General features: G+C 68.0%; 52 protein-coding genes, 3 pseudogenes and 1 riboswitch (1 of these 56 only partly in view). Of the genes and pseudogenes, 18 read left to right on the plus strand and 37 right to left on the minus strand.

Annotated features, from left to right (window positions below):
• From glyA to DIE22_RS25095, 3 genes and pseudogenes are all read right to left on the minus strand, one after another.
• Positions 1–331: pseudogene (gene glyA / locus DIE22_RS25085) on the minus strand (serine hydroxymethyltransferase); the annotation flags it as partial.
• Between the two features lie 320 nt (positions 332–651).
• Complete coding sequence (locus DIE22_RS25090) at positions 652–1,431, minus strand: SDR family NAD(P)-dependent oxidoreductase (protein ID WP_124606325.1); 780 nt, start codon at positions 1,429–1,431, stop codon at positions 652–654.
• Between the two features lie 33 nt (positions 1,432–1,464).
• Complete coding sequence (locus DIE22_RS25095; protein WP_124606326.1) at positions 1,465–2,712, minus strand: D-arabinono-1,4-lactone oxidase; 1,248 nt, start codon at positions 2,710–2,712, stop codon at positions 1,465–1,467.
• 253 nt (positions 2,713–2,965) lie between these two features.
• Here DIE22_RS25095 and DIE22_RS25100 point away from each other — a divergent pair, with 253 nt between their 5' ends.
• The gene (locus DIE22_RS25100; protein WP_124606327.1) at positions 2,966–3,970 is read left to right on the plus strand and encodes a helix-turn-helix domain-containing protein; all 1,005 of its coding nucleotides are present in this window, start codon (positions 2,966–2,968) and stop codon (positions 3,968–3,970) included.
• Positions 3,971–4,252: 282 nt separating this feature from the next.
• Here DIE22_RS25100 and DIE22_RS25105 read toward each other — a convergent pair whose 3' ends face one another.
• The 8 genes from DIE22_RS25105 to DIE22_RS25140 all read right to left on the minus strand — a co-directional run bounded on the left by DIE22_RS25105 (position 4,253) and on the right by DIE22_RS25140 (position 11,767).
• Positions 4,253–6,067 (minus strand): ExeM/NucH family extracellular endonuclease, encoded by a 1,815-nt coding sequence (locus DIE22_RS25105; RefSeq protein ID WP_124606328.1) that lies wholly within the window; start codon positions 6,065–6,067, stop codon positions 4,253–4,255.
• A gap of 211 nt (positions 6,068–6,278) precedes the next feature.
• Positions 6,279–7,220 (minus strand): CopD family protein, encoded by a 942-nt coding sequence (locus DIE22_RS25110; RefSeq protein WP_124606329.1) that lies wholly within the window; start codon positions 7,218–7,220, stop codon positions 6,279–6,281.
• Positions 7,217–7,603, minus strand: coding sequence for a copper homeostasis periplasmic binding protein CopC (copC, locus tag DIE22_RS25115; protein ID WP_124499932.1), 387 nt, complete (start codon positions 7,601–7,603; stop codon positions 7,217–7,219). Before copC ends, DIE22_RS25110 begins: the two co-directional genes overlap by 4 nt.
• Positions 7,604–7,617: 14 nt before the next feature.
• Positions 7,618–7,965: a copper-binding protein gene (locus DIE22_RS25120; protein WP_124606330.1), complete on the minus strand. Its 348-nt coding sequence runs from the start codon at positions 7,963–7,965 to the stop codon at positions 7,618–7,620.
• A 72-nt stretch (positions 7,966–8,037) separates the two neighbouring features.
• A complete protein-coding gene (locus DIE22_RS25125) occupies positions 8,038–9,333 on the minus strand; it encodes a multicopper oxidase family protein (protein WP_124499934.1) in 1,296 nt (431 codons plus the stop codon).
• Between the two features lies 1 nt (position 9,334).
• Complete coding sequence (locus DIE22_RS25130) at positions 9,335–11,002, minus strand: TolC family protein (protein WP_124606331.1); 1,668 nt, start codon at positions 11,000–11,002, stop codon at positions 9,335–9,337.
• Positions 10,999–11,292 carry a hypothetical protein gene (locus DIE22_RS25135; protein WP_124499936.1) on the minus strand — a complete coding sequence of 98 codons (294 nt, stop codon included), beginning with the start codon at positions 11,290–11,292 and terminating at the stop codon, positions 10,999–11,001. The genes DIE22_RS25130 and DIE22_RS25135 overlap by 4 nt, the downstream gene beginning before the upstream one ends.
• 88 nt (positions 11,293–11,380) lie before the next feature.
• The gene (locus DIE22_RS25140) at positions 11,381–11,767 is read right to left on the minus strand and encodes a hypothetical protein (protein ID WP_124499937.1); all 387 of its coding nucleotides are present in this window, start codon (positions 11,765–11,767) and stop codon (positions 11,381–11,383) included.
• Positions 11,768–12,034: 267 nt separating this feature from the next.
• Here DIE22_RS25140 and DIE22_RS25145 point away from each other — a divergent pair, with 267 nt between their 5' ends.
• From DIE22_RS25145 to DIE22_RS25155, 3 genes are all read left to right on the plus strand, one after another.
• Entirely contained in the window at positions 12,035–12,706 is a 672-nt protein-coding gene (locus DIE22_RS25145) for a heavy metal response regulator transcription factor (protein ID WP_124499938.1), read from the plus strand.
• On the plus strand, positions 12,703–14,118 hold the full coding sequence (locus DIE22_RS25150) for a heavy metal sensor histidine kinase (protein ID WP_124606332.1): 1,416 nt from the start codon (positions 12,703–12,705) through the stop codon (positions 14,116–14,118). Before DIE22_RS25145 ends, DIE22_RS25150 begins: the two co-directional genes overlap by 4 nt.
• 133 nt (positions 14,119–14,251) lie before the next feature.
• Positions 14,252–14,427: riboswitch (yybP-ykoY riboswitch) on the plus strand.
• An 82-nt stretch (positions 14,428–14,509) separates the two neighbouring features.
• On the plus strand, positions 14,510–15,520 hold the full coding sequence (locus tag DIE22_RS25155; RefSeq protein ID WP_124606333.1) for a sodium:calcium antiporter: 1,011 nt from the start codon (positions 14,510–14,512) through the stop codon (positions 15,518–15,520).
• A 133-nt stretch (positions 15,521–15,653) separates the two neighbouring features.
• On the opposite strand, the gene DIE22_RS25160 is transcribed toward DIE22_RS25155, so the two are convergent.
• From DIE22_RS25160 to gstA, 6 genes are all read right to left on the minus strand, one after another.
• Positions 15,654–16,022 carry a copper-binding protein gene (locus tag DIE22_RS25160; protein ID WP_124499941.1) on the minus strand — a complete coding sequence of 123 codons (369 nt, stop codon included), beginning with the start codon at positions 16,020–16,022 and terminating at the stop codon, positions 15,654–15,656.
• Entirely contained in the window at positions 16,019–19,225 is a 3,207-nt protein-coding gene (locus tag DIE22_RS25165) for an efflux RND transporter permease subunit (protein WP_124499942.1), read from the minus strand. The genes DIE22_RS25160 and DIE22_RS25165 overlap by 4 nt, the downstream gene beginning before the upstream one ends.
• Positions 19,222–20,742 (minus strand): efflux RND transporter periplasmic adaptor subunit, encoded by a 1,521-nt coding sequence (locus tag DIE22_RS25170; RefSeq protein ID WP_124606334.1) that lies wholly within the window; start codon positions 20,740–20,742, stop codon positions 19,222–19,224. Before DIE22_RS25170 ends, DIE22_RS25165 begins: the two co-directional genes overlap by 4 nt.
• 11 nt (positions 20,743–20,753) lie before the next feature.
• The gene (locus DIE22_RS25175) at positions 20,754–22,046 is read right to left on the minus strand and encodes a TolC family protein (protein ID WP_124606335.1); all 1,293 of its coding nucleotides are present in this window, start codon (positions 22,044–22,046) and stop codon (positions 20,754–20,756) included.
• A 91-nt stretch (positions 22,047–22,137) separates the two neighbouring features.
• Positions 22,138–22,524 carry a hypothetical protein gene (locus DIE22_RS25180; RefSeq protein WP_124499945.1) on the minus strand — a complete coding sequence of 129 codons (387 nt, stop codon included), beginning with the start codon at positions 22,522–22,524 and terminating at the stop codon, positions 22,138–22,140.
• Between the two features lie 83 nt (positions 22,525–22,607).
• Positions 22,608–23,240, minus strand: a complete 633-nt coding sequence (gene gstA / locus DIE22_RS25185) for a glutathione transferase GstA (protein WP_124499946.1) — start codon at positions 23,238–23,240, stop codon at positions 22,608–22,610.
• Positions 23,241–23,376: 136 nt separating this feature from the next.
• Here gstA and DIE22_RS25190 point away from each other — a divergent pair, with 136 nt between their 5' ends.
• From DIE22_RS25190 to DIE22_RS25200, 3 genes and pseudogenes are all read left to right on the plus strand, one after another.
• Complete coding sequence (locus DIE22_RS25190; protein WP_124499947.1) at positions 23,377–23,733, plus strand: helix-turn-helix domain-containing protein; 357 nt, start codon at positions 23,377–23,379, stop codon at positions 23,731–23,733.
• A gap of 21 nt (positions 23,734–23,754) precedes the next feature.
• Positions 23,755–24,123, plus strand: coding sequence for a hypothetical protein (locus DIE22_RS25195; protein WP_124606336.1), 369 nt, complete (start codon positions 23,755–23,757; stop codon positions 24,121–24,123).
• A 3-nt stretch (positions 24,124–24,126) separates the two neighbouring features.
• Positions 24,127–24,411 (plus strand): annotated as a pseudogene (locus DIE22_RS25200) (MFS transporter); the annotation flags it as partial.
• Between the two features lie 11 nt (positions 24,412–24,422).
• Here the strand turns inward: DIE22_RS25200 and DIE22_RS25205 are convergent.
• The 3 genes from DIE22_RS25205 to DIE22_RS25215 form a co-directional block, all read right to left on the minus strand.
• Entirely contained in the window at positions 24,423–25,343 is a 921-nt protein-coding gene (locus tag DIE22_RS25205; protein WP_124606337.1) for a LysR family transcriptional regulator, read from the minus strand.
• Between the two features lie 137 nt (positions 25,344–25,480).
• Entirely contained in the window at positions 25,481–26,935 is a 1,455-nt protein-coding gene (locus tag DIE22_RS25210; RefSeq protein WP_124499950.1) for an FAD-binding oxidoreductase, read from the minus strand.
• A gap of 81 nt (positions 26,936–27,016) precedes the next feature.
• A complete protein-coding gene (locus tag DIE22_RS25215) occupies positions 27,017–27,361 on the minus strand; it encodes a cupin domain-containing protein (protein ID WP_124499951.1) in 345 nt (114 codons plus the stop codon).
• 196 nt (positions 27,362–27,557) lie between these two features.
• On the opposite strand from DIE22_RS25215, the gene DIE22_RS25220 reads away from it, so the two are divergent.
• The 4 genes from DIE22_RS25220 to DIE22_RS25235 all read left to right on the plus strand — a co-directional run bounded on the left by DIE22_RS25220 (position 27,558) and on the right by DIE22_RS25235 (position 32,205).
• Complete coding sequence (locus tag DIE22_RS25220) at positions 27,558–28,445, plus strand: helix-turn-helix transcriptional regulator (protein ID WP_124499952.1); 888 nt, start codon at positions 27,558–27,560, stop codon at positions 28,443–28,445.
• Between the two features lie 167 nt (positions 28,446–28,612).
• Positions 28,613–29,563, plus strand: a complete 951-nt coding sequence (gene speB, locus DIE22_RS25225; protein ID WP_124606338.1) for an agmatinase — start codon at positions 28,613–28,615, stop codon at positions 29,561–29,563.
• 22 nt (positions 29,564–29,585) lie between these two features.
• On the plus strand, positions 29,586–31,067 hold the full coding sequence (locus DIE22_RS25230; protein WP_124499954.1) for an aldehyde dehydrogenase family protein: 1,482 nt from the start codon (positions 29,586–29,588) through the stop codon (positions 31,065–31,067).
• 238 nt (positions 31,068–31,305) lie between these two features.
• Complete coding sequence (locus DIE22_RS25235) at positions 31,306–32,205, plus strand: GNAT family N-acetyltransferase (protein ID WP_124606339.1); 900 nt, start codon at positions 31,306–31,308, stop codon at positions 32,203–32,205.
• A gap of 78 nt (positions 32,206–32,283) precedes the next feature.
• Here the strand turns inward: DIE22_RS25235 and DIE22_RS25240 are convergent, their stop codons facing one another.
• Together DIE22_RS25240 and DIE22_RS25245 are read right to left on the minus strand one after the other, a co-directional pair.
• Positions 32,284–32,685 (minus strand): nuclear transport factor 2 family protein, encoded by a 402-nt coding sequence (locus DIE22_RS25240; RefSeq protein WP_124606340.1) that lies wholly within the window; start codon positions 32,683–32,685, stop codon positions 32,284–32,286.
• Positions 32,686–32,834: 149 nt separating this feature from the next.
• Positions 32,835–33,053, minus strand: a complete 219-nt coding sequence (locus DIE22_RS25245; RefSeq protein ID WP_311767753.1) for a hypothetical protein — start codon at positions 33,051–33,053, stop codon at positions 32,835–32,837.
• 268 nt (positions 33,054–33,321) lie between these two features.
• On the opposite strand from DIE22_RS25245, the gene DIE22_RS25250 reads away from it, so the two are divergent.
• Both DIE22_RS25250 and DIE22_RS25255 read left to right on the plus strand, forming a co-directional pair.
• On the plus strand, positions 33,322–33,819 hold the full coding sequence (locus tag DIE22_RS25250; RefSeq protein WP_185640681.1) for a hypothetical protein: 498 nt from the start codon (positions 33,322–33,324) through the stop codon (positions 33,817–33,819).
• A gap of 109 nt (positions 33,820–33,928) precedes the next feature.
• On the plus strand, positions 33,929–35,272 hold the full coding sequence (locus tag DIE22_RS25255) for a DUF2325 domain-containing protein (RefSeq protein ID WP_124606341.1): 1,344 nt from the start codon (positions 33,929–33,931) through the stop codon (positions 35,270–35,272).
• A gap of 21 nt (positions 35,273–35,293) precedes the next feature.
• Here DIE22_RS25255 and DIE22_RS25260 read toward each other — a convergent pair whose 3' ends face one another.
• Both DIE22_RS25260 and DIE22_RS25265 read right to left on the minus strand, forming a co-directional pair.
• The gene (locus DIE22_RS25260) at positions 35,294–35,617 is read right to left on the minus strand and encodes a winged helix-turn-helix domain-containing protein (RefSeq protein WP_124500020.1); all 324 of its coding nucleotides are present in this window, start codon (positions 35,615–35,617) and stop codon (positions 35,294–35,296) included.
• A 123-nt stretch (positions 35,618–35,740) separates the two neighbouring features.
• Complete coding sequence (locus tag DIE22_RS25265; protein ID WP_124606342.1) at positions 35,741–36,232, minus strand: molybdopterin-dependent oxidoreductase; 492 nt, start codon at positions 36,230–36,232, stop codon at positions 35,741–35,743.
• A 538-nt stretch (positions 36,233–36,770) separates the two neighbouring features.
• Here DIE22_RS25265 and DIE22_RS25270 point away from each other — a divergent pair.
• Positions 36,771–37,361 (plus strand): GNAT family N-acetyltransferase, encoded by a 591-nt coding sequence (locus DIE22_RS25270; protein ID WP_124499958.1) that lies wholly within the window; start codon positions 36,771–36,773, stop codon positions 37,359–37,361.
• 42 nt (positions 37,362–37,403) lie between these two features.
• Here DIE22_RS25270 and tam read toward each other — a convergent pair whose 3' ends face one another.
• The 4 genes from tam to DIE22_RS25290 all read right to left on the minus strand — a co-directional run bounded on the left by tam (position 37,404) and on the right by DIE22_RS25290 (position 40,569).
• Positions 37,404–38,189: a trans-aconitate 2-methyltransferase gene (gene tam / locus DIE22_RS25275; RefSeq protein WP_124606343.1), complete on the minus strand. Its 786-nt coding sequence runs from the start codon at positions 38,187–38,189 to the stop codon at positions 37,404–37,406.
• Between the two features lie 112 nt (positions 38,190–38,301).
• Complete coding sequence (locus DIE22_RS25280; RefSeq protein ID WP_124499960.1) at positions 38,302–38,736, minus strand: GNAT family N-acetyltransferase; 435 nt, start codon at positions 38,734–38,736, stop codon at positions 38,302–38,304.
• Positions 38,737–39,009: 273 nt separating this feature from the next.
• Positions 39,010–39,210 carry a hypothetical protein gene (locus DIE22_RS25285; protein ID WP_124499961.1) on the minus strand — a complete coding sequence of 67 codons (201 nt, stop codon included), beginning with the start codon at positions 39,208–39,210 and terminating at the stop codon, positions 39,010–39,012.
• A gap of 30 nt (positions 39,211–39,240) precedes the next feature.
• Positions 39,241–40,569 (minus strand): DUF3422 family protein, encoded by a 1,329-nt coding sequence (locus DIE22_RS25290; RefSeq protein WP_124606344.1) that lies wholly within the window; start codon positions 40,567–40,569, stop codon positions 39,241–39,243.
• A gap of 161 nt (positions 40,570–40,730) precedes the next feature.
• Between DIE22_RS25290 and DIE22_RS25295 the strand changes: the two genes are divergently transcribed.
• Positions 40,731–41,606, plus strand: a complete 876-nt coding sequence (locus tag DIE22_RS25295; RefSeq protein ID WP_124499963.1) for a LysR family transcriptional regulator — start codon at positions 40,731–40,733, stop codon at positions 41,604–41,606.
• 30 nt (positions 41,607–41,636) lie between these two features.
• Here the strand turns inward: DIE22_RS25295 and DIE22_RS25300 are convergent, their stop codons facing one another.
• Entirely contained in the window at positions 41,637–42,203 is a 567-nt protein-coding gene (locus tag DIE22_RS25300) for a hypothetical protein (protein WP_124499964.1), read from the minus strand.
• A 122-nt stretch (positions 42,204–42,325) separates the two neighbouring features.
• Positions 42,326–42,691, minus strand: coding sequence for a hypothetical protein (locus DIE22_RS25305; RefSeq protein ID WP_124606368.1), 366 nt, complete (start codon positions 42,689–42,691; stop codon positions 42,326–42,328).
• A 419-nt stretch (positions 42,692–43,110) separates the two neighbouring features.
• Between DIE22_RS25305 and DIE22_RS25310 the strand changes: the two genes are divergently transcribed.
• Positions 43,111–44,247 (plus strand): acyltransferase, encoded by a 1,137-nt coding sequence (locus DIE22_RS25310; RefSeq protein ID WP_124606345.1) that lies wholly within the window; start codon positions 43,111–43,113, stop codon positions 44,245–44,247.
• Between the two features lie 46 nt (positions 44,248–44,293).
• Here DIE22_RS25310 and DIE22_RS25315 read toward each other — a convergent pair whose 3' ends face one another.
• Positions 44,294–44,884 (minus strand): class I SAM-dependent methyltransferase, encoded by a 591-nt coding sequence (locus DIE22_RS25315; protein WP_124606346.1) that lies wholly within the window; start codon positions 44,882–44,884, stop codon positions 44,294–44,296.
• Between the two features lie 241 nt (positions 44,885–45,125).
• Between DIE22_RS25315 and DIE22_RS25320 the strand changes: the two are divergent.
• Positions 45,126–45,979, plus strand: a pseudogene (locus tag DIE22_RS25320) (LysR family transcriptional regulator); the annotation flags it as partial.
• Between the two features lie 154 nt (positions 45,980–46,133).
• Here the strand turns inward: DIE22_RS25320 and poxB are convergent.
• Positions 46,134–47,855, minus strand: coding sequence for a ubiquinone-dependent pyruvate dehydrogenase (gene poxB / locus DIE22_RS25325; RefSeq protein WP_124606347.1), 1,722 nt, complete (start codon positions 47,853–47,855; stop codon positions 46,134–46,136).
• 375 nt (positions 47,856–48,230) lie between these two features.
• On the minus strand, positions 48,231–48,731 hold the full coding sequence (locus DIE22_RS25330) for an Lrp/AsnC family transcriptional regulator (RefSeq protein ID WP_124499968.1): 501 nt from the start codon (positions 48,729–48,731) through the stop codon (positions 48,231–48,233).
• Between the two features lie 193 nt (positions 48,732–48,924).
• Between DIE22_RS25330 and DIE22_RS25335 the strand changes: the two genes are divergently transcribed.
• Positions 48,925–49,941, plus strand: coding sequence for a 1-aminocyclopropane-1-carboxylate deaminase (locus DIE22_RS25335; protein ID WP_124606348.1), 1,017 nt, complete (start codon positions 48,925–48,927; stop codon positions 49,939–49,941).
• A 366-nt stretch (positions 49,942–50,307) separates the two neighbouring features.
• Here DIE22_RS25335 and DIE22_RS25340 read toward each other — a convergent pair whose 3' ends face one another.
• The 4 genes from DIE22_RS25340 to DIE22_RS25355 form a co-directional block, all read right to left on the minus strand.
• Positions 50,308–53,316 (minus strand): ATP-binding protein, encoded by a 3,009-nt coding sequence (locus DIE22_RS25340; protein ID WP_124606349.1) that lies wholly within the window; start codon positions 53,314–53,316, stop codon positions 50,308–50,310.
• Positions 53,317–53,397: 81 nt separating this feature from the next.
• Positions 53,398–54,057 (minus strand): response regulator, encoded by a 660-nt coding sequence (locus tag DIE22_RS25345; protein ID WP_124606350.1) that lies wholly within the window; start codon positions 54,055–54,057, stop codon positions 53,398–53,400.
• A 349-nt stretch (positions 54,058–54,406) separates the two neighbouring features.
• Positions 54,407–54,595, minus strand: a complete 189-nt coding sequence (locus tag DIE22_RS25350; protein ID WP_124500022.1) for a hypothetical protein — start codon at positions 54,593–54,595, stop codon at positions 54,407–54,409.
• 119 nt (positions 54,596–54,714) lie between these two features.
• On the minus strand, positions 54,715–56,007 hold the 3' portion of the coding sequence (locus tag DIE22_RS25355) for an ATP-binding protein (RefSeq protein ID WP_124606351.1). Its footprint extends 1,788 nt past the window's final position; the window shows 1,293 of its 3,081 coding nt (coding positions 1,789–3,081); its start codon lies off the right edge, out of view; the stop codon is at positions 54,715–54,717.

Raw genomic sequence — 56,007 nt, forward strand, 5'->3', positions numbered from 1 at the left:
GCATCGCGAAGAACACGCCCTGGTTCGCCTGCGAACCCGAGTTCGGCTGCACGTTCGCGGCTTCCGCGCCGAACAGCGCTTTCACGCGGTCGATCGCCAGCTGCTCGACCACGTCGACGTATTCACAGCCGCCGTAGTAGCGCTTGCCCGGATACCCTTCCGCGTACTTGTTGGTGAGCTGCGAGCCCTGCGCGGCCATCACGGCCGGGCTCGTGTAGTTTTCCGACGCGATCAGCTCGATGTGGTCTTCCTGGCGGCGGTTCTCGTCCTGAATGGCAGTCCAGAGTTCCGGATCGACATTGGCGACGGTGCTGGTAGTGCGATTGAACATGATGATTGATCAAAAGAAAGTGATGGATTGATCCTGGTATGCCGGACTTGCCCGGACCCGCGAAGCCGAGCGCCGGAACGGCGTTCGATGACGTCGACAACCATGCCGCCCCGCGATGCCGGCTGAACGGTTACTCGTCATTGCCATTCCAGCAGACGCAAATTCGTTCAGATAGAAGGATTGCGACAATCCGCTAGGACACATCGCGCGGCGGCCCGGCCAAAAAAAATCGAAGGTCCGCATCGCTGCGGAACCTTCGACCGAACCTGCCGTTCCTGGAGAGGTCGTGCCTGCCCTTCGGCTTCTTGCGAATATGGGGCCTAAACAGCGGAGAAACAGTTGTCGACGAAGAGCTGGGTGCCGCTGACGAAGCTCGATTCGTCCGACGCGAGGAACAGCGCGGCCGCGGCCACTTCCGACGGCTCGCACAGCCGGCCTTGCTGCACCGCGATGGCCGCTTCGGTCGCGTCCACGCCCATCGCCTGCAAATCCTTCAGTTCGCGCATCCCGTGCGGCGTGCGGATGAACCCCGGCGCCAGCGCATTGCAGCGGATACCGCGGTCGCGGTATTCGACCGCGATCGCTCGCGCGAACATGTGGCATGCGCCCTTGGTCGCGTCGTACAGCACTTCGCCCGGCGTCGCGCAGACGGCCGAGATCGACGACGTGCAGACGATGCTGCCGCGCCCCTTTTCGAGCATCTGCGGCAGTACCGCCTTCGTCATCAGGAACATGCTCTTCACGTTCACGCCCATCAGCCAGTCCCATTCCGACTCCTCGATGTCGAGGAACGGCTTGACGATCAGCGTGCCCGCATGATTGAACAGGATGTCGGCATTGCCGTAGTGCTTGCGCGCCGCATCGACCGCCTGCTGCACGTCCGACTGCTTCGACACGTCGGCGCCGAGGCCGATGGCCTGCAAGCCGGCATCGCGCAGCCGCGCCGCGAGCGTTTCGGCGGCGTCGCCGTCGCGGTCGATGATCGCCACCTTCGCGCCCTGCGCGGCGAACAGTTCGGACGCGGCACCACCGCACCCGCCCGCGCCGCCGCTCACGATGGCGACCTTGCCGGCCAGGCGGCCGTCGATCTTGGCATTCATGCGTCGTTCTCCAGTCTGGTTCGTTCGGACCGCTCAGCTGAACAGCGTCCGAAGATGATCGTTGAGGAAATAGCCTTCGGGGTCGACACTGCGGCGCAGTTCGCGGAACGCTTCGGCCTTCGGGAACCAGCGGTCCACGTCGTCGCGGTTCGTGAAGTGAAGCTTGCCCCAGTGCGGACGCGAACCGTAGTCGCGCAGGATGTCGTCGACGTCCTTCAGGAACGGCCAGTAGTCGACGCCGTTCGGGCCGCCCGAGCACGAGATGGTCACGCTGTCCTGGTGGTTGAACGGGCTGATCCACGCCGGATCGCCCTTCGTGAAGCGGTACTCGACCGGGAAGATGCAGTCGCGATGCCTGGTGAGGATCAGGTCGCGCACGCGGCGCAGCGCTTCCTTGCCGTGTTCGGCGGGCACCGCGTACTCGAGTTCGTGGAAATTCGCGACGTAGTCGATCGCATAGACCTCGGCGCTGTACGCGATCTTCTCGTGCTCGCCTGCGTGGAACGTGCGCGAGTCGGTGACGTCCATCACCTTGATTTCGCACACGTCGTAGTCCTTCTTCGAGTTCGACACCTTCGTGGTGTCGGGCAGGCAGTACAGGTGGCGGCTTTCGGACGTCGGGCACCAGAAGAAACCGAAATGCCGATGCCTTGCCGCAAGGTCGTCGTACTTTTCCATCAGCGCCTCGAAGTCCTCGCGCCACACGCGGTCGTGCAGCCAGAACGCGTCGGTCACCTGCAGCGTCAGCTCCGAGACCACGCCGAACATGCCGATATTCACCTGCGTCGCGTGCAGCAGGTCGAGGTCCTGCTGGTCGCCCACTTCCATGATCGAGCCGTCGGGACGGACGATCCGCATCCCGACGACCTGCGACGACAGGTTGCCGAGCGTCGTCCCCGTGCCGTGCGTGCCCGTCGCCAACGCACCGGCAATGGCCTGCGAATCGATGTCGCCCTGGTTGACGAGCGAGAAGCCGATGTCCTTCAGGTGGCGCGTCACCGCGTTGATCCGCGTGCCGGCCTTCACCGTGACGCGCTTTTGCCGTTCGTCGACCGCGACGATGCCCTGGTAGTCCTGCAACGACAGCAGCAGGCCGCTCGTCGCGACAACCGGCGTGAACGAATGTCCCGATCCCGCGCATCGGACGTTCTTGCCCTGGCTGGTCGCGGCATGCACCAGCTCGGCAATCTCCGCCTCGCTGGTCGGCGACGCCATGTGCGCGGCCACGCACGACTGATTGCCTACCCAGTTCCGCCAGAATCCGCCACGTGGAAGCGCCATCAACGTCTCTCCAGAAGTGCGCCGGCCGTCCCGCGCCGGCAGCCGTGTTCGGGTCGGCCGGCAACGAAGCGGGATAGTCCCGGCGCCGGCGCGATGCGTCGTGTTCGTATCAAAGGTATTGCGCCGGCCGGCTTTTCACTATCGGATTTCGGCAAGCGAGGGTTTCCACGGGGAATCGGGCCGCCGGGGCTTTTTTGACCGGCGCGTCGAGCGGATACAATGAATCGATCCGGCCCGCCCCCTCCCGACTCCGATGACGCCGTCTGCCGATCCGCGCGATTACTCTGGCGCCCCGTCGTTCGCACGCACGGTGGCGTTCTGCGCGTTCACCGACGTGGAGGAACAGGCGCGGATCTTCGACGGCTGGGATCTCAACTACACGCAGATCTCGGGCGGCCCGTTTCATGGCTCGTCATCCATCGTGTCGCTCGGCGGCATCCGGCTGCTGGTCGAGGATCTCGACAAGGTGATCCTGCAGCAGGGCGCGGTGCCGTCGGACCGCATCGCGGTGGCCGTGCCGCTGGAGCTCGAAGGCCATGCGCGGATGTGCGGCGAGAAGAGCGGCCGCGACAGCCTGCATGTGTTCTCGAGCCAGCCGGTGTTCGAGTTCTATTCACCTGACAGGCACGTGCTCGTGAACGTCGAGATCGAGCCCGACAAGCTGTCGACCGAGGCGCTGCGCACGCTCGCCGCGTCGCTGCGGGCCCGCACCTTCGCGCCGCTGATCCCGATGACGGCCCAGGTCGCGGACCGCCTGCGCGACCTGCTGCGCCACACGATGGCCGCGGCCGCGAAAAGCACGCCGATCGGGGACGTGACGACGCAGGCGCGGATCGAACTGCTCGAGCGGACCGTGCTGTATGCGATTTCCGAAGCCATGACGGTGCCCGCGCCGGACGTGGATGCACTCGCGTCGCGTTCGACGAAGTACTGGTCACTCGTCAACGCGGTGCAGGAGCGGCTGCAGGATGCGTCGACGTGCCCGCTGTCGATCGCCGAACTGTGCGTGCAGCTCGGCATCAGCCGGCGTACCGCTCAATATGCGTTCAACGACACGCTCAATCTCAATCCGATCGCGTACCTGCGCGCCGTCCGGCTGAATCACGTTCGGCGCGAGCTGCGGCTGGGCGGGTCGGTGACGTCCGCTGCGACGAAGTGGGGATTCTGGCACCTGAGCAGTTTCGCGCAGGACTACCGGACGATGTTCGGCGAGTTGCCGTCGGCGACGGCGAGGCGCTACGCACACCGGGAAAGCTGAACGTCGACCGTGCGCGATGCGATGCTATTCAGATGTGCGGTGGAATTAGTTGCCCGAGAAACCACAGGGCGCGCCGCACGGCATTGACGCGTAATACACGGGTGTTCGCAATGAAGAAGCGCTCAATCGCGCCGCGCATTCCGGATCGCCTTGCAGCGATCGCGAATCGGGCACGTGATGCGTGGGGGAAGGGGAAAATCGCGTGAGCGAGCGGCAGCGCCACCACTCACGCGACGACGTGCGGCAGCGCCGCACGCCGTGCTTCAAACGCTCGACCGGCGCTCAGCGCCCGCCGCCCGGCAGCGCGATATCGATCAGCACCGGATCGTGATCCGACGAGCGATACGCATCCGGCGCGTAGAAGGTCTTCTGCTGCTCGGCCGACTTGTACGCGAGCGTGTACTGCAGCGCGAGCGGCTCGTCCGCATTGATGTGCCATTCGTGCACGGCCTTCACGTGCGATGCAAGCGGCAGCGACGCGAGTGCGTGATCGAGATAGCCGGCTTCGCCGTTGTACACGTAGCTGTACGCGTTGGCGCCGATCCAGCGCGACACCAGGTTGCGGTAGCCGCGCGATTCGAGCAGGCGGATCGGGTCTTCATGCGTGTAGCTGTTGAAGTCGCCGATCAGCAGCGTGCCCTGCCCCGCGACACCCGTCGGCGTGCCGGCGAGCCAGTCGGCCAGCTTCGCGGCCGCGCGCGTGCGCGTCGGGTTCCAGCAGCCCTGGCCATCGCCCTGGTCGAGGTCGTCGTTCGCCGCGTCCGGGCAGTTCTTCGACTTCAGGTGATTGACCGCGATCGTCAGCGCCTGCTTGTTGCCGCCGACACGCCGGAACGACTGCGCGAGCGGCTGGCGGTTCTTGTCGTCGATCGCGAGCGTCGACGCACGGCCGACGGGTTCGACCTTGCGGCTGTCGTAGATCATCGCGACCGTGATCGCGTCGCCGCCGAGGCGCGACGTGCCCGGATCGACGACGCGCCAGCTGCCGCCGAGCTTCGCCGCGAGCTGGTGCACCGCGCTCAGTTCGCCGTAGCCGTTGTTCTGGATTTCCATCAGGCCGATCACGTCGGCATCGAGCGCCTTCAGCGCGCTGACGATCTTCGCTTCCTGACGCTGGAACTCCTGGTAGTTCTTCGCACCGCGGTTGTTCGGATCGTCGAAGCCGCCGCCGAGACCGTTGCCGTTGAAGTAGTTGAGGACGTTGAACGACGCGACGCGCAGGTTCGATTTCGGATCGCGCGCCGGTGCATGGGTGCGCGGGTTCGAGCGCGTGTCGAACGCCGGCGCGGCCGCGCCGGGCAGCGGCTGCACGCGCCATGCGCCGTAGCGCACCTCGAGCACGCCTTCGACGTCGCGCACGGTGTAGCCCGAGCGCAGCGTGTTCGCGGCCGACAGTTCCGGCGCCGGATACGGCACGGTCGCCGGATTCTGCTTGTTCGAGCCGTCGTCGAGGACCAGCCGGTTGCGTGCGTTCGCATCGATCTGCGTCTGCGCCTGCGACGGCGGCACCACGCTCGTCGGCGTGCGCAGTCGGCCGTTGCTCAGCATCACGCTGCCGTAGCGGCCGAGCTCGTAGTTGTCGGTGACGGTCAGCGTCTGCGGCAGGCGCACCCGCATCCCTTCATAAGCGGCGAACGCATTCGGGTTCTCGACCGGCAGCGAGAGCGTTGCCGGCGTGACCGCCTGGCCGTTCGCGCACACCGCGATCGCGCCCGACAGCGTGAGCTGCGTCTGCCCGTACTTCTCCTCGACCTTGCCCGTCACGTGCACGAGATCGCCGGCCTTCGCGCGCGCTTTCGGCGCATAGACGAACAGGCCTTCGGACACGCCCGGCTGGTTGCGGCGCTGCGCGTCGGCCTGCTGGACGAAGAAGCCGCCGAAGCCGTCCGTGCCGCCGAACTCGGCCGTCACGACCGCTTCGATCGACACGTTCTGGCCTGCGAGCGGCGACGGCGCGCCCGGCCCCTGGATGTCGGCGATCGGCGTCGTGCTGCCGCCGCAGCTCGGGCTGACGGGGGCGGCCGTGGCGGCCAGGACGGGCGCGGCAAGCGTGGGCAGCAGCAATAGCGGGGCAAACAGGCGGATTGTCGAGCGCATGACGGGGAATCCCGGTTGTGAGGGTGGCGAAAGCTTAGCGGCGCTTGGTGACAGTTTTTGGTAATCGCGAGACAGGCAAATGTAATTTTCTGTCTCGCTCCGCCGTTGCGACCGGCCGCGCGCTCGCGGCCGGAAAGCGGGAAATCGCCCGACAAGTGCCGCCCCTGTTCCGACGATTTCCCGATGCCGGCTTCACCCGCCGGCCGCGGTGCTAAACCGTCCCCGGCAACGCGCTCGACACGAGCAACGCCGCCACCATCAGCACGCCGGCGAGCACGACCGCCTCGATCCGCAGCACCGCGCCGAACCGGCGCAATGCGACGACCGGGACCGCAACCGCCGGATCCTTCAGCGCGGCCATCAGCTTCGGCATCCCGAAGAACCGGTTGTGTCCGCCGAGCGCCGCCGCGATCAGCACGAGGGCGAGCTTGAGCAGCAGGATCTGTCCGTACGTCGACGTGAAGAGGTTGTTCGGCGTATCGACACCGCGCCACCCGTTGTACGCGCCGGTCGCAAACAGCATGGCCAGTGCAACCGTCGACGTATCGGAAAGTGCCTGCACGAACGACGCGCCGGTCATGCGCTCGCTCGCGGGCATCCCGGCGAATCGCGACATCACGCCGAATGCCGTCACGAACACGAGTCCGACCCACGCGCTGATCGCCAGCAGATGCAGCCAGTCGACCCACACCGGCACGCTGAACAGCCCCGCATCGACCGGATGCCCGCCGTTGCTGCGCGCCAGCGCGACGCCCGCGAGCGCGGCCCACAGCACGAACGGAAAGCGCGTATCGGTCGCGCGCCGCAGGAACGACAGCAGCACGACGACGGCCATGAACACGGCGCCGGCCAGCCACGCATGACCGAACCCGGTGCCGGCCAGCATCGAGCGAACGGCCGGCCCCGCGTCGAGCAGCGCCACTTCGCTCATCAACGCGCAATGCGCCCAGAACGCCGTGATGCTCGCGAGCAGCGACACGACAGACGCAGCGCGCAGCGTCGCGACGAGCCGCCGCGCGAGGTCGCGCTGCCACGCCGACACGCCGCGTGCGAGCCAGTGGCTGCCCAGCAGCGCGCCGACGACGACGGCGAACCCGGCGTTCTGGATCGCCACCGCCGCCAGCCGCAGCATGCCGACGAAGCCCTCGTTCACCCTTTCACCTTGAACGTGTAGGTGCCCTTGGTGCGATGCGCGTCGGCCGTCATCGCCGCCCATTGCACGGTGTACGCGCCCGGCGCGAGCGTCGGCAGCGCGACGGTCATCACGCGCGGCGTCGCCGGATCGACTTTCGCCTTGTCGTGCGCGACGGGCTTGCCGTTCGCGTCCGACACCTTCACCGAACTGAACGTCGGTTCGAGATCTTCGTTGAACGCAAGCCGCAACGTGTCGGGAGCGGTGTCGACCGTGCTGCCGGTCGCGGGCGTCGCGCTTTCCAGCTTGCCGTGCGCCGAGGCCGCAACCGGCGCGGCGGCGATCAGCGCGCCGGCCGCGACGAAGCCGGCAAGCCGCCTGAGTGTCGTGATCGTCGTATGCATGTTCATACCCACCCTCACGGCTTGCGCAGTTCGACGACGGTCAATGCACCGCCCACGTCCTCGGCGACGAAATCGATCTTGTCGCCGGCCTTGACCTGCGACACCATCGCCGGATCCTTGACCTTGAACACCATCGTCATCGCATCCATCCCGAGGTTCTCCAGCGGGCCGTGCTTGATCGTCAGCTTGCCAGCGGCCGTGTCGACCTTGCGGATCTCGCCGTGCGACATCGCGCGTGTCGCGGCGGCGCCCTGCTTCGCGTTGCCGCCCATGTCCATGCCGGCCATGTCGCCGGCCGCGTATGACGCGGCCGAAAACACCAGCGCGCAACCCGTTGCAATCGAAACCAGTTCCTTCTTCATCGTGCCTGCTCCATCCAGAGTGAGTGAAATGAAACCGGCGGCCGCATCGTCACGGCCGCCGCATGCCGCCGCTCAGCCGTCCGGCAATTCGCCGGTGTATTCGTAGGCGACGGTGCCCTTCGGATGCCGGAACCAGCCCGGATCGCGATAGTCGTTGCGGCCGAGCCCCTGCCGCACCTTGCAGACCGTGAACATGCCGCCCATTTCCAGCGGCCCGAACGGGCCGGTGCCCGTCATCATCGGCAGCGTGTTGTCGGGCAGCGGCATCTCCATGCCGCCCATCGCGCCGCCGGTGCTGCCCATCGCCATGTAGTCGGGCACGAGCTTGCCGATGCGCTTCGCGAGATCCTTCTGCGGCACGCCGATCAGGTTCGGCACCTGGTGGCCCATCGCATTCATCGTGTGATGCGACTTGTGGCAATGGAACGCCCAGTCGCCGGGGCGATCGGCGGTGAACTCGATCGCGCGCATCTGGCCGACCGCGACGTCGGCCGTCACCTCCGGCCAGCGCGCCGCCGGCGGAATCCAGCCGCCGTCCGTGCCGGCAACCTCGAAGCTGTAGCCGTGCAGGTGGATCGGATGGTTCGTCATCGTCAGGTTGCCGAAACGAATCCGCACGCGGTCGCCCGCCCGCACCGGCAGCGGGTCGATGCCCGGGAACACGCGCGAGTTGAACGTCCACATGTTGAAGTCCGTCATCTCGTTCACGCGCGGCGTGTAGCTGCCCGGATCGATGTCGTACGCGGCGAGCAGGAACACGAAGTCGCGATCGACCGGCATCGTCGCGCGATCCTTCGGGTGCACGATGAACATGCCCATCATCCCCATCGCCATCTGCACCATCTCGTCGGCATGCGGGTGATACATGAACGTGCCGTGCGCCTCCAGCTGGAACTCGTAGACGAAGGTCTTGCCGGGCGGGATATGCGGCTGCGTGAGACCGCCGACGCCGTCCATCCCGTTGGGCAGCCGCAGCCCGTGCCAGTGGATCGTCGTGTGCTCGGGCAGCCGGTTCGTCACGAAGATGCGGACCTTGTCGCCTTCGACGGCCTCGATCGTCGGGCCCGGCGACTGGCCGTTGTAGCCCCACAGGTTCGCGTTCATCCCGGGCGCCATCTCGCGCACGACCGGCTCGGCCGTCAGGTGGAACTCCTTCCAGCCGTTCTTCATCCGCCACGGCAGCGTCCAGCCGTTCAGCGTCGCGACGGGCGTGTACGGGCGGCCGTTGGGCGGCACAAGCGGCGGCTGCGTGCCGGCTTTCGCCATCGTGGGCGCTTCGGGCAGCGACGCGGCGCCGGCCTTGCTGACCATCGCCGCACCGAGCAGCGCGGCGCCCGAGCCGCTGAGAAATTGTCGACGGGACACCATGTCAATGACCTTCCGGATGCGTTGCGGGCGCCGGTTGCGCCACGGGTGAGGAAGCCGGCTGCGGCGCAGCGTCGGTCGTGGATGCGGCGGGAGCGTCCGTGCGTTGCGCTGGCTGCGCTGGCTGCGCTGGCTGCGTCGGCTGCGTCGGCTGCGTCGGCTGCGTCGGCTGCGTTGGCTGCGTTGGCTGCGTTGGCTGCGTTGGCTGCGTTGGCTGCGTTGGCTGCGTTGGCTGCGTTGGCTGCGTCGGCTGCTGCTGCGTCGGCTGCTGCTGCGTCGGCTGCTGCTGCGTTGGTTGCATTGCCTGCACGGTCGGCAGCCGGCCGCCGACAGCCGCCTGCAGATCGGTTTCGGCGAGCCAGTAGTCCTTCAGCGCATCGATGTAGCCGTTGACCGCGCCGACCTGTTCGCGTGCATCGGCCAGCAGCTCGAACACGCTCGAGAGCATCCCGTTGTAGCGCAGCAGCAGCTCGTCCGAGATCGTCTTGCGCAGCGGCACGACTTCGTCGCGATAGTGTTTCGCGACGTCGTAGCTCATCGTGTATGCCGCATACGATTCGCGCACGTCCGAGCGCGCGTCGATGGCCGTCTGCGCGAGCCGGTTCGCCGACTGCATGTAGACGGCCTCGGCCCGCGCGACCTTCGCGCCGCCCCAGTCGAACAGCGGAATCTCGACGCTGATCTCGTAGCCGTGCTCGTGACCCTTGCCGGTCTCGTAGTTGTTCACGTAGCCGAGATCGACCGCGTTGACGAAGCGCGTCGCCTTGCTGAGTCCGAGCGACGACGCGACACCCTGCGTCTGCAGCTTCGCGGCCTGGATATCGAGGCGGTTGCGCATTGCGTAGCGTTCGAGATCGGGCAGATCGGGGCGCGCCTTCGGCAGGTCGGGCAGGCGCTCGGGCAGCGTGTACCGCGTGCGCTCGCCCCACAGTCCCATCGCACGCGTGAGCTTCTCGCGCGCGGCCACGGCCTGTTGCTGCGCCTTCGCCTGCTGTGCGACCGCGTCCGCATGGAACGCCTGTTCGCGTGCGTAGTCGAGCCGGCTGAAGTTGCCGGCCTGCCGCATCCGCAACGCGAGTTCGGCGGCCGCGCTCGCGGCGTCGCGCACCTGTTGCGCATAGTTCGCGGCCTGCTCGGCGGCCACGGCTTCGACATACGCACGACGCGCGTCGGCCGCGACCTTCAGCATCGCGTCGGCCGTCTCCAGCTTGGTCTGCTCGAAGCGGCGGCGTTCGATGTTCGTCGCGAGCGGCAGCGTCAGCAGCGCGAACACGTTGGCCGAGAACGTGCGGCCGAGGCTCAGCTCGCCGTCGCCGGCCCGCGTGCGGCTGAACGAGAAGCGCGGGTTCGGCAATCGGCCGGCCTGCACGAGGTCGGCCTCCGACAGCCCGAGTTCGGCATACGACGCTTGCAGTCCGCGGTTGTTCAGCAGCGCGAGCTGCACCGCGTCGTCCATCGACAGCGGTTTCGCGAGCAATTCCTTCGTCCGCTTGTCGACGGCTTCGCGGTCGGCGTCGGTCCTGACGATGACGGCGTCCTTCCCGATGCGCTCGGATGCGGTGGACGACACGGCATCGAAGCCGCCGTCCTTCGAGAACGTCGTGCAGCCGGCGAGGAAGGCCAGCGCGAACACGGTCGCGCCGAATCGCGGTGAAATCGCAAATCTCGTCATTGCGCGGCCCCTCCGTGCATCGAATGGGCGGCGCCGGCCGCCGGGTTTCCGGGCTTTGCGTGTCCGGTCGTCTGCCCCTTCGCGGGCCGCTCCATCACGTCCCGGTTCAGTTGCTTCCAGCCCGGGCCTGCGTCGTCGCGATACGGCACGTAGCCGTCGAACGCGGACGTCACGGCGACGTCCGGCACCGACGCGGCTGCATCGGCCGGATCGGGAAAGGCGGTTTGCGCGGGCGCGAGCGACGGCACGAGGGCCGCCGCGCCAAGCAGCGCCGCAATGATCAATCGCATGGATGTTTCTCGTCGTGAGTCGTGCGGCGGACGTCGAATGACCGTCGGCACGGTTTGCGGATCGCGGCCGGCCGGCCGCGGGCAGGGACTAGACGGGAATCCGGCGCGGCGGCCGGTCGATGCCGCCGGTCAGGAACGACACGACGACGGTCGAAGGCGCGAATGAGACGATCGCGATGCCGATGTCCGACGTAACGGACACCGCGGGCACCTCCGCCATGCCCGTGCCGAAACAGCAGGCGCCGCAGGCGGAACACGACGTTGCGTGCCGTGCGTGGTTGTCGTGCTCATGCTGTTCGCCGTGGGCGCGCTGCATCGCCTGCGACGCAGCCGGGCCATCGGCGCTCGCCCCATCCTCCGCATGCGGCACCGCAGCGACCGCGCCCGCGCACTGCATCGACACGGTCGCGAACGACTGGATCGGCAGACACAGCGCCAGCAGCACGACGAGGATGAATTTGCGCCAGTACGACATGGATGCGGAATCAGGCAGACAATGACCGGATGAACGGGAGCAGCGCCGCGACGGCGCGCTCCGGACACAAGACGGTCGCAGCTTATCGCCGCCGGCGTGACGACGACATGGCCGAAACATGACCGGATTTTCATGAAGCGCGGGCATTGCATCGCATGCGCGCTTCGTGACAATTCCGTCATCCGGCGGTCATCTTTCGCGCACGCGTGGCACCGTAAGCTCACGCGTTACACTGACCGGCTGGAATCACGAACGGCCTGCTCCACCATGCGGATACTGATAGTCGAAGACGAACCCAAGATGGCGTCGTACCTCCGCAAGGGGCTGACGGAGGCGAGCTACACGGTCGACGTGGCCGAGAACGGCCAGGACGGGCTGTTCCTCGCGTTGCACGAGGATTTCGATCTCGTCGTGCTCGACGTGATGCTGCCGGAGCTGGACGGCTTCGAGGTGCTCCGGCGGCTGCGCGCGCAGAAGCAGACGCCGGTGCTGCTGCTCACGGCCCGCGAGGCGATCGAGGACAAGGTCACGGGGCTCGAACTGGGCGCCGACGACTACCTGCTCAAGCCGTTCGCGTATGCGGAGTTCCTCGCCCGCATCCGTTCGCTGCTGCGGCGCGCGCCGCGCAATGCGCGCGACATGCTGCATGTCGCCGATCTCGAGGTGGACCTGATCAAGCGCCGCGTGCGGCGCGCCGACAACCGCATCGACCTGACCGCGCAGGAGTTCGCGCTGCTGCAGCTGCTCGCGGAACGCGAGGGCGAGGTGCTGACGCGCACCTTCATCACGTCGCAGATCTGGGACATGAATTTCGACAGCGACACGAACGTCGTCGATGCGGCGATCAAGCGCCTGCGTGCGAAAATCGACAACGCCTACGAGAAGAAGCTGATCCACACGATACGCGGGATGGGCTACGTGCTCGAGGATCGCGCGTGACCGTCGGCCCCGCACCCTATTCGCTGCTCCGGCGCCTGACGCTCGCGTTCGCGGCCGTCGCCGCGCTCGTGTTCGCGCTGACCGGCGCGTACCTGTATCGCTCGCTGTCCGCCGAGCTGACCCGGCGCGACGACATCGAGATCGCCGGCAAGCTCAACCAGTTCCTGCAGCTCGCGCGAGCGAGCGGCTCGACGGCTGCGTTGCGCGCCGATCCGGCCGTCTTCCACGAAGTGCTGCTGTCGCATCCGGGCGTCTATCTCGGCATCTACGACAGCGCGAACCGCCCGCTCGTCGAACACACCGACGAAGCCGGCAACACGCTCGCCTCGGTCATCGCGCGGCCGCAGCCGGCCGCTGCGGCGGGCGCGGCCGCCCGCCCGTTCACCTGCTCGCCGCCCGGCATCGGCACGTCGCGCTGCGTGCGTGCGCGCGCCGCGCTGCCGTCGGGCGAGACCATCCAGGTCGCGCTGGCGCGTACGGCGACCGATCGCCAGTCGCTGCTGGAAAGCTATCGCGTCGACATCTGGCTCGCGGCCGCCCTCGGCGCGCTGCTGGTCGGCGCGCTTGGCTACGCGGTCGCATCGCGCGGCCTGCGCCCGGTCGAGAGCCTCGGCAGGCAGACGTCGCGCATCGAGGCGCACAACCTGAACGCGCGCCTCGATGCGCGCGGCGGCCCGGTCGAATTGCGCGAGCTCGCCACGTCGGTCAACCGGATGCTCGACCGGCTCGAGCGCGCGTTCGTGCGGCTGTCGCAGTTCTCGTCCGACCTCGCACACGACATGCGCACGCCGCTCGCGAACGTGATCAGCTCGTCGCAGGTCACGCTGTCGCGCGCCCGCACCACCGAGGAATACGAGGCGCTGATCGATTCGAACATCGAGGAATGCGAACGGCTGCAGCGGATGATCGAGAACATGCTGTTTCTTGCGCGCACGGACAATGCGCTGCAGCACCTGAAGACCGTCGAACTCGACGCGGGCAACGAGCTGCGCCGGCTCGCGTCGTATTTCCAGGCGCTGGCCGACGAAGCCGGCGTACACCTCGACGTGCACGGCGAAGCGCCGGTCGTCGCGGACGCGACGCTGTTCCGGCGCGCCGTCAGCAACCTCGCGTCGAACGCGCTCGAACACGCGGAAGCCGGGTCGACGATCGAGCTGGCCGTATCGACGCGGCCCGGTTACGCGGTCGTCGAAGTCACGAACCGCGGCGTCGCGATTCCGCCCGAACAGATCGAGCGGATCTTCGAGCGCTTCTACCGGATCGATTCGTCGCGGCACGGCGCGGCGCGCAACGCCGGGCTCGGGCTCGCGATCGTCAAGTCGATCGTCGAACTGCACCGCGGCAAGATCGAGGTCGCGAGCCGCGACGGACGCACCACGTTCGCGCTGTATTTCCCGGCCGGGGCTTCGTGACACGCGCATGACGCCCGTGCACGCCGGTTGCTTCCCGGCACGGCATGCGCATCCGCTGAAACGCGAGTGCCCCGCCAGAATGAAAGGGCATGACCGCGCAATCTTGCCGAAAGCAGCCGGCTCGGCTAGACTGCCCTTCGTCTTTGGGGAGTAGCCTGCTTTCCTTCCCCGGAAAGCGAACGCGTCAACACACTCGGCCCGCGGCCGTGGCGCGTTCGGCCGAATCGGTCTGGCGAGACCATCGACGCATCGCGTCGGTCCTGGTCGGACGTCGGCAGATGCGTCATGGTTCGTCCACGTCCGACCACGGAGTCCCCATGTTCCTCCTTGCCTCCTCTTCGCGTTTCGCGCGTTCCATGACCGCCCGCATGCCTGCCTGCGGAGGTGCCGCATGACGTTGATGCTCGTCGAACTGGCGTTCATGCTGCTCGTCATCCTGGTCGCCGCCGAACTCTTCACGAATGCGCTCGAACATCTCGGCGAACGGCTGAAGATTTCCGAAGGCGTCACCGGTTCGCTGTTCGCGGCCGTCGGCACCGCGCTGCCCGAAACGATGGTGCCGCTGCTTGCGCTCGCGGGCGGCACGTCGAATGCGGCCGTGAACGAGGAAATCGGCGTCGGCGCGATTCTCGGCGCGCCGCTGATGCTCGCGACGCTGACGACCTTCCTGATGACGCTCGCCGTGATCCGCTCGCGCGGCCTGACCGGCACGATCACGCCCGAGCGGACCGGCTTCGTGCGCGACCTGAACTACTTCATCGCCGCGTTCGCGCTCGCCACCGTCGCGATGTTCGTCCCGCATCACGTGTGGGCCATCCGCGCGCTGCTCGCCGTGATGCTGGTCGGGATCTACGTGACGTATGTCGTGATGACGTTCCGCGCGTCGACGCAGCTCGTCGACGCCGGGCACGGCACCGAAGCGCCGCACGCGATGTTCCTGTCGCGCGTCGGGCTGCCGACCAACCTCGCGACCATCGCGCTGCAGCTCGCGCTCGGCGTCGCACTGCTCGTCGGCGGTGCAAAGGGCTTCATTCACGGCGTCGAAGGCGTGTCGCACCTGCTCGGCATCTCCGCGCTGCTGCTGTCGCTGATCATCGTGCCGATCGCGACGGAGCTGCCGGAGAAGGTCAACAGCGTGCTGTGGATCCGCCGCGGGAAGGACACGCTCGCGTTCGGCAACATCACCGGCGCGATGGTGTTCCAGGGCACGCTGCTGCCCGCGATCGGCATCATGCTGACGCCGTGGGAGCCGCGCCCCGAAGTGCTGACCGGCGTGGTCATCACGCTCGCGGCGGCGGTCTGGCTGCGCGTCAATGCCCGCGCGCGCGGGCTCGCGATCTGGGCATTGCTCGCGAACGGGGCCGGTTACGTCGGCTATCTGTTCGTTACGCTGACGCGCTGACGCGCTGAAACGCCGCATCGGGTGCGATCGGGCGCGTCGTCCGGCGGACGCACGCACCCGACCGCGGCGCAAGCAGCTGCATCGCGCTTCGCTGCCCGCGCTGCAGGCGGCCTGCGCCGCCCGCATCCCGCGCTTACGACGCCTTCACGAGCTTGACGATCGTCAGCGTGCCGTTGACGTTCTCGACGCGCACCTTCACCTTGTCGCCCGCATGAACCTCGGCGAGCATGGCCGCGTCCTTCGCCTTGAACGCCATCGTCATCGACGGCATCCCGACGTTCTCGAGCGCGCCGTGCTTCAGCGTGATCCTGCCGCTGGCGGCATCGACCTTCTTCACTTCGGCATCGGTCAGCGCCGTGTTCGACTCGGCCGCGCCGCCCGACGACATCTTCATGCCGGACATGTCCATGCCCGACATGTCGCCCGCGGCAAACGCGGGTACGGCGAACGCGCCGGTTGCGAGAACGGCTGCGGCAGTGGCGATCAGTTGATTCATCTTCATGGGGATTCTCCAGTTGGGGTGGACGGCACGTTCATGCCGTGAGGAACTGCATCGGAATGCCGCTGACGGCTCGCGCTTCGCGCACGACGGCGCTGCAGCAGAAGCCACGCGGCGGGAATGACGAACATCGACAGCAGCGGCGCGGTGACCATCCCGCCGACCATCGGCGCGGCGATGCGCTGCATCACTTCGGAGCCGGCGCCGTGTCCGATCATGATCGGCACGAGGCCGGCCAGCACGACGGCGACCGTCATCGCCTTCGGCCGCACGCGCAGCACCGCGCCTTCGCGAATCGCGTCGAGCAGCATCGCATCGGTCAGCGGCGCACCGGCGTCGAGGCGGCGCTGCAGCGCGCCCTTCAGGTACAGCAGCATCACCACGCCGAACTCGGCGGCCACGCCCGCCAGCGCGATGAAGCCCACCGACGTCGCGACCGACACCGCGTGGCCCAACGCCCAGACGAGCCAGAAGCCGCCGACCAGCGCGAACGGCACCGTCGACATCAGCAGCAGCGCATCGGCCGCCGAGCCGAACGTGACGAACAGCAGCACGAAGATCACGACGAGCGTGACCGGCACCACGGTGCGCAGCGTCGCCGCCGCGCGTTCGAGATACTCGAACTGCCCCGACCACGCGATCGAATAGCCGGGCGGCAACGCGACCTGTTGCGCGACCGCCTGCTGCATCGCGCGAACCGCCGTGCGCAGATCGGTGCCGCGCATGTCGACGTACACGTAGCCGGACAGCCGCGCGTTCTCGCTGCGGATCATCGGCGGCCCGTCGGCGATTGCGAGGCGCGCGACGTCGCCGAGGCGGATCTGCGCGCCGCGCGCGGTGACGACCGGCAGTTGCCGCAGGTTCTCGAGCGAATCGCGGATCTCGCGCGGATAGCGGATGTTGATCGGAAAGCGCTCGCGCCCCGCGATCACTTCGCCGACATCCTCGCCGCCCACCGCCGACGACACGACCGACTGGATGTCGGCCACCGACAGCCCGTAGCGCGCGGCCGCGAGGCGGTCGATGTCGACGTCGATGTAGCGGCCGCCGTTCAGCCGCTCCGCGAGCGCGGACGTGACGCCCGGCACGTGCTTCACCGCCGCCTCGACCTGCGTCGCGATCGCGTCGATCCCCGTCAGGTCCGGCCCGGAGATCTTCACGCCGACCGGCGTCTTGATGCCGGTGGACAACATGTCGAGCCGGTTGCGGATCGGCGGCACCCACACGTTCGACAGGCCCGGCACCTTCACCGTGCGATCGAGCTCGTCGACGAGCTTCTCCGGCGTCATCCCCGGCCGCCACGCGCTGCGCGGCTTGAAGCGGATCGTCGTTTCGAACATCTCGAGCGGCGCGGGATCGGTCGCCGTATCCGCGCGCCCCGACTTGCCGAACACGGTGTCGACCTCGGGCACGGTCTTGATCAGGCGGTCGGTCTGCTGCAGCAGTTCGCTCGCCTTGTCGGCCGAGATGCCCGGCAGCGCGGTCGGCATGTACAGCAGGTCGCCTTCGTCGAGCGGCGGCATGAACTCGCCACCGAGCCGCGACAACGGCACGGCCGTCAGCAACAGCGCGACGAGCGCGACGCCGATCGCGAACCACGGGCGCCGCAGCGTCGCTTCGAGCAGCGGCCGGTACAGGCGGATCAGCACGCGGTTGATCGGGTTCGCGTGCTCGGGCGGAATGCGGCCGCGCACGAGATAGCCCATCAGCACGGGCACCAGCGTCACCGACAGCCCGGCCGCGGCGGCGATCGTGTAGGTCTTCGTGAACGCGAGCGGCGCGAACAGCTTGCCCTCCTGCCCTTCCAGCGAAAACACCGGAATGAACGACAGCGTGATGATCAGCAGCGAGAAGAACAGCGCCGGCCCGACCTCCGCGGCCGACGTCGCGACGAGCTCCCAGCGGCGCGCGGCCGTGATCGGCTCGCCGGGATGCGCGTGGCCGTAGGCCTCCAGATGCTTGTGCGCGTTCTCGATCATCACGATCGCCGCGTCGATCATCGCGCCGATCGCGATCGCGATGCCGCCCAGCGACATCAGGTTCGCGTTCACGCCCTGATAGCGCATCACGATGAAGGCAGCCAGCACGCCGAGCGGCAGCGACAGGATCGCGACGAACGCGCTGCGCAGGTGGAACAGGAACACCGCGCAGACGATCCCGACGATCACGAATTCCTCGATCAGCTTGTCCCTGAGGTTGTCCACCGCGCGCTCGATCAATTGCGAGCGGTCGTAGGTCGTGACGATGTCGACGCCGGGCGGCAGCGAGCGCTTCAGGCTGGCGAGCTTCGCCTTCACCGCGTCGATCGTCGTCAGCGCGTTCTTGCCCGAACGCATCACGATGACACCGCCCGTCACCTCGCCCTGCCCGTTCAGCTCCGCGATGCCGCGCCGCATCGCCGGGCCGACCTGGATGCGCGCGACGTCGCCGAGCAGCACCGGCGTGCCCGCGTCGTCGGTGCGCAGCACGACGTGCCGGAAGTCGTCGAGCGTGCGCAGGTAGCCGGACGAACGCACCATGTACTCCGACTCGGCCAGCTCGACGACCGAGCCGCCCGACGCCTGGTTCGCCTTGCCGAGCGCGTCCGCGACCGCCGCCTGCGTGATGCCGTATGCACGCAGCTTGTCCGGATCGAGCACGACCTGGTACTGGCGCACCATCCCGCCGATGCTCGCGACTTCCGACACGTCCGGCACCGCCTTCAGCTCGAACTTCAGGAACCAGTCGTTGAGCGCGCGCAGCTGCCCGAGGTCGTGGCCGCCGGTGCGGTCGACGAGCGCGTACTCGTACACCCAGCCGACGCCGGTCGCATCCGGCCCGAGCGACACGGTCGCGCCGGCGGGCAGGCGGCTCTGCACCTGGCTCAGGTATTCGAGCACGCGCGAACGCGCCCAGTACGGGTCGGTATGGTCGTCGAACAGCACGTAGACGAACGCATCGCCGAACGACGAGTACGCGCGGACGGTTTTCGCGCCCGGCACGCCGAGCAGCGTCGTCGTCAGCGGATAGGTCACCTGGTCCTCGACGATCTGCGGCGCCTTGCCCGGATACGACGCCTTGACGATCACCTGCGTGTCCGACAGGTCGGGCAACGCATCGAGCGGTGTCTGCCTGAGCGAATGGACGCCCCAGGCCGCGATCAGCACGGTGGCGAGCAGCACCAGGAAGCGGTTGTGGACGGACCAGCGAATGATGCGCGCGATCATCGTTCGCCTCCCTGCGGTTCGACCTTCGTCAGCCGATAGCCGTCGTCGCCCTGCGTGAACGCGAAGCGCACCGTCTGGCCCGGCTTCACGTCCGGGAACGCGGTGGCCGACGGCTTGCCGAACGTCATCGTCATCGCGCCCCAGCCGAGTGCGGGTACGGGCTGATGCGAGAACGTGATGTCGTCGGCCGTGACGTTCTCGACCTTGCCGGTGGTCTCATAGCTCGGCGCCGCCGCTTTCGGTGCGGACGCGGCCACCGCCCCGCTCGCGCCGGCGCTGCTGTCCAGCCGCGGCAGCACGGACTTGAGGCTCGCTTCGGAATCGATCAGGAACTGCCCCGATGCGACGACCGTATCGCCTTCGCTCAACCCGCCGAGCACTTCCGTATCGCCGCCGACGTCGTTGCCCACCGTCACCGTCACCGGCTGAAGGCCACCGTCGCCGCGCTTCACGATGACGATCGTGCGCTTGCCGGTCGCGATCACCGCCTCCGACGGCACGAGCAGGCGCGGCACCGCCTTCGGCCCGGCGACGCGCACGCGCATCAGCATGCCGGGCGTCAGCCGCAGCGACGCGTTGTCGATCTCCAGCCGCGCCTGCAGCGTGCGGCTGCTCGTGCTGATGCCCGGCAGGATCTCGCGGATGCGCCCCGTGAAGTGCCGCGACGGATCGCCCGCGAACGTCGCGTCCACCGGCATCCCCGGCTGCACGTTCAACGCCAGTGCCTCGGGAATCTCGACGATCAGCCACAGCGTCGACAGCCCCGAGATCCTGGCCAGCGTCTGCCCCGGCGCGACCATCGCGCCGTCGCGCACGTTCAGCTCGCTGACCACACCGGTTTCCGGCGCGCTCAGCACGACGTGCGTCTGCACGCGGCCGGTGCGATCGAGGCTCGCGACCATGCCGTCCGGAATCGACAGCGCGCGCATGCGCGCACGCGACGCCTCCAGCAGACTGCCATCCATCCCGCCGCGCTTCAGCGCGAGATATTCCTCCTGCGGCGCGAGCCAGTCCGGCACGTACAGCGACGCGATCGGCGCGCCCTTGTCGATGCGCTGCATCGGCGCCCGCGCGTACAGGCGATCGATGTAGCCCGTCACGCGCGACTGCACGACATCCGTGCGCGCTTCATCGAATTGCGTGGTGCCGACCGCATCGAATCCGCCGGCCGTTTCCTGGCGCCGGACGGTCGCGTAGCGGACGCCGAGGTTCTGCTGCAGGCCGGGATCGATCCGGATGCCTGACGTGCCGCCGCCTTCGTCCGCATAGACCGGTTGCAACTGCATGTCCATGAAGGGCGACTTGCCCGGCTTGTCGAAGTGCTGGTTCGGCACCATCGGGTCGTGCCAGTACAGCACCTTGCGTCCGGTCGTCGGGTCGGGCTTGCCGGGCGACGCCGCGGCGGCTTCCGGCGCGACGCTTGCCGCATGGCGTGCGCCCGCGACATAACCCGCGCCGAGCAGCGCCGCGGCGGCGAACGCCGGCAGCGCGGCACGGGCCAGTGTTTGCTTCGTCATGTCGTTCTCCTTCATTGCGCGGCGGCCAGCGTCGCCGGCACGACCTGATATTCGAGCTGCGCCCAGGTCTGCGAGACCTCGCGCCGGAGATCGAGCACCTGCAACTGCGCATCGAGTTGCGCGCGGCGCGCGGCGAACGTGTCCGCGAGCGAGCCCGTGCCGGCGCGGTAGGCGGCGTTCGCCAACTGCACGCGCTGGTCGGCGGCGGGCAGCAGCGCGTCGCCCAGGTTCGCGATGCGCGCGCGGCCGCTCGCGAGCGTCGCGGACTGCATGCGGATATCGGCCTGCACCTGGCGCAGCGTGTCCTCGTACATCAGGCGCGCTTTCGTCGCGAGCGCGGCCTTCTCCGCGACGTCGCGGTTCTGCCGGTTCTTGCGGTTGAGCGGCAACGGAATCGTGACGCCGACGGAAACCATGTTCGAATACGCGCCGCCGCGCTGCTGGTACGCGACTTCCCACGTCCAGTTGGGGCTGCGCTCGCTGTTCGCCACCGCGGTATCGGCTTCGGCGACCGCGATGTCATCCGCCGCGGTGATGAGCGCCGGTTGCGACAGCCGCAATTCATCCGGCGGCAACGACGACACGAACGATTCCGGCGTGGGCGGCGTTCCCGTGACGTCCTCGACGGGCACGGCGGTCCAGCGCGACAACGCGATGCGCGCCGTCTGGTAGACCTGTTGCGCCTTCAGCAGCTGATCGTGCGTCTGCGCAAGCATGGCCCGCGCCTGGACGACGTCGCCCGCGCTCGCCTTCGCGCCGCGATACGACGCCTGGGTCGCTTCGAGTTCGTGATTCATGTGGTCGAGCAGCGCCTGCTGGAGCGCGAGCGCCTGCTTCGCGTAGACGGCGTTCAGCCACGCCGTCGCGGTCTGCTGGCGCACGCTGGCGAGCTGCGCGAGGTAGCCGGCGCGTTCGCGTCCGACCTGCTCGTTCGCGAGCGCCGAGCGCAGGCGCCGCTTGTCGCCGGACACCCATTCCTGCTCGATGCCGATGCGGCGCATCGTCATGAAGTCCTGGCCGATGGTGAAGCGCTGGCCGCCGTTGACGGGCAGGTTGTCGATGCCGGCCTTGAGCATCGGGTCCGGCAACTGGCCGGCCTTCACGGCCGCCTCCGAACTGGCGCGCACCGACGCCTGCGCGGCCTGCATCGACGCGGAATGATCGGTGGCGGACTGCAGCGCGGCGTCCAGCGTGAATGACGGTTGCTGCGCGCGCACCGCGCCCGCAACCAGCAGCGCCGCCCAAAGCACGGGCGCGCGCCGGCGCGCACGCCGCGCGGGCGGCGTGCCGAAATGGAATGACATGGTTTAACCCCAAGGCGGAACCCCATAGGGATTCCACGTCCTGATACAGGACGAACCTCGCCGCGGAGGCGGCGAACCTATCGGATCGGGATCAGTTGAAGCGTGGCGGGCGCCACAACCCGTTCGGGTCGCGGACCGGGACGGACTGCGCGTAGTGGAAGGCGACGGTGCTGGCGAATGCGGCGGGACGGCTGATGCCGGTGCGGCCGGCCGGGTGATAGAGACTGCCGAACTGACACTGGGCCGTCACCTTGCAGGCCATGCCCTTCGCCTTGGCCTTGGCCTTCGTGGTGTCGGTGGGCGATGCCTTCATCGAATCGCAGCCGCTCATGTCGGCGGACATGCTCATGCCCGCGTCCGCTTCCATCGACATCGTGTGCTGCATCGGACATTCACCGGTCAGGCCGCTGGCTGCCAGCCCGCTGATGGGCAGCACCGCGCAAAGCAGCAGCAGGATGAAGGTCCGAAGCCATTTCATGGCGGCGATTATAGCGCGACAGATTGCGGTGTGGCGGGGCGATATGTACGGATTCGTACCGTCTCCGGAGCTGTCCGCACGCGCTAACGGATCAGGCCGTCCGCAGCCAGCACCTGCTGCACGGCCGGCCGCGCCCGAACCCGCTCGTACCACGCACGCAGGTTCGCATGCCGGCTCAGGTCGATGTCCGCGTTGTACACCGAGCGCATCCATTCGGCCTTGCCCCAGCCCGTGAGCGCGAACAAGTACGCATCGGCGATCGTGAACGTGTCGCCCGTCAAATACGTATTGCCGTCGAGTTGCCAGTCGATCCACGCGAACCGGCTGTCGAGCTTCTGCCGTACCGGGTCGACGTATTTCCCCGCCTGCACCGCGTACAGCAGCGGAATGAAGCCCTTGTGAATCTCGGTGCCGAGGAAGTTCAGCCATTCCATCAGCCGGTAGCGGGAGAGCGTGCCGTACGCGGGCGCGAGCCCCGCTTCCGGACGCCGGTCTGCGAGATACTGCGCGATCACCGGCCCTTCGCGCAGCGTCGTGCCGTCGTCGAGTTCGAGCAGCGGCACGTAGCCCAGTTCGTTGACGTCGTAGTAGTCGCGGCCGTCGTCGATTCGATGCTTGCGCGCATCGACCGTGACGATCTGCGCATCGATGTCCGCTTCGCGCAGCACGATGCGGATTGCCTGCGAACAGCTGCCGGGAGCGTGATAGAGCTTCATGCGTTTCCTTGGTTGGTGGGTTCGACTCTCGATTCGCCGCGACGCGGGCGCTAATATCTCGCATCCGCGCAGCGCCGGGAAGACGGCAGACGTTTGTGCCGTAGTCACAAAAAAGTTACCGACCAGGATCAGCAGCATGAAAACGAGTGCGACAGGATGTTCCGTGGAAGAAGCGATGCGCCTGCTCGGCGGCCGCTGGCGGCTGCTGCTCGTGTCGTATCTGCTCGACGGGCCGAAGCGCTTCAGCGACCTGCGCCGCGACATGCCGGGCATCTCGCAGCGGATGCTGACGCTCGATCTGCGCGCGCTCGAGGACGCCGGCTTCGTGCGGCGCACCGTGTATCCGGAAGTGCCGGTGCGCGTCGAATACGATCTGACCGCGGACGGCGACCGGCTCCGGCCCGTCGTGGAGGTCATGCGCGAATTCGGGCTGTGGCTGAAGGCGCGCGATGCGCATTGCGAGGTCGAAGCGGAAACCGCGCCGGCCCGATAACCCCACATCGAGAGAAACATCATGGAACTACACGCTACCGTCGGCGCGGCCACGTCCGATATCGACGACGACGAAAGCTGCGCGAACATCTATTGCCACGACGCGGAGCAGAACTATTGCTTCTCGCTGCTGCGCTTTCCGGAGGAAACGACGATCGAGGTGATGGTGCTCGATCAGCTCACCGCGCACGTGAAGGATCTGACGGTGCGTCTCACGGGCGACACGCTCGACGTCGAGCTCGATGAACGCACCGCCGCGAGGCTCGACGGCAATACGCATTACGTGATCCATCTCGTGCCCGGCGAACACGATCCCGTCGCGCTGCGCGCCGCGCTGAAGGAAATCTTCGATGGCAAGGACGGGTATCGCGACGAGAGCGCAGGCGCGTAGGCCGGCTGGGTGATCGCGTTCATGACGATCGCGTTCTTCGGCAACGGCTTCGCATCGATCACGTGGTCGCTCGTGTCGGGCCTCGCGCCCGCCCGGCTGCTCGGCCTCACGGGCGGCGTGTTCAACCTGATCGGCAACCTGGCCGCGATCGCGACGCCGATCGTGATCGGGTTGCTCGTCGACGGCGCGGACTTCTCGCGCGCGATCACCTACATCGCCGCGATGGCGCTCGCGGGCAGCCTGTCGTACGGGCTGCTGGTCGGCAAGGTCGAACGCATCGACGCGTGAGTGACGTCGCGCTATGCGGCCAGCGCGACCGTCTTGAGGTTGAACGCACGCAGCAGGTCCTCGCAGAACGCGGCGACGATCGGTTTCTCGCTCGCGCTGCGCTTCATCGCGAGATGCAGCGGCACGTCGAAGCTGAATGTCGCGCGGCCGACGGCCTTCACGAGCCCGCGCTGCTCGAACGGCTCCGCGTAATGCGCGGGCAGGTAGCCGAGATGGCCGCCCGACAGGATCAGGATCGTCGCGGCCTCGATGCTGTCCGCGCTCGCGGTCACGCGCCGCTCCGGCAGCGGATGCTGCTCCTCCGGCACCGGATAGGTGCGCCACACCCAGTCGTGCGCCTGCAGGTCGTCGGCCGACACCGGCCGCGCCGCATGAAACAGCGGATGCCCGCGGCCGCAGTAGATCACCTGCGCCTCGGTAAACAGCGGCGTGTAGTCGAGCCCCGGCACGCGATGCCAGAAATAGCCGATCGCGAGATCGAGCTGGTTGTTGACGAGGCTTTCCTCCAGCTCCTGCGGCGATGCGACCTTCATCGCGAACGTGACGGCCTGGTCGCGCTTGCGGAATGCGCCGATCGCGTCGGCGAGGCGCGCGTTCTCGACGAGCGGCGCCTGGCCGATCAGGCCGATCGACAGCGTACCGACCAGCTTGCGGTCGATGTCACGCACGCGCGCGACGAACTCGGACGTCGCCGCGACGAGCGTGCGCGCGGTGGCCGCGAAGCGTTCGCCCTTCGACGTCAGGCGAAAGCCGCCGCGGCCGCGATCGCACAGCTTGAAGCCGACGCGCGCCTCCAGCGCGGAGAGCTGCGTGCTGATCGTCGATTGCCGCACGCCGAGCGAGGCCTCGGCGGCCGTGATGCCGCGTGCGTCGACGACGGCCAGAAAGACCCGGATGAGCCGGAGATCGAGATCGGTGGTATTCGAGAACATGCTGAAGCCGCTGCGCGTGCGCGCGTTGTCCGGCCGGCACGACACCGGCCGCCTTCACCGATGTACCCGACCCGGTGTGCGCCGCCATCGGCAACGGCGCACACCCTACCCGTCATTCACGAACGCCGCCGCGTCGCCTACATCGGGAAGCCCATCGCCTTGATCCCGTTGATCCACGCGCGCTTCCAGCCGCCTTCGGCATCCGCGCCGTCGAACGCATGGAACGTGATCTTCGCGGCGACCCAGCGCATCGGCTCGGGCGGGATATAGCCCGGGCTCTGGTTCGCGATGTCGAGCGTGCGCTCCGGGCTGTCGCGATCGAACAGGAGGTTCAGCCCCATGAACGCGCCGAACCGGCTCGCCGCGACGCCGAAGCCCGTGTAGCCGGCGACGAACACGGCCTTGTCGCCGAGATAGCGCTTCGCGAACACCGAGCCGCGCGAGCAGTAGTCGATCGGGCCGCCCCACGCGTGCGAGAAGCGCACGTCGCCCAGTTGCGGGAACGTCCGGTAGAACGCTTCCGCGAGCCGGTAATAGGTTTCGCGCCGGCCGTCCTGATGCGGTTCGGGATCGCCGTCGAAGTGATAGCTCACCAGCCCGCCGAAGATGATGCTGTTGTGCTTCGTCAGCCGAAAATAGTTGAGCTGCGTGCGCGTGTCGTATACGCCCTGGCGATTCTTCCAGCCGATCCGCACGAGCTGTTCGTCGGTGAGCGGCTCGGTCGCGAGCACGTGGTCGCGCACCTGCATCACGCGGCGGTTGATGTCGGGAATGCCGACCTTCGCGGTGCCGCTGCCGAACACGACGCGCGGCGCGCGCACGCTGCCCTTCGGCGTCTTCACGACCACCGTGCCGCCTTCGTCGGTCACGGCCGTGAGCGGCGTGTGCTCGTACAGCTTCACGCCGAGCGACAGCGCCGCGCGCTTCAGCCCCCACGCGAGCTTCGCCGGATGCACGATGCCGCTGCGGTTGCGCGACCACAGCGCGCCCGCGAACAGCGGCGAGTTCAGTTGCTCGCGCGTTTCCTCGCGGTTCAGCAGCACGACGTCGTGACCGTATTCGCGATGCAGGTCGTAGTCACCCTTCAGGTGCGCGAGGTGCCCGGGGTCGACCGCCACCGTCATTTCGCCGTTCCACTCGATCTCGGCGTCGATGTCGTAGCGCTTCAGCGTTTCCTCGAAGCCGTCGAGGTTGTGATGGCCGAATGCCTCGAGCTGCGCGATGTCGTTCGGGAACACGCGCACCGCGTTCGGCAGCCCGTGCATCACCGACGTCGAGATGATCCCGCCCGCCCGGCCCGATGCGCCGTGCGCGACCTTGCCGGCCTCGATCAGCACCACGTTCAGGTGCGGCATCTGTTCCTTCGCCTGCACGGCCGCCCACAGCCCGGTGAAGCCGCCGCCGACGATCAGCAGGTCGGCCGTCACGTCGCCGGCGAGTTCCGGCTCGGTGGCCGGTGCGGCCGGGTTGTCGAGCCAGTACGGGAACAGCTTCGTATTCGCGAGCGCCTGTTCGACGCTCAATGCCGCCGGCGTGCCACGCGGCGCGTGCGCCGGTGCGGCGTGTCCTGCTTCCTTGACTTCCATTTCCATGATCCCGGCCATGACACGTGAAAACGAAGCCGCCGCGGGGCGCGCGTCACCCTGGTGACGACGCCACGGCGGCGGCTCACATCACGACTTCTCGAGCAGCACGTAGAACTTCTTCGCGTCCTCGATCGTCTCCCAGCGGCCCGCGAAACCGGCCGGCAGCAGATAGCCCTGTCCCGGCGTGAATTCCCTGCGATTGCCTTCCACGTCGGTCAGCGCGATCCGGCCCTCGACAAGCCACACCGCTTCGTCCGCCGTGGTTTCGGGGAACGCCACCGAGCCGACCTTGCCTTCCCACCAGCCGACGAGGTAATTGCCGCTCTTGCCTTCGGCCGCGCGCCAGTCGGTTTCGTCCATCCCGAAGTCGAGCTTCGTGAATTCGCCCATGCCTGCGCCCAGCGGCAGGATGTCCTTGATCAGTTTGGTCATCTCAGTCTTTCGTCTCTCGATTGAAGAAGCAGAGACAACGTTACGCATTTACACTGCCCCGGTATGCCCCCCTTCGGGGGGGACAAAGCGCGTTTTCCGGCGCGCGCAAGATCGCGGGACGCCGTACCGTATTTCCCCCTAATGACGTTTTCGGCTTCGGACGCTAGAATCGCGCCGCCTTTCACCGGGGAACCGCATGCTGCACGACGTGAACCCCTTCCACCGCGACACCGACCGCTTCAACGTGTCGTTCAAGGCGCTGGGCGAGCTGATCGAGACGGTCGGCACGCCGCACTTCGTGCCGCGTCTCACGCAACTGCTGAACGAAGTCGTGCCGCTCGACGTCGCGCACGTCGAGCGCTCGCGCGTCGACGGCACGATGCCCACCGGCTACCGCTGCGAATGGGTCGGCAGCAGCGGCATCGGCGCCGAGACCGCCGAAATCTCCGACGTGATGACGCTCTACTACGAGCGCTTTCTCGACAGCGACCCGCTGTTCGCGGGACTGCGCGGCAAGACGGGCACGATGCTCGTCGTGCGCGACATCGCGGCGATCCCGCCCGGCGAGTTCCGCCAGCGGCTGTTCGACGACGTGCACATCGGCCACGAATGCGTGCTCGCGCGCGGCACCCGCTATGCGCAGCATTCGATCGCGCTGGAACGCGGCCGCGACCGCCCGCCGTTCACGCTCGCCGAGATGAACCGTTTTCGCAGCATCAGCGACATGCTGTTCCCGCTGCTCGAGCTGCACGCGTCGACCACCGCCGCGCGGCGCGTCGCGCACCCGACGCCCGACGTACATCCGCTCGCGCAGTTCGACGCGCGGATCGCGGCCGACGGCGTGAAGCTGTCGAAGCGCGAATACGAAACCTGCAAGCACCTGATCTCCGGCAAGACCGTGCCGGAGACCGCCGACATCCTCGGCGTGCGCGTCGCGTCGGCCGAGTCGTACGTGAAGCGCGCGTTCGCGAAGCTCGGCGTGCGCACGAAGCGCGAGCTCGCCGCATGGGGCTCGGCCGCGCCGGCGTTTCCTGCCGCCGCGGCACATGCAGACGACGATGCGCCGTCCGTGATCCCGGGCTGACTTGATCGGTCGCCGATCGCCCCCGCTTGCGGTTGCGCCGCGTCGATGCGGCGATGCCGCTCGCATCGAGACCCGTCGATGTAAACGTTGCGACTTCAAGATCTTCGCGCCCGCCTTCTCCTCTACCATCGGCCGATCGTTTTTCACCGGAAAGAGGAGACGGCCCCATGCACCGCGAACTGAACCAGCCGATGGGCGGTAACGAGATGCCGCGCTTTGGCGGCATCGCCACGATGATGCGCCTGCCGCAGGCCGACACGACCGACGGCCTCGACGTGTGCTTCGTCGGCGTGCCGCTCGACCTCGGCACGTCGAACCGCTCGGGTGCCCGCTTCGGGCCGCGCCAGATCCGCACCGAATCCGTGCTGCTGCGCCCGTACAACATGGCCACGCGCGCCGCACCGTTCGATTCGCTGCAGGTCGCCGACATCGGCGACGTCGCGACCAACCCTTACGACCTGAAGGATTCGGTGCGCCGTATCGAGCAAGCGTATGACGAGATCGTCGCGAACGGCTGCCGGCCGATCACGCTCGGCGGCGACCACACGATCGCATGGCCGATCCTGCGCGCGCTGCACAGGAAATACGGCAAGGTCGCCGTGGTGCACGTCGACGCGCACGCGGACGTGAACGACACGATGTTCGGCGAGAAGATCGCGCACGGCACGCCGTTCCGCCGCGCGGTGGAAGACGGCCTGCTGCAATGCGACAAGGTCACGCAGATCGGCCTGCGCGGCACCGGCTACCACGCGGACGATTTCGACTGGTGCCGCCAGCAGGGCTTCACCGTCGTGCAGGCGGAAGCATGCTGGAACCAGTCGCTCGCGCCGCTGATGGCACAGGTGCGCGAGCGTATCGGCGACGCGCCGGTGTATCTCAGCTTCGACATCGACGGCCTCGACCCGTCGTTCGCACCCGGCACCGGCACGCCGGAAATCGGCGGCCTGTCGGTGCAGCAAGGTCTCGAGATCATTCGCGGGATGAAGGGGCTGAACATCGTCGGCGCGGATCTCGTCGAAGTGTCGCCGCCGTACGATCCGACCGGCACCACCGCGCTCGTCGGCGCGAACCTCGCGTTCGAGATGCTCTGCGTGATGCCGGGCGTCGCCTGCCGCTGATCCGATCGACAGGAAAACCGTCATGTCCACCACTGAGCTTTCCCCTTCCGCCGCGACGCGCGTGCTGCCCGCCGCGCGCATCGCCGGCCAGCCCGTGTGCGCGCATTCCGATGAAGCCGGCGCGCCGATCTTCAATGCCGCGACCGGCGAGACGATCGGCTGGCAGGCATTCGCGAGCGCCGCTCACGTCGACGCCGCGGTCCGCGCCGCGCGCGACGCATTCGCCGGCTGGCGCGACACGCCGCCCGCCGAGCGCGGCCGCCTGCTCGCGAAGATCGCCGAACGCGTCGAAGCCAGCCGTGAGCGCCTCGCGGCGCTGCAGATGCAAGTAAGCGGCAAGCCGCCGTTCGAAGCCGATGCCGACGTCGACGACGTCGCGGCGACGTTCGCGTACTACGCGCGGCTGTGCGACGACCCGGCGCTGTTCGCGGCCGAGCCGGTCGCGCTGCCGAGCGACGCCGTCGCGGCCGAGCGCTTTTACGACGCGCTCGGCGTCGCCGCGCTGATCATGCCGTGGAACTTCCCGATGGTCACGACCGCGTGGAAGCTCGCGCCCGCGCTCGCGGCCGGCTGCACGGTCGTGCTCAAGCCGTCCGAACTGACGTCGCCGGCCGAGCACGCGCTGCTCGACCTGATCGCCGAAGCCGGCGTGCCGGACGGCGTCGTCAGCGTCGTGAACGGCGGCGCCGAGGTCGGCGCGGCGCTGGCCGCGCATCCGCTGATCGACAAGATCTCGTTTACCGGCAGTACGGCTGCCGGGCGCAAGGTCATGCAGGCCGCGGCCGAGGACATGAAGCGCGTGACGCTCGAACTCGGCGGCAAGTCGTCGCTGATCGTGCGCGACGACGCCGATCTCGACGCCGCGGTATCGCTCGCCGTCGCCGGCGCGTTCACGAACGCGGGCCAGATGTGCTCGGCCACCGCGCGCATCCTCGTGCACGACAGCCTTTACCGCGGCTTCATGGCCGCGTTCGAAACGGCCGTGCGCGCGCTTGTCGTCGCGCCGCCCGCCACCGAGCAGGTCGCGATGGGGCCGATGATCTCGGCCGCGCAGCGCTCGCGCGTCGAGGCGATGCTGGAGCAAGGCATCGCGGCCGGGGCGCGCATCGCGTTCAGCGGGCGCGTCGCCGAGGGCGGCGGCAGCGGCTTCTTCATGGCGCCCGTCGTGGTCGCGGAACCGGCCGCCGACAACCTGCTGTGGACCGACGAGGTATTCGGCCCGGTCGCGTGCGTGAAGTCGTTCCGCACCGACGACGAGGCGATCGCGCTCGCGAACGACACGCGCTATGGACTCGTCGCGACCGTCGTCACGCGCGATGCGCAAGCCGCAAGGCAGTTCCAGGCGCGCGTGCGTGCCGGGCTCGTGTGGATCAACACGCCGCAGCTGATCTACCCGCATGTGTGCTGGGGTGGCTTCGGGCTCAGCGGGATCGGCCGCGAACTCGGCGTGACGGGCCTGCGCAGCTATCAGGAGCTGCGCCACGCGATGCGCGCGATCGATTGACCAGGGCAGCCATCCAGGCCGTGGGCGACGCCGTGCCCAGTTGCGCGGCGTCGCCGTTTTTTGCGAGGATTCGCGCAATACCAGGGGAATGCAGGAAAGCCCGTCTGCGTTCCGCCCGAAACGGATGGCGATCGGACGGCGTCGCGCACGATCGACGCGGGCCGGCCCGGCCATCGCGCGCTTGGGTCTGTCGCCCCCGTTTGCTATACATGAAGGCGTTACCCGACGAGAGGTGCCTATGCCGCGCGTTATCCGCCCTGCAAGCGCCGACGAACTGCCGCGCGCCGAAGCGCTGGTCGTTCGCAGCATCAACGACCTGACCGTCCGCCACGGGTTCGGGGCGATCGCCACGTCGCGGCCGCCGGATTTCCAGGCTTTCTGCGTCCGGGACGATCCATGTGGGGCGTGGCTCGCCGAGGAGGATGACGAGATCGTCGGCTTTGCCCTGAGCTGGGTATGCGACCGGCTCTGGTTCCTTGCCGAACTGTTCGTCGCTCCCGGCCGTCAGGGACAGGGTATCGGCGACGCATTGCTGGAGCGCACCATCCGGCATGCAAGCGCGGCCGGCGCGACCGAAAGGAGCCTGATCACCTTCGCATTCAACGTCGTGTCCCAGGGACTGTATGTGCGACACGGCCTGCTTCCGCGCGTGCCGATCCATTTGTGCAGCGCCGCGCGCGACGCACTGGCGCGTCATGCGCCCGGCCCCGCGCTGAGCACGACACCGATCCGGATGACCGGCGACGATCTCGACATGCTGCGGCGAATCGATCTAGCCACGCTGGGTGTTTCGCGAGAGAAGCATCACCGTTACCTGGTAGGCGATCCGACGATGCAACGCGTGTTCCTCGAAGACGGGGGCGAGCGGATCGGCTACGCGTACGTTGCCGCCACGGGCCACATCGGTCCGCTGGCGGTCATGCACGCACATGCGATGCCCGATGCATTCCGGGCGGCGCTGGCGCTGGCCGTCGCGGGCGACGCGACGCAGGTCTCCGCGTTCGTTCCCGGGACGAGCGATGCGCTGGCGATCGCGGCCAGCCGAGGCATGCGATTCACGCTTCCGATGGTGTCGATGTCCACGCACGATTGCAGCGACTGGACGCGTTATCTCCCGAGGAATCCGGGCTTCATGTGAGGCCGCGTCGTGCGGCGGCCTTGCGCGCCTGTCCGATCGGCGTTTCGTCGGCAACCAGGCGCGCAGCCTGCGCCGTCACTATCGATGCGCGGCCGCCTCGGCCGCGGTATCGTGATATTCGGCAAACGTCGCGATCTTCCCGCCATCGATCGTGAACAGGTGCACCCAGTCGTCCTCGTACGTGCGTCCGGTCGAATGGACATGCCAGCGCTGCGTGCCGAGCACGACGACCCGGTTGCCGCTGGCGATGAACTCGAGCGGCTCGAACCGCTCCGCGGTCTGCACCGACGCAAGCGCCGCGAAGAACGCCGCGACCTCCCGCGGCCCTTGTCTTCTGCCGACGAACGGAACGACGTCGGCCGGCCCGGGGATGAACCAGTCGACGTTTTCGGACAGCGTCTGCAGCACGCCGTCGATATCGGCCCTGCCGAACGCAGCGTATGCCTGCTGCACCAGTTGCACGTTGCTTTGCTCGCTCATCGCGCCCTCCCGTCATCGCCGATTCGCCGCGTTGCGGCGCGGAAATCGGGCCGCAGACAATTCAGCATAGTCGAACCGCGGGACGGCCACGCACCGGGTTCACGCGCAGTCGGGCGAGATGGATTTGGTATGAGCAATTCGCGGTGCCGCTATCCTGCCGCCACGATCACATGCGCCTGAATCTTGCCGGCCACCGGCCCGTCGCCATGGCGGGCGGCAATGGCCTCGGTCCCGCGATCCACCGCCAGTTCAAGCAAACCGGCATCGCGCGCGGCGATTTCGTCGTGCCGCGGCGTTCCCATGCAACAGGCGGTCGCGGCATCTCGTGCCGACACCGCGCGACTTGCCTTCTCGTCGTTGAAGGCCACGCCGGCACGCTTTCGACATGCGCGTCTCGCGGCGGCCGGCATGACGGCTGCCCATGCCGGCCCTGGACAGGCTTCATGCATGACAGGCGTTCGAACCGGAGAACGGCGCGGGCGACGGATGCATGCCGAAGATCGCGTTTTCCGACGCGGAAACACGCGACGGCAACGGGCCGATCAGCGACATCGCTCGAGATCCGCGAAACGCGTTCGCTGCCTCGTCGTTATATCCCATAGAATATATCGACATCTGTACCACCGGAGACACGCCATGCCCCGCACGCCGACGGACCGCGCCCCGCCGCGCACCGTACGCGCCAAGACGCCCACGTCGACACTGCCCCGCAACATCAGCACGCTGCGGCCGGTGCCGAGCGACGGCCGCGCGCAGCAGGTCACGGACGTCGTCGATGCGTTCCGGCGCCTGCGCGGCAGCGTGATGCGCTTCATCCGGGTGTTCTCTGCCGCGACGGACGACACGCTGTCCGCACTGAGCCTGCGCGACCTGCTGGCGAGGCTCGCGCGCGACGCACGCGCCGCCCGCTTCACGCGGCTGTCCGACCTCGAACGCGCGATCGGGCTGGCACGCGGCCTCGAACGCACGCGCGACGACGTGTTCTCCGACGCATTCAGCAACGACCCGGCCGCGATGCGCGACGCGGTGGCCGCGCTGGAGCGCGTCGACGTGCTGCTGGTCGGGCTGTGCGTCGAACACGTGATCGAACGTCACACGCCCGCATCGCACCCGGAATCCGCCGCCCTCTGCTGAGCCGCGAACCGCGCATTTTCCCGGCATTTCGTGCGTTATATTCCGTGGTATATTTCGCCGGTCTTTCGCGCATCCGTCTCCGGTCCGTCAGGTCCGGATCGAGGTCCACATGCACGCTCCGCCCTTTCGCCTGGCCCGCACGGCGGGTCTGCCATCGTCCGGCGGCTCTTCACCCGCGGGCGAAGGGCGAACCGACGCCTGCTGCGCGCCGTCCCGTGCGCAGCAAGTCGAGCTGAAGCGTCGTGCGCGCCTGTCCGAGCTCGATTCGAACCTGCACTGCTCGATCATCGGCACCTGCCTGACCACGCACGAACTGCGCAAGCTCGTGCCGAAATTCACGGATCTCGACCGCCAGCGCGCGACCGACCTGGAAATCCACCACGCGGCCGTCGAGCTCGCGATCAAGGGCGCGGCCGGCGGCAAGGCACTGCACAAGGCGCTCGACGAACGCCATGCGGGTGCCATACGCGCATTCGACAAGGCGATGGACGCCGATGCGCTCCTCGCGCTGTGGCGGGACGCGCTGAAAAGCGGCGACATCCCGCCCGCGTACTGGGCGCTGATGACGCATCCGTGCACGACGATGGGCGTGCGCCAGGCCGCGTTCGGCGACCTGCACATGCTGTCGCACCTCGTCGGCGCGGCGAATCGTGCGGATATTCGCCGGCTGGTCGCGCTCGAGGAAGAGAATGCGGCGCTGCACGCGAAGATCGAGCGGCAGCAGGCGCGCCTGCACGAGATGAGCATGGCGCGCGATGCCGCGCTGAAGGAGCGCGACGCGTGCATTGCCCGCCGGAACGTGCAGCCGATGCGTGCCGAAAGCGGGTTGCACGACGAAGTGCGCGAACTGCGCGAGGCGCTGGCCGCGCGCGACGAACGCGTTGCGCTGCACACGAGCCGCCGCGAGGCGGCGGAACAGCGGATCGCCGCCGAACAGGCGAGCGCCCGCGCGATGCGCGCACGGCTCGACGACCTGATGGCGATGGTGAGGACGCTGCGCGCCGAGGCGAGCGCGATCGAACAGGCGGTGCAGGCGTCGACCGGCGATCCGGCCGCGCCCGTGGCAGCGTCACTGTCGATGCTGCAGCGCAAGCGCATCGTCTACGTCGGCGGCCGGCCCGGGTCGAACCGCGCGATCCGGCGGATCGTCGAGACGGCGGGCGGCGAACTGACGCTGCACGACGGCGGGATCGAAGATCGCAAGGGCCTGCTGGCCGCCGCGCTGCCGGGCGCGCACATGGTGGTGTTCCCGGTCGACTGCGTCGACCACGATTCGGTGAACCTGCTCAAGCGCATGTGCGAACGCCACCAGATCGCTTACTACCCGCTGCGGACCGCGAGCGTCGCCAGTTTCGTCGAGCTGATCGGGCGGCTCTATGCGCATGCGCACGAGGTCATGCCGCCGGATGCGCAGACGGGCGAAGCGTCGCGCTTCTGCCTGCGGCATGGCTAGCCACGTCAAACAACGCAGGCTTCAGCGGCGCACCATCCTGGTCAGCGCGGCGATCTCGCCCGCGCAGGCCGCGTAAGCGCGCGCCTCGATCTCGCGATAGAGCCGGATGATCTCCTCGCCGACCGGCGTGAGCACGCTGCCGCCGCCGCTCTGGCCGCCGTGTTCGGAAACCGTCGCGGGCGACTTCAGCGACCGGTTCAGCTCGTCCATCAGCAGCCACGCGCGCCGGTACGACATCTCGAGGCTGCGCGCCGCCGCCGAGATCGACCCGTGCTCGCGCACGGCCTCGAGCAGCGCGACCTTGCCCGGCCCGAGCGCGATCGTGCCGGCCTGCTGGATGCGCATTCTGAACCGCACCTCTGGCTTGGGGTGTGCCGAAGTCTTCATCTTGTCTGCCGATGGAACGATGCGGGCAAGCATACACGATGGATCGCGCGGCGAACCGCCGGCGGCCTGCGCGGCACCCGCTCAGACCTCGAGCACGCGCGCGACGATCCCCGCCAGCCGCTTCACGTGACGCGGCGCGGACAGCACGTCCGTGCCGGAGAACAGCAGCGGCGCGCCGTCGTCGATCGACAGCGGTGCGTCACCGCATGCGTATGCGACGATCACATGCTCGCCGACGGGCGTGTTGAACAGTTCATGCCACGAGAACGTGACCGCGTAGCCGTCGTGCGCATACGCGATGAACACCATCCGCTTGAAGTCGCCCGGCATGTCGTTGCGCAGCCCGGCGGCCTCGATCAGGTCCTTCAGCCGCGCGCCGCGATACGGCTGAACCGAGCGGATGAAGCGGTTCGTCGTGAAGCAGCGCAGGTCGAACGGCCCGGCGCTCACGCACGCGTGGCGGCGCAGGTCGTCGAGCGTCAGGGTCATCGTCCGCTCGAAGGCGCCAGCCAGCGCGATCGAACCCGCTGTCTCCTGATGCGCCGAAGGCGCTGTCGTGCCTGTCATCTCCATCGCCCGCCTCCGTTGTATCGGTCGATATATTACGCCGGGAAACGTCCACAAGACAGAGTGCAGACCGCATGCGCCGGATCACGGCACCGGATCACGCCCGGTGCGACGCCTCGCGTCAGGACAGCACGATGTTCCGGATGACCTCTTCGCCGACGGCTTCCCGGTGCGTCGAATTCAAGATGGTGCTCCCGTGCTGGTGAATGTGTGTCGGTGCGGTCGATCATTGTTTCGATATGCACCGTCGAATATATCGCGTTCCGTGCCGGCGCGTTGCGCGGTTGCATGGCGCTTCGAGGTGCAACAGCGCTCCGGCGAATGAGCGGCATCGCCGCGATCCGCGATCCCGCACCGCCGGCCCAGGCTCGGCCGGTTCTGCGCCGATATCCCGCATAATCGGGCGTTGAACGGCGCCGCGGGGGAAGCATTGTGCGAGCGCAGCGATTCAAGAGAGGAACGGGCGCGATCCGGCTCGCCGCGGGCGGCGGGCGCTCGTCCGGGGGAATACCAGGCCATCCCGCTGAAGACAGGATACCGACACATGGACCGAGCCGAGCACATCAGCATCGAACAGGCGGTCGATCTGCCCGCCGACGAACTGAACGGATGCGACTTTTCGTTCGAGATCGCGTGGGAGCTGAATGCGCCGTACCAGGATCTGCTCGATTTGCGCGCGCTGCCCGTGCGGCGCAAGGACTACGGCTTCGACCCGGCCGGCTGGGCGCGCGAAGCGTCCGGCGGCACCGCGCTGTTCCGCGCGACCGCGGGCGGGCGTCTCGCGGGCTTCGTCGCGATCACCGAAAGCTGGAACGGAATGGCCGAGATCGCGGAACTCGCGGTCGATCGCGCTTGCCGGCGGCAAGGGATCGGCCAGTTCCTGCTGGCGGCCGCGGAAGCGTGGGCACGCAGCCGCGGATTCGGCTTCATGCGGCTGGAAACGCAGGCGAACAATGTCGCGGCCTGCTGCACGTACGCCCGCGCGGGCTTCGTTGTGGGCGGCCACGACCGCTTCCTGTACGCCGACGGCGCGAACGACGGCGAAGTCGCCCTCTTCTGGTACAAGGATCTGCGAGACGGGCAGACCGCGAAGAGCCGGACGGTCGATCCGGAATCGATGCGGCCGCTGCCCTGACCCGCGACAGCCTGCCGCCTCGACGCCGGCCTTGCTGCTGCGTTACTTCCGCGTCGCGACGATGAACAGCCGCGGGAACGGCAGCAGCACGGTGCCGTCCTCGAACACCGGATAACCGTCCGGACCGGCGAGCGCATCGCGATAGCGCGCGACGAACGCGTCGCGTTCGCTGTCGTCCAGTGCCGCGAGGAACGGCCGCAGCGCGCTGCCCTTGAACCATTCGACGACCGCATCGACGCCGCCGCTCAACGGATGGTAGTACGTCGTGCGCCATACATCGACCCGCGAACACGACGGCGACAGCAGCGCATGGTAGTACCGCGCGTCGAACCGCTCGGTGCGCGCCGCGCTCTTCAGCTTGTCCGCCCACGGCCCGGCCGCGGCGACTTCGCGCATCAGCCGGTGGGCGGGTTCGTCGAGGTTGTCGGGCATCTGCACCGCGAGATGGCCGCGCGGCGCGAGCCGGCCGACGAGTGACGGGAACAGCGCATCGTGCGCGGGCACCCACTGCAGCACCGCGTTCGACAGGATCAGGTCATAGCCGCCCGGATCGTCCCAGGTGGAAACATCCGCGAGATCGAAACGCAGCGCGGGCAGGCGCTTGCGCGCGGCCGCGATCATGTCCGGCGACGCGTCGATGCCGCGGACCGTCGCGTCCGGTGCGCGCGCGATCAGCGCCTCGGTCGAATTGCCGGGCCCGCAGCCGATGTCGATCGCGGTATGGATCGGCGTATCGGGCACCGCGGCCAGCAGGTCGCGGACGGGCCGCGTGCGTTCGTCTTCGAATCGCGCGTACTGTTTCGCGTATTGATCGAGTGGGGTCGTCACGGTATGCCTCCTGGTCAAGCGCAAGGCCGCACAGTTGTCACCCGCGGCGCAGGCGCTGTACGACATGATCGTCGAGCGCGCGACGCCGGGGCGGTGACGGCAGGCAAGGTGCTCAAAGCGTCTTGACCATGAACACGCGTGCCGTCCCTTCGGGCTCGCACGGCACTTCGCCGAATGCCTCGTAGCCGTGCTTCCGGTAAAAGTCCGGCGCCTGGAACGTAATCGTGTACAGCACCGCGCGGGCGCAGCCGCGCCGCTTCGCCTCCGCTTCGGCCTCGCGCAGCAGCCTGCTGCCGAAGCCGCCGCCACGCAGCGGTTCCGGCAGGTAGAAGAGATCGATGAAGAACAGGCCGAGCGACGTCCGGCCGGTGAGGCCGCCCAATACCTCGCCGGTCGCGGGATCGGTCACGTAGACGTCGAGCGCCGCCGTATCGGCGCGGCCCGTCATCGCGTGGTTGAATTCGCCGAGCTTGCGGCTGATGAAGTCGCGGGCGGCCGGCTGTTCGGTGTCGGTCAGCCGAAGAGCAACGGTGGGATGCGCGGTCATGAATTGAAGGCGTGCGTGAACGGGCCGCCGGACATGTGGAGCGTCTGCAGCGGGCGTCGCACGACTATAGCGCGTCCGGCTGAATACTGGCGGGCGGAATCAGTGGTCGGGCGTGGCACAAGCCACGGCGACCGGATTCCTCGACGGGTATGCAGACGCAGGCCGGCTCCGAACCCCGGCCACGCATGCGGCACAATCTGCCCATCGGACGTCCGATAAACGAATCGACCGGAACGCCTGCGTGACGTTGAATCGACGCGAAACGATCCCGCGTCAGTTGTACCCAAGAATCGCCACCGCCGCGACATCCGGCCGATCGATCGTGCTGCCGACGAGCGATGTCATCGGCTCCTGCAGCACGGCCTGATACGACGTCACGTGCGCCTCTTCCGGCGCGCCGGCTTGATCCCACACCGGTTCGTCGAATGCATCGAGGCCAGTGAAAAACCCGGGTTGCGTTTGCGTAAAAGTCATCTCCACTCCTTTTTATATGTCGTCGATGTTCTAATTGGACTGCTTCAACGTGGCCGCATGGACGGTCGGCACGGGCGCGCCGTCACGCGCGGCCTCCGACCGCGCGAGCTGCGCGCGCGTGCGTCGCGTGATGCGAATCACCGCGAACACGACCGGCGCGATCAGCAGGCCTTCCGCCAGTTCGGGATCGACCGGCAGGTTCATCACGTGCAGCGCCTTGAACGCCGCGGTCGCGAGCGACAGCACGTAGTACGAAATGGCTGCCACCGACAGCCCTTCGACCGCGTGCTGCAGATGAAGCTGGTTGCGCGCGGTGCGCTCCATGCCGGCCAGCAAACGCGTCACGTCCTTTTCCTGCGCGAGATTCACGCGCGTGCGCAGCAGGTCGACCGCTCGCGCGATCCGCGCGGCGATCTGCTCGTGACGCGCCCACACGCTGCGGCAGGTTTCCATCGCCGGCGCGAAGCGCCGCTCCATGAATTCCGCGATCGTCGGCATTCCTTCGATGCGCTCCTCGCGCAGTTCCTGGATGCGCGCCAGCACGAGCTTTTCGTATGCACGCGACGCGCTGAAGCGGCCGCCGGACCCCGACAGCGCCTCGACCCGCACCGCGAGATGCGTGAGCTTCACGAGCAGGGCCGCGTCGTCGCCTTCGGCGCCGCTCGCGTCCATCCGCTGCATCAGCGCATGCAGCGCCGCGTGGATCTCGTCGAGCTCGCGGCTCATCCGCCGCGCGACCGGCAACGCAAGCAGCGCCATCATCCGGTACGTCTCGATTTCATACAGGCGCTGCAGCAGGCGGCCGCCCTGCTCCTCGCGGAAATCCTCGTCGACGACGAGAAAGCGCATGAAGCCGTCGTCGCGCACGTGCCAGTCGCAGAACACCTTGCCGCCGCCGAGCACGCTGCTGCCGACGAGCGCGGGCCCATCGATCCAGCGGCGCAGGTCGCCGCACACGAGCCGCGCGGCGTCGCCCGACAGCAACTCCATGCGCACCGCGACGAAGCGGATGCCCGCGAGCCGCGCGAACCAGGCGGCCGGGATCCCTTCGATCGCGAGATCGTCGAAATAGCCGGTGTCGCGACGCGGCGCGACGAACGTGAAGGTCGAGAATTCGGTGTGGCGTTCCCACTTCAGATGCCAGCCGCACGGCGACTGCACCGCGTAGTGGGTCGCGCCGTCCTGCGGCACGGCGATGCCGGTGTCGCGGCACAGCGCGTGCAGCAGCGTTTCGTGGATGTCGGGCTGGCCGTCCGTGTAGATCGCGTAATGCGTGAGCGACACGGCTTCGGCGAGCCGCAGGAACGGCCGGGCATGCAATTCCGCGGCCAGTGCGGCGCGTAACGGATGATCCATCATCGGTACACCACTCTTCCCTGTTCAGTCCTGCACGCCGGTTCAGCCGGCCTGGCCGCCGCGTCGCCCTCGGGCACAACGCCAGCGTGATCGCACTATGGCAGACACACAGCAACAATAAAAACGCATAATGCTGATCGTTACGTTCAGTTTTCCTGATACCCATGAAGATGCTCGATCACGACGTGCTGGCCACCGTCGTCGCCGTCGCGGAAACCGGCAACATGACCCGCGCCGCCGAAGCGGTGAACCGCTCGCAGTCGGCCGTGAGCATGCAGATCAAGAGCCTCGAGGATGCGATCGGCCGGCCGCTGTTCGTGCGCAAGCCGCGCAGCATCGTGCTGACGCGCGAAGGCGAGGTGCTGCTCGGATTCGCCAGACGAATGCTGGCGCTGCGCGACGAGGCGTGGGCGGCCGTGGTGCGGCCGGAAGTGACCGGCAAGGTGGTCATCGGCGTGCCGGACGACTATGCGTCGTCGCTGCTGCCGTCGGTGCTGAAGAAGTTCTCGGCGACCTACCCGAAGGTCGAGATCCAGGTGATGGGGCTGCCGAGCAGCGCGCTCGCGCCGCTGATCAAGGACGGCACCGTCGATCTCGTGTGCGGCACGCGCATCAAGGGGCTGTCGGGCGACTTCATCCGCCACGAGCCGATGGCGTGGGCCGCGATGACGAACGGGCCGCGCGTGTGGGAAGAGCGGCCGTTGCCGATCGCGGTGTTCATGCCGGGCAGCGTCGCGCGTGAGAACGCGATCCGCAGCCTCGAACGCGCGAAGGTGCCGTACCGCACGTCATATGAAAGCCCGAGCCTGCTCGGGCTGCTCAGCATGGTCGAGGCCGGCCTCGCGGTCGCGCCGCTCGCGCGCTGCGCGATTCCGGCGCAACTGTCGATGCTCGGCCGCGCGCACGGGCTGCCCGATCTGCCGCCGCTCGAGCTGATCCTCGCGCGCAGCACGAAATCGAAGCGCCCGCCATGCGACTTTCTCGCGGAACAACTGATGGAAGATCTGCAACGGCAAACCGGCCAGACCAGCGACGTCTGAACCACGGTCAGGCGCGCGCCGGCCGCGTCGTCACGCACCGCCCGGGCGCGGATGACCGGCCGCGAGCATGGCCGCGTTGACGATGCCAGCCACCGTGTCGACGAGCGCTTCCAGCGTGTTACCGTGCACGTGCCGCCCGTTGGGCGGAATGCATTCGTTGCGCCGGCCGCCCCACTGCGACCCGGCCGTCACCGACAGCGTCGCGCCGAACCGGTTGCCGTGCCGCCGGCCGAAGATGCCGACGCGCTGCTCGCCCAGATACGCCTGCTCGGGAAGAAACAGCCGGATATCGACCGCAACCTGATCGGGATCGCCAGCGCGCGTGTTCGCATCGACCGACGGCGCGAACGCCTTCGCGATGCGCAGCGTCACGTGCGAATCCCAGGCGGCCAGCGGGCCGCCGGCCGCGTCGACGCGTTCGATGTCGACCGACCAGTGATGGCGATCCGGCACCCGGATCGCCTGGCGCAGCAGCACGTCTGCCGTGCGAACCGTCACCAGCAACTGCCGGGCAAGCTGTCCGCCCGACGGCAGCGTCACCGCGCGCAGGCGGCCGCTCGCCGGACGCACGGTGTGCACTTTTTCCGTGAGGTACATGGATCCTCCCTGTCGAGGGCCGGCGCCGCGTACGACGCGGCGCGCGAACGTCCGCCGCGACCGGCCGACGGACGGCACGGCGACCGGCGAAACGACGGCGAATCTGATACGGGTACGAGCAATCAGCGTTCCCGGGCCGGGCGAACCGGTGCGCCGACGTGCAAACGGCGCGCGACGGGGCCGATCACGGCATCGGTCTGCTGCGCGATCAGCATGTGCAGCGTGAAATCCAGGTCTTCGGGCGCGATGTCGAATTGCACGCGGATAACGTCGCGCACGGTGCGCGCGCTGACCACATACACGCCGAGCGGCGAATGCAGCAGCGCCGCGAGCCGGGCGTGCGCGAGCGCGCCGGTATCGGCCGTCAGCGTGACGGGCAACTGCAGGCGCGGGCGCGGCGGCGGAAACGGAACGACGGTGTTGTGGGCGCCGGCGCGCAGCTGGCGGCCGGCGGCGTCGAATACGGGGACGGGATGGATGAAGGTCATGGCGAGGACGGCGGGCGTCCCGGCTGTTGGACACATCCCGAGCTTAGAAGGCAGCGCATAAATACCGTGCAAAAAATCGGTATTGCAGTGCAAAAAACGGCATGCCGGCACGTAGCGTGCCTGGTGGTGCTGCCGGCGCCCCGTCAACGCTGACAGGACAACGGCCCGCGCCGCGCCGATACACTGTGCGCCACCTCGACGCCCGGCGTCCGCGATGCCGGACGTCGCTTTCATTGCGCGTACGATTCGGCGCCTCCGGGCGGCCCGATCGCATGGCGTGCACACCGCCTCGACCCGATGGAGTCTCGCTTGAAACACCGGCACATCACACCGCTCGACGCACGCCCCGACGCCGGCCCCGGTTCATGCGCCGCGATCCCCTCAGCGCTGCCGGCGCGCACGCACCCGCGCCGCCCGCAATGAGCACCGGCCCGCGCAATGCGCGGATCGACGTGCTGCGCGGCGTATCGATCCTGCTCGTCCTGCTGCATCACTTCAACATCCCGTACGCGCTGCGCGACACGTCTCTCGCGCGCGTGTTCGGGTGGGACGCCGTGCATGCCGTGGTCCGCAACGGCAACTATGGCGTGACGATGTTCTTCGTGATCTCCGGCTACCTGATCACGTCGAATGCGCGCCACCGATGGGGCAGCCTCGGCGCGGTCGACGTGCGCGCGTTCTACGTGTCGCGCCTCGCACGCATCGTCCCGTGCCTGCTCCTGCTGCTCGCGCTCGTCAACGGGCTGGCGGCGGCCGGTGTGCCGATCTTCGCGAACCATGCGCCGAAGGGTGTCGCGGCGTCGTTCTGGCTCGTCAATCTCGCGTCGCTGACGTTCTGGATGAACGTGCTGATCGGCGCATACGGATGGGTGAACTACGCGCTCGGCGTGCTGTGGTCGCTGTCGGTCGAAGAGGTGTTCTACCTGTCGTTTCCGCTGCTGTGCATCGCCCTGCGCCGCGACGCGCGACTGTTCGCGTTCTGGCTGGCGATCGCCGCGATCGGCCCCGTGTACCGTTTCACGCATGCAGGCGACGAAGGCGGGTTTCTGTATGCGTATTTCGCGTGCTTCGACGGCATCGCGATCGGCTGCTGCACGGCGCTGCTGGCGGGGCGCGCGGGCTGGCGGCAGCTCGCCGCCGCGCCCGTGCAATGGCTGGCCGCGATCGCGATGACCGTGCTCTATCTCGCCTGGCCGATCGCGCGAAGCCATGTGATCGGCGTGTCCGCGATGGCGCTCGGCACCGCCGTGCTGCTGATCGGCGCGCATGCCCGCGGCGCGCGCATGCAGGGTCGCGCGCTCGCGCCACTGCGCTGGAGCGGCCGGCTCAGCTACGAGCTGTACCTGTTCCACCTGATCGCGCTCGGCGCGCTGCGCACGGTATGGCCTCCGGCCGCCACGCACGGCGACGACAAGCTCGTGCTGCTCGTCGCGTATCTGGTGGTGTCGGCCGGATTGAGCGCGGTCATCGCGCGCGGCTACGCGACGCCGCTCGACCGCTTCATCCGGCGGGCCGCGTCGCGACCTGCGGCACGCGTGCCGGACGCCGCGACATGAGCAGCATCCGACGGCACCTGCAGGGTCGATGAAAGTAAGCGCGGTATCACGCCGCCTCTCCGATGACGGCCCTGCGCATCGTCACGATGCGGGCAGGTGGAATATTTGCCCATACGATCCGGCTGGCGCCGGCAACAAATGCCGGATCGCGCAGCGGATGACGGTCGGGCGATCGCAGGTCGTAGGTGAACTGGATCACCACGCCGTCGAGCGACAGCACACGCTGGCACTGATCGACGATCGCCGTCACGTCCTCGCGCGGCAGCGTGCGCAGCGGCAGGCACGACACGATCGCGTCGACCCGCGCGTCGGGCGGCAGCAGCCGCTCGAGCTGCCGCGCGTCGCCCGACACGATCGAGATACCGGGAAAACGTCGTCGCAGGTGCTGCACGAACGCCGGCGACCGCTCGACCACGACGAGGCGCCGCGGCGCGACGCCGCGCTCGAGCAACGCGGCGGTGATCGCGCCGGTGCCGCCGCCGAGTTCGACGACGAGCCCGTCGCCGTCCGGCACCGCATCGGCCATCTCGCGCGCCAGTTGCCGCGAACTCGGGCACAACGCGCCCACCGCGGCCGGGCGGCCGACCCACTCGCGCACGAACAGTGCCGAGACACGCAACGCGTTCGGCCAGGTCATCGGCCGACCTTGCGCGCTTGCGCGTTCAGCTTCGACGTGCCGATGACTGCAGGAAACGGGGCTACGGCGACTCGGGGCTCTTTCACGTGCATTCTCCTGGACAAATCGGTCCGCCGCGGCCAAGCGACGATCCATCGATTCTAGGAAATGCAAACTTAAGGCGACGTGAAGATTGTCCCTGATTGCGTCGCCGGTGCGGCCGTGCCGCCGCATGCCCGATCAGCGGTCGACGCGCTGCTGAAGCTGCGCGGCCCGCATCCTCGGCGTGTCGCCGTCGGCGTTGAGCCATGCGATCCGCCATCTCGAGGCGCGGCTCGGCGTGCGCCTGTTCAACCGCACGACGCGCTCGGTGGCATTGACCGAGGCCGGCGAACAGTTGCTGCTGCGCGTGCGGCCCGCGGTCGCCGATCTCGAGGACGCGATCAACGACGCCGCGACCGCCCGCAACCGGCCGTCCGGCCAGATCCGGATCAGCGCGTCGGAATCCGCGTCGCGCCCGCTGATCCGGCATGTGCTGCCCGGTTTCGTCGCGCGCTATCCGGACATTCATGTGGAATTCGTCGTCGACTCGCGGCTGATCGACATCGTCGAACACGGCTTCGATGCGGGCATTCGCGTGCACGAGGACGTGCCGCGCGACATGATCGCCGTGCGGTTCGGCGACGCGGTCCGCTTCGTCGCGGTGGCGTCACCCGACTACCTGGCGCGACACCCGGCGCCGGACGGCCCGCAGGACCTCCGCGCCATCGGTGCCTCCGGTTCCGCTTCGAAAGCGGCGCACTCCATCGATGGGACCTGATGCGCGACGGCAAGCGCGTGAGCGTCGACGTCGACGGACCGGTGACGCTCGGCAGCCTGAACCTGATGGTCGACGCGGCGCTCGCTGGCATCGGCATCGCGTGGGTCACGCAATCGCGGGTCGCCGAGCACCTGGCGGACGGACGGCTGGTGCGCGTGCTGCCCGAATGGGAACAGGCATTCGACAGCCTGTGCCTCTACTATCCGGCGAACCGGCATCCGCCGGCCGCACTGCGGCTGTTCGTGGAGGCCGTGCGCGAATGGGCGGCCGCCGGCGGCGCGGCATCGCCCGACTGACGATTCGCGAACGGGAACGGCGACATGCAGTCGGGGCCCGTTCGCTCACCGTTGCGTGCCCGGCCTTCGACACCGGCCGGGCCGGATCACGGGCCGACGCCATGCACACCGGCCGCCGCGGCCGCGGGCCCGTCACCCGCGCCGCACCGCCATCTCACCGCAGGTTGGTCCGCGCCAGCTCGACGATCTCGTCGCCGCGTCCGCTCAGGATCGCGCGCAACATGAACAGGCTGAACCCCTTCGCATGCGCGATCTCGATCTTCGGCGGCATCGCGAGCTCGTATTTCGACGTGACGACGTCGACGAGCGCCGGCCCGTCGTGCGCGAACGCGGTGCGCAGCGCGTGCTCGACGTTCTCCGAATGCTCGACGCGCACGCTGAAGATCCCCGCGCCTTTCGCGATCGCCGCGAAGTCGGTCGGGCTCAGGTCGACGTTCGTGTCGAGATAGCCGGCCGCCTTCAGCTCCATCGACACGAAGCCGAGCAGGCTGTTGTTGTAGACGACGATCTTGATCGGCAGGTTGAGCTGGCGCGCGCTCAGCAGATCGCCGAGCAGCATCGACAGGCCGCCGTCGCCCGACAGCGACACGACCTGCCGCCCCGGATGCGCGCCCTGCGCGCCGAGCGCCTGCGGCATCGCGTTCGCCATCGAACCGTGATTGAACGAGCCGTGCAGCTGGCGCTTGCCGTTCATCGTCAGGTAGCGTGCGGCCCACAGCGTCGGCGTGCCGACGTCGGCCGTGAAGATCGCGTCGTCGGCCGCGACTTCGTCGACGATCTTCGTCAGGTATTGCGGATGGATCGCGCGGCCCGGCGGCTCGGCCACCGCGAGATCGTCGAGCCCCTTGCGCGCGGCCGCGTAGTGCTTCAGCGCGTTCTCGAGGAAGCGCCGCTGCGTCTTGCGCGTGAGGCGCGGCAGCAGCGCCGCGATCGTTTCCTTCACGGTGCCGACGAGCCCGAGCGCAAGCGGCGCGCGATGGCCGAGCTGCGAGCCCTTCCAGTCGATCTGCGCGACCTTCGCGTTGGCTGGATAGAACGGCCGGTACGGGAAGTCCGTGCCGAGCATCAGCAGCGTGTCGCACGATTCCATCGCGTGATAGCCCGAGCTGAAGCCGATCAGCCCCGTCATCCCGACGTCGAACGGGTTGTCCCATTCGACGAACTGCTTGCCGCGCAGCGCGTGCACGACCGGCGCGCCGAGCGTGTCGGCCAGCGCGACCACTTCGTCGTGCGCGCCCTGCGTGCCGCTGCCGCACAGCAGCGTGACCGCGTCCGATTCGTTGAGCAGCGCCGCGAGCCGGTCGAGATCGGCGTCGGCCGGCAGGATCGACGGCGGCGCCGACTCGCTCCACGCCGGCTCCTCGTCCGGGCCGTCGCCGAGCGCGATGTCGCCGGGCAGCACGATCACCGCGACGCCGCGCGCTTCGATCGCGGTGCGCATCGCGCGCGCGAGCACGCGCGGGAACTGCGACGCATTGGTCACGAGTTCCGCGAAATGGCTGCACTCGCGGAACAGTTCCTGCGGATGGGTTTCCTGGAAGTAGCCGAGGCCGATCTCGGTCGACGGAATGTGCGCGGCGATCGCGAGCACCGGCTGGTGATTGCGGTGGCAGTCGTACAGCCCGTTGATCAGGTGCAGGTTGCCGGGGCCGCAGCTGCCCGCGCACACCGCGAGCCGCCCGGTCGACGCGGCATCCGCGCCGGCCGCGAACGCGGCGCTTTCCTCGTGCCGCGTATGCATCCAGCGGATCGAGCCGATCTGGCCGAGGCTGAACGACAGCCCGTTCAGGCTGTCGCCCGTCACGCCCCAGATGCGTTCGATGCCCGCTGCCGCCAGCGTCTTCGCCAGGTATTCCGCCATCGTCTGTCTTGCCATGATGCCCTCGCTCGTTGATCGGTCGTCACACGATTGATCCGGCTTCGGCGGCCGCCGCCTTCGCCGATGACGGGACGAGCATACGCGATCGTGCCGAGCGACGTCGTGACGATGAACGCGCATCGCGCCCACGCGGCCGTGAGCCGTGAGCCGTGAGCCGTGAGCCGTAAGCCGTGAGCCGTAAGCCGTAAGCCGTAAGCCGTAAGCCGTAAGCCGTGACCGATTGCGCTGCCGTTCGTCCCGTTCCGCGATGGCGGGCAAGCGTCACCGTTTCGTGGGCGCCCGCGCCGGCGGCCAACCAAGCGATCGGCCTCGCTCGGACGCCGGCTCGTCGTGATCGACGCGTGCGAGTCCTGCCGCCGACATCACCAAGCGCTACACCGGCAGCACATGCGTCGACAGGATCTCCTTGAGCACCATGAACGAGCGCACCTGCCGCACACCGGGCAGGTACAGCAGTTGTTCGGCATGCAGCCGGTTGAAGCTTTCGTTGTCGCGCGTGCGCACCAGCATGAAATAGTCGAATTCGCCGGTCACCACGTGGCATTCGACGCACCCCGACACTTTCTGCGCGGCCTTCTCGAATGCGGCGAATGCCTCCGGCGTCGAACGATCGAGCACGAAGCCGATCACGACCAGCATCCCGGCACCGAGCGGCTTCGGGTCGAGCAGCGCGACGATGCCGCGGATCAGCCCCATTTCCTTCAGCCGTTCGACCCGCCGCAGGCACGCCGGCGCGCTCAGCTTCACCTTCGCCGCGAGGCTCACGTTCGAGATCGACGCGTCCTGCTGCAACTGCCTGAGGATCGCGCGGTCGATGCGATCGAGTGCCGGCACGGCATCGGCCGGCGCTACGTTTCCGCGATCTAATTTCATTGCGTCTCCTGTCTGTTTCACGAACTAGAATTATCTACTCCATTCAAAACTCATCGATAACGTAGGTTTTCATCATTTATTTCGCAAGCTCATTTCGCGAGATCCTGCCTATCATTTTTCCATCGGGACACGGTGTGTCGGCCGCACCCGACCGATTCGAATTCCCGCCCACTGCCTGTCGGAGCAAACCCTGATGAACCTGCAACGTTTCCCCCGTTATCCGCTCACGTTCGGCCCGACGCCGATCCAGCCGCTCAAGCGCCTGAGCGCGCATCTCGGCGGCAAGGTCGAGCTGTATGCGAAGCGCGAGGACTGCAACAGCGGCCTCGCGTTCGGCGGCAACAAGACGCGCAAGCTCGAATACCTGATCCCCGACGCGCTCGCGCAGGGGGCCGACACGCTCGTGTCGATCGGCGGCGTGCAGTCGAACCAGACCCGCCAGGTCGCGGCCGTCGCCGCGCATCTCGGGATGAAATGCGTGCTCGTGCAGGAACACTGGGTCAACTACGAGGATCCGGTGTACGACCGCGTCGGGAACATCCAGCTGTCACGCATGATGGGCGCCGACGTGCGGCTCGTTGCCGACGGCTTCGACATCGGCATTCGCCGCAGCTGGGAAGAAGCAATGGAGAGCGTGCGGCAGGCGGGCGGCAAGCCGTATCCGATTCCGGCCGGCTGCTCCGAGCACCCGCTCGGCGGGCTCGGGTTCGTCGGCTTCGCGGAAGAAGTGCGCGAACAGGAAGCGCAGCTCGGCTTCAAGTTCGATTACGTCGTGGTCTGCTCGGTCACGGGCAGCACGCAGGCGGGGATGGTCGTCGGCTTCGCGGCCGACGGACGCGCGAATCGCGTGATCGGCATCGACGCGTCGGCGGCGCCGGAGCGCACGCATGAACAGATCACGCGCATCGCGCGGCACACGGCCGAACTCGTGGATCTGGGCCGGCCGATCACCGCAACGGACGTGGTGCTCGACACGCGCTACGCAGGGCCGGAATACGGACTGCCGAACGATGGAACGCTGGAAGCGATTCGCTTGTGTGCACGACTGGAAGGCGTGCTGACCGATCCCGTCTACGAAGGGAAATCGATGCACGGGATGATCGACAAGGTGCGTCGCGGGGAATTCGAGCCGGGATCGCGGGTGCTTTATGCGCATCTCGGCGGCGTGCCTGCGTTGAGCGCCTACTCGGAAATCTTCCGCAACGGGTGAGGTGAAGCCGACACCGGCCCGGCGCACGCTCGAGCCGTTCGCGCTCGCATTCGTTCCCGGCGCGCTCGCCCGTCGTGCGCTCGGTGCTGCCGGCTGTTCGGTCCATCTGCTTCACCCGTACCTCATCGGCATCGCGGCTCGCATCGCCGACGCACGCGTCGATCTCGACATATCGTTCGATATCGCACGGACGGTCGTCATCGTGACGGCCGCCCGTGCATCGGGCTACGCCTGCCGCGCGTGGATCGAAAGGCCAGGCTTGCCGTGCCGACTCCACCGCGCCGGTATCGCAAGCAGCCCGGGCGGCAGCCATGACCGTCCTGAGCATGCCCCGCCGCCGCATCGGCAAGCGCGGCGCCATTCGGTTCAGATACCGGACAATCTCGACAGCGCGGCCTCCATCGCCGCGCGTATCTCCGGCCATGCCGGCTTCAGCGCATCGAGACCGCCCGCGGCCAGCATGTGCTCGCCTTTCGCGCATGCATCGCTCGAGTCCGCGTCGCCGGCCAGCGCGAAACCACCGCGCATCGAATGCAGCTCGCCGCTGAGGCAAGCGACATCGCCGCGCAGCAATGCGGCATCGATCGTCGCCAGCGAGTGCAGCGTCGCGGTCCGCAACTTATCGCGCATCTCTTCCGTCATGAGCGGCACCTGCCGGTCGACACGATCGGCCGGATGCGACGCCGTCGCGCCGCGTCCTCCGTGGCGCCGCAACACCGCTTCGAGCGCATCGATCGACAATGGCTTGAGCACGACTTCCACCGCCCCCGCCTGCGCACAGCGACGTCGATCCTCCTCGGTCGCATGCGCAGTCATCGCGATCACGGGCACCGTCGCCCCCTGCTCGCGCAGGAAGTTCGCGAGCGCGAAGCCGTCGAGTTCCGGCATGCCGAGATCGGTCAGCACCACGTCGAACGGCTGCGTGAAGAACGCGCGCATCGCCTCGACACCGTTCGCGACGAGCGTCGCGTCACAATGCAGCGCATCGAGCTGATCGCGCAACAGCGCACGGCTCGCGGGATGATCCTCCGCAACGAGCACGCGCAGCGGGGTCTCGTCGTCCGCGCATGCCGGCAACGTCAATGCGCCGGATTCCGCTTCGTCGAACGCGGCGCGCCATCCGGGCGGGGCGCCGGGCAACGGCAGCGACACAATGAAGGTCGCGCCCTTGCCCGGCCGGGTCTCGACTGTCAGGTCGCCGTGCATCAGCCGCGCGAGGCGCCGGCACAACGGCAGCCCGAGCCCCGTGCCGCCGAAGCGCCGGTAGATCGACGCATCGGTCTGGACATACACGTCGAACAACGTCGGCAGACTCTCCGGCGCAATGCCGATACCGGTGTCGCGCACCACCACCTCGACGCCACATGCTTGACCGGCGGTGCCGGCCGGGCGCGCTTCGATCGTCACGCTGCCGCGCTCGGTAAACTTGATGGCGTTGCTGACGAGATTCGACACGATCTGGCGCAGGCGAGTCGGGTCGCCGACATAACCGTCGGCCACCTGCGGCTCGATCGTGCATTCGAGCGCGAGGTGCCTGGCCGCCGCAAGCGGCTGGAAGATCGCGGCGACGTCGCGCAGAACCGCACGCAGATCGAACGGCACGGCCTCCAGCACCATCTGGTTCGATTCGGCCTTCGACAGATCGAGCACGTCGTTGATCACGCGCAGCAACGCATCCGACGACGCCATCACCGTCTGAAGGCGCCGCCGCTCGTCAGCCGGCAATGGCGCGCGCTCCATCAATTCCAGATTGCCGACGATCGCGTTCAGCGGCGTGCGGATCTCGTGGCTCATCGTCGCAAGGAACGTCGACTTGGCCTTGTTCGCATCGTCCGCCGCATGCCGGGCCTCGCGCAGCTTGTCCTCCATCTGCTTGCGCGCGGTGATGTCGGTCAGCGTACAGAGCAACACATCGACGCCGCGATAGCGGGTACGGACGATATGCGCCGCGAGATAGGTCGCGCTGCCGTCGACGAGGTCGATCGACAACTCGTGCGTGACGACGCGCGGTGCCCGCCCGCCCGCGATGCCGCGGTGGTAGGCCTGCCAGATGCGCTTGCCGAGCGACGCCGCCGTCCCGGTGTCGTCGTAGGCCTGCGCGGCCTCGTTGCGCACCATGGTGTCGCCGTTGGCGAGCGACAGCAGCATGAGCCCGGCCGGCGCCGTGCGAATCAGCGTGCGGTTCAGCGCCTCGCTTTCGATCAGCCGGATTGCACGACGGTTCGCCGGGCGCAGCGCGCGTCGGTCGAACATGACGATCGCGAACCACACCGTTCCGATCGCCAGCAGCGCGAGACCGACTGCAATACCCAGGCGGACGGCCACGTCGTCGAACAGGCTGCGCCACGAGATCGTCGCGGTCAGCACCTCGCGGAACCCCGGCATCCGGTCGCCGATGACGATGTTCATGCCGACGCGATGGGCCACCGCCCGTTCGCCACGGGCCGCATGCGCATAATCGAGCGCACGGGCGGTCAGCACGGGATCGGCCTCGCGACCGGTCAGCACCCGCGCGTCCGGGTTGACCAGCGCGTAGTCCTTGCCGACGGACGAGGAACGGAGAAAATCGTCGATCGCCGGTCGCGTGACCACGGCGAACCATGCGATCGGCTTGCCCTGCGGGTCGCGTACCGCCTGCACGAACCGCAGCACCGAACGCCCGACCAGCGGGTCCTCGCGCCGGTCCAGCAGGATCTTCCGGTAATCCGATGCGGCCGCCTCCGATACGAAATCGGGCGGCGGCTGCAATTGCCGTATCAATGCCTTGATGTCGAAGCCGGCAGGCAGCGCCAGCACCTGCTTGACCAGCGGATACCCGGTCACGATGACGAAATTGCCGTCCGGATCGACAAGATACCCGCCCATTCCCGGATCGCCGGGCTGTTGCGCCGGCATGCTGCCGGTGACGTCGACCTGCGCCAGCAGCCTGCCAAGCAAGGGCGCATAGGCCTTCGCCGGTTGCGATGACGAAGCGACCGCGAACGCGGCAAACGCCACGCGCCCCGCCTGGCCGACGGCGACCAGCCTGCCGCGATCGTCGACGAACCGCCCGAGCGTATCGGGCGATACGGCCGGGCCGTGCCGGGCTATCAGTTCGAGGTTCTCGACATAGCGGTTCTGAAGTGCCCTGACCACCTCCATCTCCGCCAGCAGGTCGGCCTTGCGGACCAGGAACTCCGAACGGTACTGCGCAAGCGACTCCTGCAGATCGAGTCGCGCGACCAGTGCCGCGCAGACCAGCACGAACACCGTGATCGCGACGCCGCTCCCGTATAGCAGCCATTGCTGCTGGCGTCGCACGCGCCCTGGCTCGAACGGCTTGCGGCCCGCGACGGCGGTGGCGTGCGCAATCAGTGCTTTCAGTTTGGTGGGCATACGTGTCGTCGAAGTCGACCCGGCGCCGGCACGGCGTCATGCGCCGTCCGGGTCACTCGGTACCGCCCGCCGGTTGCGCGTCTACGCATTGGTCCCGGGCAATTCGGGCAGTTGCCCCTCGCTCGCATAGCGGATCAGGTCCGCGTCGCGGACGATGCCGAGCTTCTTCATCGCGCTCGACTTCTGCGAGCTGATCGTCTGCTTGCTCCGGTGAAGCTGGACAGCGATCTCGCCGACCGTCAGGCCGGCTCCGTAAAGTCGCACGACCTCGATTTCGCGGGCCGTCAGCGCGCGCGTGCCCGGCGACGTGTCGGCGCCCTCCAGCAATTGCTTGACGAACGGAGACAGATAATTCGCGCCGACATAAGCTGCGTGAACCGCGCCGACCAGATGCGAAATCGCGTCGGACTTGCTGAGGATGCACCCGACGCCCTGCCGTTGAATCGCATGCAGCACGCTCGGATTGTCGATCATCGTGATCGTCACGAGATGAAGCGCGGGATAGCGACGCTGCAGAAACGACAACAACGCGAGACCGTCGCCATACTTGCCGCCCGGCATCACGTAGTCGACGACGAGCACGTCGCTCTGCTGCTCGTCGAGCATCGCCACCAGGTCGGTCGAACTCGAGACAGTGCCAAGCAGCTTGATCGTGCTGCTGCCCGCGAGTGCCTGCGACATCCCGAGTGCGGACGAAGGATGATCGTCCGCCACCATCACTCGCACAAAAAATTCATCCATCTCTATTCTTCTCCCGATACACGCGGCCTGACGTGCCATGTTGTGCGACGCGCCGGGATTCGAATCGAACTCGCAACACGGTCGCGTTGCGATGTCCAGCGAACCGGGCGGTGCGCAGCGTAATTTTAAGATAATAGACGGGTTCTGCGTCGCCTCGAGCAATCGGGGCGGCCGCTTGCACCGGCGCGCGCCGCGCTTCCACGCGACCGCCGGCGCGCCGGCCGCCAGGCTCGGACACGGCGTCGCGACGGCAGACACGTTCGGCGATCCGCCGCCCACGCACACCCGATCGACGGCGCTCCCGACACCGTCGATCCATCCCGTCCCGCGAAACGGCCTGAGCCGCTGCCTAACGTTTGGCCACGGACTTGTCCGGTTCACCCGCCCCGTCGTCCGTGGCATGCTGCCACTCGGTGATGGCCCGCCGCTTCTGCGACGGCGACATCATCATGAATTCGTTCAGCCTCGTGAGGAAATCCCGTCTGGATTTCTCCGGCAGCGTCGCAAATCCAAGCAGCAGCCCGAACACCTTTCCCATATAGCGCACGGCCTTACCCTTCCTTCTTCAGTCTAAATCACGCGACATCTGTGCGATGCGGCGTGTCTGCCTTCCCCGTTCTGACGCCGGCGATCTATGCCGCCGTGGCATCGCTTTTTTTATCGTCCCGGCCAGTGCGCCACCGTGGCCGCAATTGCGCTCGACGCAGGCCGTTCGCCCTCCGCGGCGGCAGGAAACGCGATCCCGCGCTGTCGCGCGATGCGCGCCAGACCGCGACGCAGGTCGGCCAGCGTCACCGGCTTGGTCAACACGCACTCGACGTCCGATGCGGCGTAACGTCGCGCGTCGTCGGGCGCCAGATGCGATGCCACGACGATCATGTCGCACGGCAGCGCGCGCGCATGGACGGCTTCCGCGAGTTCGCCGGCCGACATGTCGGGCAGGTCGGCGCCGAGCAGCAACACGTCCCACGCACCGTTCGCGAGCGTATCGAGCGCGGCGCCGCCCGACGACACGCACCGGACCGCACAGCCGAGCACGTCGAGCTGCTCGCGAAAAATCGACCCGTTGACCGACGCATCGTCGGCGACCAGCACGCGCGGCACGCGCGCGCCGGAAGCCGCCGCAGGTCGATCGTCACCGGCAACGCCCGCCGGCGGGCGCCGCTGCTCGGCGGTTGCGACACGTGCGTGCTCGATCGCCGTGCGCAGCCCGTTCAGCGAGTAGCTCGACACGCGGATCGTGCGGCCCGCGATGTCCGGCTGCAGCGGACCGTCCGGCGTAGCGAGCACGACCGGCGCGCCGCCGCCGAGACTGTCGAGCTCCTCGCGCCGCCACTGGTCCGAATCGCCGAAGAGCACGATCGCGTGAGCACGCGCGAGGCACCCGGCGGCAATCCCGATCGGACTCGGATGCATCGCGACATCGAAACCCCATGCACGCAGATGCGGAAATGCGAACGCGCGCCACGCGTCCTCCGGCGACACGACGATCAGCGTCCGGCTGTCGCCAGCGCCGGCAGCGGCCGGCGATTTCGGCGCAATGCCCATGCGCAGCGGCACGCGCACGTTAAACAGGCTGCCGATGCCCGGTGCGCTGTCGACCGCAATCGTCCCGCCCATCGCCGCGACCAGCCGGTCGCACAGCGCGAGCCCGAGCCCCGTGCCGCCGTAGCGCCGCGTGATCGACGCGTCGACCTGCGAGAACGGCTTGAACAGCCTGGCCTGGTGCGCGGGATCGATCCCGATGCCCGTATCCTCGATGCCGATCGCGAGCTCGGGCGCCCCGTGCGCGTTCTGCCCCACCGCCACGCGCGCGACGATGCGCCCTGCGCCGGTGAACTTGATCGCGTTGCCCAGCAGGTTGCCGACCACCTGCGCGAGCCGCGTCGGATCGCCGCGCATGCGCTGCGCCCCGCTCGCATCGATATCGGCGAACAGCGGCAACCCTTT

Origin of the sequence: Burkholderia sp. Bp9142, from assembly GCF_003853415.1 — a bacterium.
GTDB lineage: Bacteria > Pseudomonadota > Gammaproteobacteria > Burkholderiales > Burkholderiaceae > Burkholderia.

Excerpts from the sequence above, each read along its gene's own strand:
- DIE22_RS25090 (WP_124606325.1), bottom strand. The coding sequence starts at position 1,431 with ATGAATGCCAAGATCGACGGCCGCCTGGCCGGCAAGGTCGCCATCGTG.
- DIE22_RS25095 (WP_124606326.1), bottom strand. The coding sequence starts at position 2,712 with ATGGCGCTTCCACGTGGCGGATTCTGGCGGAACTGGGTAGGCAATCAG.
- DIE22_RS25100 (WP_124606327.1), top strand. The coding sequence starts at position 2,966 with ATGACGCCGTCTGCCGATCCGCGCGATTACTCTGGCGCCCCGTCGTTC.
- DIE22_RS25105 (WP_124606328.1), bottom strand. The coding sequence starts at position 6,067 with ATGCGCTCGACAATCCGCCTGTTTGCCCCGCTATTGCTGCTGCCCACG.
- copC (WP_124499932.1), bottom strand. The coding sequence starts at position 7,603 with ATGCATACGACGATCACGACACTCAGGCGGCTTGCCGGCTTCGTCGCG.
- DIE22_RS25120 (WP_124606330.1), bottom strand. The coding sequence starts at position 7,965 with ATGAAGAAGGAACTGGTTTCGATTGCAACGGGTTGCGCGCTGGTGTTT.
- DIE22_RS25125 (WP_124499934.1), bottom strand. The coding sequence starts at position 9,333 with ATGGTGTCCCGTCGACAATTTCTCAGCGGCTCGGGCGCCGCGCTGCTC.
- DIE22_RS25130 (WP_124606331.1), bottom strand. The coding sequence starts at position 11,002 with ATGACGAGATTTGCGATTTCACCGCGATTCGGCGCGACCGTGTTCGCG.
- DIE22_RS25135 (WP_124499936.1), bottom strand. The coding sequence starts at position 11,292 with ATGCGATTGATCATTGCGGCGCTGCTTGGCGCGGCGGCCCTCGTGCCG.
- DIE22_RS25140 (WP_124499937.1), bottom strand. The coding sequence starts at position 11,767 with ATGTCGTACTGGCGCAAATTCATCCTCGTCGTGCTGCTGGCGCTGTGT.
- DIE22_RS25145 (WP_124499938.1), top strand. The coding sequence starts at position 12,035 with ATGCGGATACTGATAGTCGAAGACGAACCCAAGATGGCGTCGTACCTC.
- DIE22_RS25155 (WP_124606333.1), top strand. The coding sequence starts at position 14,510 with ATGACGTTGATGCTCGTCGAACTGGCGTTCATGCTGCTCGTCATCCTG.
- DIE22_RS25160 (WP_124499941.1), bottom strand. The coding sequence starts at position 16,022 with ATGAAGATGAATCAACTGATCGCCACTGCCGCAGCCGTTCTCGCAACC.
- DIE22_RS25165 (WP_124499942.1), bottom strand. The coding sequence starts at position 19,225 with ATGATCGCGCGCATCATTCGCTGGTCCGTCCACAACCGCTTCCTGGTG.
- DIE22_RS25170 (WP_124606334.1), bottom strand. The coding sequence starts at position 20,742 with ATGACGAAGCAAACACTGGCCCGTGCCGCGCTGCCGGCGTTCGCCGCC.
- DIE22_RS25175 (WP_124606335.1), bottom strand. The coding sequence starts at position 22,046 with ATGTCATTCCATTTCGGCACGCCGCCCGCGCGGCGTGCGCGCCGGCGC.
- DIE22_RS25180 (WP_124499945.1), bottom strand. The coding sequence starts at position 22,524 with ATGAAATGGCTTCGGACCTTCATCCTGCTGCTGCTTTGCGCGGTGCTG.
- gstA (WP_124499946.1), bottom strand. The coding sequence starts at position 23,240 with ATGAAGCTCTATCACGCTCCCGGCAGCTGTTCGCAGGCAATCCGCATC.
- DIE22_RS25190 (WP_124499947.1), top strand. The coding sequence starts at position 23,377 with ATGAAAACGAGTGCGACAGGATGTTCCGTGGAAGAAGCGATGCGCCTG.
- DIE22_RS25195 (WP_124606336.1), top strand. The coding sequence starts at position 23,755 with ATGGAACTACACGCTACCGTCGGCGCGGCCACGTCCGATATCGACGAC.
- DIE22_RS25205 (WP_124606337.1), bottom strand. The coding sequence starts at position 25,343 with ATGTTCTCGAATACCACCGATCTCGATCTCCGGCTCATCCGGGTCTTT.
- DIE22_RS25210 (WP_124499950.1), bottom strand. The coding sequence starts at position 26,935 with ATGGAAATGGAAGTCAAGGAAGCAGGACACGCCGCACCGGCGCACGCG.
- DIE22_RS25215 (WP_124499951.1), bottom strand. The coding sequence starts at position 27,361 with ATGACCAAACTGATCAAGGACATCCTGCCGCTGGGCGCAGGCATGGGC.
- DIE22_RS25220 (WP_124499952.1), top strand. The coding sequence starts at position 27,558 with ATGCTGCACGACGTGAACCCCTTCCACCGCGACACCGACCGCTTCAAC.
- speB (WP_124606338.1), top strand. The coding sequence starts at position 28,613 with ATGCACCGCGAACTGAACCAGCCGATGGGCGGTAACGAGATGCCGCGC.
- DIE22_RS25230 (WP_124499954.1), top strand. The coding sequence starts at position 29,586 with ATGTCCACCACTGAGCTTTCCCCTTCCGCCGCGACGCGCGTGCTGCCC.
- DIE22_RS25235 (WP_124606339.1), top strand. The coding sequence starts at position 31,306 with ATGCCGCGCGTTATCCGCCCTGCAAGCGCCGACGAACTGCCGCGCGCC.
- DIE22_RS25240 (WP_124606340.1), bottom strand. The coding sequence starts at position 32,685 with ATGAGCGAGCAAAGCAACGTGCAACTGGTGCAGCAGGCATACGCTGCG.
- DIE22_RS25250 (WP_185640681.1), top strand. The coding sequence starts at position 33,322 with ATGCCCCGCACGCCGACGGACCGCGCCCCGCCGCGCACCGTACGCGCC.
- DIE22_RS25255 (WP_124606341.1), top strand. The coding sequence starts at position 33,929 with ATGCACGCTCCGCCCTTTCGCCTGGCCCGCACGGCGGGTCTGCCATCG.
- DIE22_RS25260 (WP_124500020.1), bottom strand. The coding sequence starts at position 35,617 with ATGCGCATCCAGCAGGCCGGCACGATCGCGCTCGGGCCGGGCAAGGTC.
- DIE22_RS25265 (WP_124606342.1), bottom strand. The coding sequence starts at position 36,232 with ATGGAGATGACAGGCACGACAGCGCCTTCGGCGCATCAGGAGACAGCG.
- DIE22_RS25270 (WP_124499958.1), top strand. The coding sequence starts at position 36,771 with ATGGACCGAGCCGAGCACATCAGCATCGAACAGGCGGTCGATCTGCCC.
- DIE22_RS25280 (WP_124499960.1), bottom strand. The coding sequence starts at position 38,736 with ATGACCGCGCATCCCACCGTTGCTCTTCGGCTGACCGACACCGAACAG.
- DIE22_RS25285 (WP_124499961.1), bottom strand. The coding sequence starts at position 39,210 with ATGACTTTTACGCAAACGCAACCCGGGTTTTTCACTGGCCTCGATGCA.
- DIE22_RS25290 (WP_124606344.1), bottom strand. The coding sequence starts at position 40,569 with ATGATGGATCATCCGTTACGCGCCGCACTGGCCGCGGAATTGCATGCC.
- DIE22_RS25295 (WP_124499963.1), top strand. The coding sequence starts at position 40,731 with ATGAAGATGCTCGATCACGACGTGCTGGCCACCGTCGTCGCCGTCGCG.
- DIE22_RS25300 (WP_124499964.1), bottom strand. The coding sequence starts at position 42,203 with ATGTACCTCACGGAAAAAGTGCACACCGTGCGTCCGGCGAGCGGCCGC.
- DIE22_RS25305 (WP_124606368.1), bottom strand. The coding sequence starts at position 42,691 with ATGACCTTCATCCATCCCGTCCCCGTATTCGACGCCGCCGGCCGCCAG.
- DIE22_RS25310 (WP_124606345.1), top strand. The coding sequence starts at position 43,111 with ATGAGCACCGGCCCGCGCAATGCGCGGATCGACGTGCTGCGCGGCGTA.
- DIE22_RS25315 (WP_124606346.1), bottom strand. The coding sequence starts at position 44,884 with ATGACCTGGCCGAACGCGTTGCGTGTCTCGGCACTGTTCGTGCGCGAG.
- poxB (WP_124606347.1), bottom strand. The coding sequence starts at position 47,855 with ATGGCAAGACAGACGATGGCGGAATACCTGGCGAAGACGCTGGCGGCA.
- DIE22_RS25330 (WP_124499968.1), bottom strand. The coding sequence starts at position 48,731 with ATGAAATTAGATCGCGGAAACGTAGCGCCGGCCGATGCCGTGCCGGCA.
- DIE22_RS25335 (WP_124606348.1), top strand. The coding sequence starts at position 48,925 with ATGAACCTGCAACGTTTCCCCCGTTATCCGCTCACGTTCGGCCCGACG.
- DIE22_RS25340 (WP_124606349.1), bottom strand. The coding sequence starts at position 53,316 with ATGCCCACCAAACTGAAAGCACTGATTGCGCACGCCACCGCCGTCGCG.
- DIE22_RS25345 (WP_124606350.1), bottom strand. The coding sequence starts at position 54,057 with ATGGATGAATTTTTTGTGCGAGTGATGGTGGCGGACGATCATCCTTCG.
- DIE22_RS25350 (WP_124500022.1), bottom strand. The coding sequence starts at position 54,595 with ATGGGAAAGGTGTTCGGGCTGCTGCTTGGATTTGCGACGCTGCCGGAG.